This window comes from Flavobacterium sp. 1355 (genome assembly GCF_017833415.1).
In the GTDB taxonomy this organism is placed as follows: Bacteria; Bacteroidota; Bacteroidia; order Flavobacteriales; family Flavobacteriaceae; genus Flavobacterium.
Genome location: NZ_JAFICC010000020.1, coordinates 57,672 through 103,612, shown reverse-complemented (window position 1 = coordinate 103,612; position 45,941 = coordinate 57,672). Strand labels below are relative to the sequence as shown.

Genomic DNA, 45,941 nt, shown 5'->3' with positions numbered 1-45,941 from the left:
ACACTTTGACAAAGCTTAAACACAATCTTGTCATCCTGACAGAGGAAGGATCTCCATAAGTAGCTCGACAAAGATTGATTCTTTTCTTTGCGGAGTTTCTAGTGTGATCCTTCCTCCGTCAGGATGACAAGATTGCGGAATAGCATTTCAAATATAGCCCGTGGTTTCAACCACGGGAGACGTTTGGGAAAAATTAGATTGTGGATATATATTACGCTCCTGTGGTTGAAACCACAGGTTATGTTTATGCTCATGATATCTTTGTCAAAGTTTAAAACTTTGACAAAGATTGCTCGCAAGGCAAAAGAAATTAATTAATCAGCTTACTAGGCGGAAAACCAAACTGTTTTTTAAAGCATCTGCTGAAATATAAAGGATCATTGAAGCCCACCAAATTGGTTACTTCAGAGACATTGTATTTTTTAGTTTTGAGCAGTTCTGCTGACTTTTTTAAACGAATAGTCCTGATAAATTCGTTTGGTGCCAAATCTGTCAGTTCTTTAATTTTTCTGTATAATTTTGAAGAACTAACACCCAATTTATCACATAGAAATTCTGTCGAAAGATCTACTTCGCTTAAATTATCATTGATTAAATTGGTCACTTTTTCCATAAATTCTTCATCAATTGGCGAATGTGTCAGCATGCTGATCTTTCCTTCTACTTCACCGGAGAATTTTTGTTTAAGTTCTAATCTTGATTTGATTATGTTTTCAATAACTGTTTTAAGCAATAATGGCTCAAAAGGTTTAACCAAATAACCATCGGCTCCCATGTCATAGCCTTTTACTTTATCCATATTTTCAGAAAGTGCAGTAAGCATCACAACCGGAATATGGCTTATGAATTCATCATTTTTTAGTTGCTGACAAAACTCCAGTCCATCCATAACAGGCATCATAACATCGGTAACGCATAAAATTGGTTTAATTTGTCGGCAGATTCTCAAACCTTCTTCCCCGTTTTCGGCATCATAAACTTTGTAATAATCAGATAAATAGTCCACCAGATATTTTCTAAGCTCGCTGTTATCTTCAATTACTAATATTTTTTCTTTTAAATCTGTATTTTGAATGATTTTCTTAGCCGCTTTTTCCGGAATAAGCATACTTAAACTGTCATTTTTAAGCGCATATTCAAACACCTCTTTATGCTCGTAAGAAGCGCGGTCAATCGGAATTTCAACTTTAAATGTACTTCCCTTTCCCGGTGTACTTTCTACAGAAATAATTCCTTTGTGTATTGCTACTAAAGATTTTACCAACGACAAACCAATACCCGATCCTGTATTATGGGCTTTACTGTTTGATGCCTGATAAAATCGTTTGAAAATTTTTTCCTGGCTTTTTAACGGAATCCCTATTCCGTCATCGGTTACTTCAATCACTAAAATATCTTCAACCGTATCTTTAAGCCTGATGTACAAGTCTACATTTCCGTTTTTATTGGTAAACTTTAATGCATTCGACAAGAGATTGTACAGGATTTTATCATACTTATCATTATCCAGCCAGCCGTTTATTTCATCATCTTCGGTAATAAAATTAAGCTTAATCTTTTTATCATAAGCCATTTCCTTAAAGGAGTCAAAAATATTTTTCGAATAAACCAGAATATCGGTTTTAGTTACTTTTAGCTTTAATTCACCTGACTGCGCTTTTCTAAAATCTAATACCTGATTTACCAGATTCAGTAATCTGCTGGCATTTTGATAAATTAAATTGTATCTGCTTTTTTCATAATCCGTTGCGTTACTGCTTTCATCCAAAAGCTGTTTCGCCGGACCTAAAATAAGCGTTAAAGGTGTTCTTAATTCATGCGAGATATTGGTGAAGAAACGTAATTTCTCATTATTCAATTTAACGTCGTGTTCTCTGTTTACTTTTTCGGTAAGCAGTTCTTGTTTTAAACGAATTCGGTTTTTGATTTCTTTTCTAATGAAATAAAAAACACCAAATAAAAGGGCTAAAAACAGTATAAAAGAAATAGGCGTCAGCCAAAAAGGCGGCAGGATTTTTATTTTATATGAAACTGTTTTGCTCCAATATCCGTCGCTGTTGCTTGATCTTATTTTAAAAACATAATTTCCGGGATAAAGATTTGTATACTGAACTATTCTTGACGTACTATTAACCGTAATCCATTGCTTATCAAAACCTTCCAGCATATATTGAAACTTATTCAGCTTTTCGTTTGCAAAAGATGGAGCCGAAAACTGAATCGAAAAATCGCGGTTCTTATGGGTAAGTTCTATTTCGTTTCCATAGTTCAAATCTTTTGAAAGCGGAATTTCTCCATTAATTTCCATTTCCGGGAAAACTTCTTCATTCTGAATTTTAAATTCGGAAATAACGGGCAGCGGCGACCAATTATTTCTTTTCATTGCAGGCGGTGAAAAAGAAATAATTCCATTTTTACCTCCCAGAAAAATATTTGAATTATTAAAATAAAAAAAGCCGCTTGAACTAAAAACATCCAATCTGTTACCACTGTTTACATGGTAAATACTAATATCCTTTAAATTAGATTTAACGAAAGCAATATTATTGTTATTGATATTCAGCCACAAATTTCCTTGTGTATCTGATAAAATATCAGTAATCCATTTGCCCGAAAGTTCTTTAAGATTCTTTACCGGTTCAAATTCATTTTTTTTCGGATCGTATAAACACAGTCCAAAACGTGTTGACGCCCATATTTTACCTTTTGCATCAACCAAAACGTCACTCACATTTTCATCATGAGGAACTCCTTTTTCTTTGATAAAAAGCGACGAATAGGTTTCTATTTTTCCAGAATTGATATTGTATTTTACAACTCCGGTTTCTGTGGCAAACCAAACGTTATTTTTAGCATCTCTTTCAATTGCATTAATCTGAAAGTCCGGTAAAAGTTTACTTGATGTTTCTACTTGCAGCGTTTTGGTGTTCAAAATTACTGCGCCTTCTCCAAAAGAACCTACTATCATCGAATCGTCTGTAATCTTTGTAAAAGCAAAAACAGGGGATTTTTCAAATCCTGCCTTTATTTCTCTGGAAGAATTTGTACTGTAATTGTACACTAATATATTTCCGTCCCAAAGACCGCAATAAAAGATTTTACCGTCGTCAGAATAAATACTGGCAATATCTTTTCCTGTGTTATGTAAAGGAGTTGAGCCTTTTGTATTTGAAATAAAAAGTCCGTTATGATAAGTTGCCACAATCACTTTTTCGTCATATGTTTTGGCAAAACCTCTTATACGCGGTGCCTGATTGCCGATGGAACGTGAAATGTCTTTGTTTAAAGTGAACTGATTTTCATAAGGATCATATTTGTCCAGGCCGTCTTCTGTCCCGATCCATAAAACTCCGGAAGCATCAAAATAAAGTGCTGAAATTAAATTATCTACAATCGAAGTATCATCTGATAAAATAGAATAATACCATTTATAATTTCCTTTCTGAATATCTTCTAATTGATTACAAACCAGCAATCCGCCCAAAGTTCCAACCCAGTATTTTCCATCGGGAGCGCGGGCAACTGATAAAAAATAAGGTCCTAAAGCGCCTCTAATCTGTTTGCTTTCTATATATAAATTGACAAATTGATCACTGGTTTTATTAAGTTTATATAAACCTTCACGGGTTCCGACAAAAATATCCGACTTGGCATCTTCGTAAATAAAATTGATGTATGGATTTTTTATGTTGGAATATGGAACAGAAAGTGTGTAATTATTAATTCGTACAATTGCTCCTTTGGCATCCATTGTTATTTTTGCGACACCTGATTTTTCGTAACTACCAATCCAGATATTGCCTTTTTTATCTTCAAAAATTTCTTTTACGTAATCAAAACCTTTAAGTTTAATTTTTTCGAATCGATTTTCTTTTAAAAAGAACAGATAAACTCCTTTTGTTTTGGTACCCACCCAGACTCTTTTAAATTTATCTACATAAACCGATCTTACTTCATCATCGGGCAGACTGTTTGGGTCTTCTTTTTTATTAAAAAAAGTAGTAAAAACATGGGTATCCATTTGGAAAAGTGTCAATCCTTTTCGGCTGCCAATCCATAATTGATTAGATGCTTCATCAAGCTCCAAAGCTGTGATGTCATCATTGTACAATTTATTTTTTCCCGGTGAAGAACTCATGTAGTTTTTGAACTGATAACCGTCAAAACGATTTAATCCTGAGAACGTTCCAAACCACATGAAGCCTTTTTTATCCTGTACAATATGGCGTACCGAATTATGAGACAATCCGTTATTGTCATTGTAATGCGCAAATTTTATATTCTGTGAATACGAATGATAAAAAATGGCAAAAAATAAGAATAGCATAATGGATTTTTGTCTCATCGAAATAAATTATAAATGCAATTTAATCTTTTTGATTTAATTAATATAAAAATTATTTAACAGATAAATTATCAATTTGGTTGTTTTTAAGATCGATCATAAAATGATCAGAAGGATCTCCAGTCATGGTTTTCAAGAATATTTCTGCCCATAAAATCAGTTTTGGATCATTTGATTTTTTCAACTGTCGACAAACCAATTCATATTGCTTTAATCTCTTGTTTCCAATTTCTGAATAAGCCAATTCATCAGCACTTTTTAAACGGTAAAAATCGAAAATCATATCAAAACCCGTCCATAATTCAAAATTGGAAATTGTGAGAGAATTTAATTTCAACTCTTTATCAGTTTCTGATGCATTTTTATTCATTTCTAATAAATCTTTTCCTGAAAGACTTATTATTGTTTTTAGAAATTCAGCCGGGAAATCTTCGGGTAAAAATCTTAAACGAACTAATTCCTTTAAATGCCAGTTTGTAAATGCTGCATAATCCTTGGCTTTTAAAATTTCTTTGTTCCAAATATGCTCGCTTTTACTACTTTGCAAATGTGCATATTCCTCTTCATAAAAAGGAAATAAGCTATTGAAACCAAGCACTTTGCCAATTACAACCGTTTCTACTTCAAATTCAGAATCAGAATGAATCGTCAATATTTTATAAGCCGGCATATAAGCTGCAAGCGAAGGCGTTTGAATATTAAATAAAGTATTTCCTTTTGCTGATGTTCTTACGCCCGTATCGTTGATGTGCATGTGGCCTCCAAAATGAATCTGAATCCCTGCATCTGCAAATTGCTGCGCCACTTCTTCGTTAGGAACTCGCTGGAGCTGCATTTTATCGGCACCAAATAGCTGCTTTAATTCCGGTGATGCATTGTCGTTAAAATCCACCATCGGATAATGACTGAAAGCAATCAGTATTTTTCCTTTTTGTTTCGCTTCCGCGGAAACTTTCTTTACCCAGTTTAATAAATGGCTTTTATAAATCAGAACGTTATTGTAACCTGTATTTGCTCCCGAAAAATCATGCGGATCATCTGGTTTTCCTGATAATTTTTCGTTAGGAACATAAGCATTGGCATCAATTGCCAAAAGCCAGATTCCTTTAATTGGTTCGACTACATAACTGGCGTCCGGAAGATATAGATTAGTGTTTTTAACTATATACGTTCTTTTTTCTAAAACAGATTCTTTTTGAGCTTCCTCAAAATCATATTGTTCATAAGTGTAATTTGAAAAAGGCGTTTCCCAATACAAATCGGTCTTTTTTGGAAAAAAACCAAAATCTCGCATTTCCTGAATGGTTTCTTTATATCCCCAGTTTTTTATATCGGCAGTGATAATGGGTTTCAGTTCGCTTTTACTTTTATCGAAATTTTTTGAACTGCTGATGATCTGCTCTTTTCCGTCTTTTCCTAAAAAATCAGTTTTAGCGGCATCTTGCGAAAATGGTCTTACAACATCATGATTACCAGTGGTAACAAAAAAAGAGATTCCGTATTTTTGGGAATATTCGTTGAGTATTTTTCTCAATCCACGCACGTGAACGGGCTGTCCGTCGTCGCTAAAATCTCCCGGAAGTACAACTTGTTTGATGCCTCTTTTGACAATATCATTTAAGGCTTCTAAAAAGGCAAAATAATTTTCATTGAAAATTCTGGTAGAATGCAATTGAGCATTCATTGTCCTGATATTGGCATATTCGCCCGTAACCGGATTTTTGATTCCGCGATAATTATTGTCTTCAAATTGAGCAAAAATATCTTGTAAATGAACATCAGCTATAAAAGCGATTTGGAGCTTTTTCTCATTGAAATGCTGTTCTGTTTTGCAGGAAACCAGAACTAAAAGAAGCAATGAACAAAAGATATTTTTGAATGGCATTGTTTATTGTTTTGATATTATAATATAGACCTAACAGGTTTTAAAAACCTGTTAGGTCTGCCTTGCGTAAAACAATTTATTAATCTACTACTTTCACCAATGTGAAATTAATCCCTAACGGATTCTTGATTATTTTACAGATTAAAGGAAACTCCGGATTTTTTACAATCCACATTTCAGTTTCGTCAATTTGTGCAATTACGTGCAGCGCATCGATTAATTTTCCGTCAACAGAAACACCATTTTTATCTTCATTTTTGTCCAGAACATAGGTAGTATTATTGTACACAAAAGAACTGTTTTTTACTAAATCCTGATACGCCGATCTTGAAATCATGAAAAAGGTTTCTGCTGGTTTTAAGTTTAAAACCGGTGCGTATTCTCCTTGATTAAAACTTAAGGCATTTCCGTTTTTTACCGCTTCGGGAAGCATGACAATACTGCTTTTTACGCCTCTGGTTTCTAGTTTAAAAGTTAGTCCGTCACCTGCCGTTTGAGCTATAAGTGATAAAGTTCTAGTCTGTCCGTGCAGTTTACAGACATAATTTAATTCTGTATTGTTTTTTAGTGTTGGAACATAATTCTGAGCTGTTCCATTTTGATAAACGATACAAAAAAGAATCATTAAAAATATATTTTTCATTTTGCTTATCATTTTATTTAGCTGGTGGTAAAATAGTAGTTCCCCAAGCCGAAGGTTTAGAATCCATTTCCAGAATTAATTCTCCTCCGTTATTAATATCATCGTGTAAAATCCATGCTTTGTTATAAGGTTTTCCGTTTAATAAAGCGGTTTTTATATATTTGTTTTTATCGCTCATTTTTTTAGCAGCGATTTTAAACTTTTTACCGTTTTCTAATTGAATCGTTGTTTCTTTTACCAAAGGCGTATTAATCAGATAATAAGGCTGTCCGGCATTTGGATATAAGCCCATCATATGAAAAGCAAGCCACGAAGACATTGCACCCGAATCGTCATTGCCCGGTAATCCTTCTCTTGAAGTATTGAAATTATTTTTGATAATTGTTCTTATTCTGTCGCTGCTCAAATACGGTTTCCCGATCCAGTGATACAGACATGGTGTTAAAAACGAAGGTTCGTTGGCCACATTATACAACTCTGAATTAAAGAAAGTATTCAATCTGTCCTCAAAAGCTTTTTCTCCGCCTGATTTACTAACAAGTTCGGGAACGTCATGCGGAATGCTAAAGGAATATTCCCAAGAATTTCCTTCGTAGAAAAACACGCACCAATGGCAAACATACCAAGGCGATTCGATAATTACGGGTGTATATTTATAAGTAGGTTTCTGAATCTTTGATTCTCCAAAAACAACATCATCCAGCCAGTTTCCGTCTTTGTCTTTTGGCATAATAAAACCTTTGGCTCCGTTATTTTCATAATCAGGACGCCATAAATTCTGCCAGCTGTCGGCTTGTTTGATGTATTGATTGTATAAATCTGTTTTACCTAATCCTTTGGCTACAACGGCAATATTATAATCGTTGTAGGCATAATCGATTGTTCGGTTTCCTGCACGGTCTGTGCCGAAGGGAACATATCCTAATTTTAGATAATCTATTAATCCGCCTCTTCCTTCTTTTTCTTCATTGCCTCCCGGCGGAACTGTCGCGTCTTTGAGCATGGCCTGCAGCGCAAGTTCATAATCGATTCCTTTTAAGTTTTTTACAAAAGCATCTGCCAGAACAACCTCAGCGTTTGAACCTCCTTGTGTTCTTCCGTTGTCGTTACCGCTTCTTCCTTCGGGTAAATAACCTTCGCGTTTGTAAATATTGAGCATGGCGTTGATAATTTCAACTTTACGTTTAGAATCTATCAGCGTAATTAAAGGGCTTGATGTTCTAAAAGTATCCCAAATGGTGTAAAAATCATCATAATAAGGTTCATCATTTGTCCAAAGCGGATTTTCCCCAGTTCGGTCAACCGGCATGATCATCGTATGATATAAACCGGTGTAGAACATTTTTTTATATTCGTCTGATGTATCTTCAGATAATTTAATTCGGCTTAATAATGCTTCCCATTTATTTTCTAAAGTGGATAAAACGGTATTAAAATCCCAATGTGGAATTTCAACCTCAATATTATTTTTGGCTTTTAATTCACTTAAAAATGATATTCCGATTTTGACATTCAGTTGTTCTTTTCCGCCGTTTCCGAAAGAAAGTAAAGCTGCTGTTTTTTTCCCTGAATCAAATTGGGCTTTTTGATTGCTGTAAAATTTTCCGTCTTTAAAGGTTACATATTTTGCAATTGGCTGATCGAAAACCGCCCAAAAATAAACCGTGTAAGCGCGGCCGTTATTCCAGCCTCCTCTTATTCTGCTGTAGCCTCTCACTTCGGTATCGGAGACAATTTCGATCTGCGAACCCACAAACTGCTGCGCTTCTCTTGCATCAGGAATCTTTTCTTCTCCAAGAAAAAAACCGGGATCAATTTTTAATTCTTTTGAGGTATTTTTTGGGTAAGTAATACGGTAAAAAGAAACTTTTTCACCTGTAGTGATTTCGGTTTTGATTTTATTTTCTTTGAAAATCGTTTCGTAGTAACCCAGTTTTACATTTTCTTCTGCCCTGAAAGAAGTCTGATCCATTTTATCCAAAGCACCGGAAAATGGCATAATTTGAATGTTTCCGTATTTCGGGCCTCCACCTGTTCCGCTTACGTGTACCTGACTGAAGCCTGTTACTTCTTTTGGCATTGGCAGCCAGCCACTGTTTGGGCTTGAGGTACAATCCGGACTTGGTTTTACCATTCCGTATGGACACGACGGACCTATAAAAACCCTGCCAACTCCTTCTGACCCGATCATTGGATCTACAAATTGATGGACGGTTTGCTGGGCATTAATGATTATGGTAAACAAAAATGATATTCCTAAAAGTATATTTTTACTGGATATTTTCATTACTTATTTTATTTTTTTAAGAACTAAAAACTCTTTTTTTAGCCACAGATTTCACTGATTATTCGGATTATTTTTAAAATCATTATAATCCTTAAAATCTGTGGCAAAAAACTATTGCAGGCATTTTACTTTGACATTTCTAAAATTAATTCACCTCCATTGGTAATCTCCTTATGTGAAAGAGTAAAATCTTTTACAGTTTTATTGTTGTATTTGATGCCTTTTACATACACATTTTCGGCACTGTTATTTTCAGCTTTTATCACAAATGTTTTACCTGAATAATATTCCGGATTTAATGCAATCGAGATTTTATTGAATATAGGGCTTCCTATTTGGTAAACGGCTTTCTGGTCTGTTCCTCCATTCATTTGAAATAAACCCAACTTAAGCAATACATTCAAACTTCCCATTAGTCCCTGGTCCTCATCGCCGTTATAACCGGTGGCCGGAGATAATCCGCTGAAAGTTTCTTTTATTACATTTCTTGTCCAATACTGCGCTAAATCAGGCCTTCCTAATACTGTAAAAATATTGGATGTCTGTATAGAAGGCTGATTTCCAAAATTTACAGGAATCCTGCTAAATTCGGGATGTAATTCTGCATCATGCGATGTACCGGAAGTATACTTTTGTTGTTTAGCTGTTTCAAATTGAGTGTTCAATTTTGCGACAGCTTTTTCTTTTCCTCCCATTAAAACGGCTAAACCTTCAATATCATGCGGAACAAACCATGTTGATTGTGCTCCATTTGATTCTATAAATCCATTTTCATATTGATAGGGATCGTAGTTTTCGCGCCATTTTCCTTCTACGTTTTTTGGACGCATCCAGCCTATTTGTGTATCAAAAACATTTTGATAGTTTTTTGCCCTTTTGATGAAATAATTGTAATCTTCTTCATGATTTAGTTTTTTAGCCAATTGTGCCAAAGTCCAATCCTGATATGCATATTCTAAAGTCTGGCTTGCACCGTCTTCATGACTTCCGAAATTGCCTTCTGGAAGCGGATAAGGTACATATCCTTTTTCTAAATAATATTTTAATCCACCGCCAATATTGGTATTGTGTTCATATCCTGCTTTTTCCATAATACCTCCCGGCATATGATTTTTTTTGAGCGCGGTATAAATTTCCTCCAAATCTTCTTTTACAATTCCTTTTTGAATGGCACTCACGATAAAAGGTGTTGCCGAAGCTCCGGTCATTACATAAGTATCATTTCCTCCCGAAGGCCCGCGTGGAATCATACCGCCGTCTTTGTAATATTGCATTAATGAATATACAAATTCTTCCATAATTTCAGGATATACCAATCCCCAAAGATTGTTAATTGTCCATTGGGCACCCCAGAAAGCATCTGAATTGTAATGATTAAATTTTGGTTTTCCGTCAGCATTTAAAGGCAATTGTCCTAATCTGAATTTTTCTCCTGTATTATCCGGATAGGCTCCATTTGCGTCGCTGATCATTTTTCTGCCCTGTAGCGCATGCCACAGATCTGTGTAAAATCTTCTTTGGTCGGTTTGCGTTCCTCCTTCTACTTTTATTCTTCCCAGTAAATTGCTCCATTCTTTTCTGGAATCGTCAACTGTTTTATTAAAATCCCAATGTGGTAATTCGGTTTCGATATTAGTATTGGCATTTTCTGTTGAAGTATAAGAAATACCAACTTTCATCAGTATTTGTTCTTTCGTTTTATTAAAACTGACTAAATAATTACCTGTCTGATTATCTCTTTCTATGGAAGTAATCGGCTCATTTGTTTTAATTTTAAAAAATACGGTTAAGGGTTTTGGGCGTCTGAAATTGGTACTCAAAACTAATGAACCCGAAAGTTCATAATCATTGTTTTTTTCTAATTTTCCATTTGTGTTTTCACAAGGTCCTAAAATAGTGTTCAAATTAAAAAGAACTGCTTTTTGTGCCTTTATTGGAAAAGTATATTTATGAAAACCAACTCTTTGCGTGCTGGTTAATTCTGCCGTTATTTGATATCGATCTAATTTTATGGAATGATATCCCGGTGTTATTATTTCGTTTTTATGACTGAATTTTGAATAAAAGTCTTTAAAAATAGTTGGTTTGTTTCCTGCTGCAATTGTTATTGGCATTAGTGATACGCCAGACATTTGCCATTCGTGAACGTGACTGAAACCTTTAACTGTATCTGTAGAATATTTATAACCGCCGCCCCAATCGCCGTTAATTTCTGTATCTGGATTTAGGTTTACCATACCAAACGGACGACTTGCTGATGAAAAGTAAAACCATCGGGAATTTTCGGTGTCCAACAACGGATAAACCATGTCTGATAACTGTTTCTTTTTTAAGGAAATAGTTTTCTGAGCACTGCACGACACTAAAAAAACAAGAGTTAAACCTATTCCAATGCGTCCTATTTTATAGATTTTATTTAGTTTCATTTATTCTGTTTGTATTGTTGGGACAATATTGTTTTATATAGGATTTTATTGGATTATAATGTATTCTCAAAACATAAGTTAAATGAATGTTACAAAGCTTAATCTTTCACTGCTTTGTCAAACGGGATTCGATTAAGCCTTGCTTTCATTCAAAAACAAAACTAAACTAGCAACTAACAAACTAGTTTTAGTAAAAAAGGAGAAGAATTTACGCTCCTCTCCTTTTCAAAATTAAAATTGGGTAACAATGCGTACTTACTAATTCTTATTTTTAATATCCATCATTCTGAGTTAGGGCCGGATTTAAAACCATAGCATTGGTTGGGATTGGAAAAACACGACGACGAACATCTGTATTGGTTTTGTATCCCCATTGTCCTTCGTATTTTCCGAAACGTATCATATCATTTCTATGCCATGCTTCCCAGGTAAACTCGCGGCTTCTTTCTTTATATAGTTCTTCTAAAGTTACACCGCTCAATGCTGCAGATGTTGTACGGTTAGAACGAACCATATTTACTAATGCATCTGCAGTTTGTCCTAATGTTGCACCTCCTCCGCGAAGAATTGACTCTGCTTTCATCAAAAGGATATCTGAATAACGTAAGAAAGGAACGTCGTTCTTTTGGTTACGATTTGTTGAAGTAGCATCCGGATAGAATTTAATATTTCTGTATCCCATGTTCCAGGCGATTTCGTCGTTTCCAAGATCAAATAAAGTTTGACTTTGACGCGGTATAATATCTGGTGTTAAATTTACCTGATAAGTATATGGTGCTCCTCCATCAGATCCTGTATAAAATTGGTCGTATCCTTTTTTGGTTGTCGTAACCATTACAGGTGTAGTGCCGTCATTCATAAATTGAGGCCCGGTAAGCCATTGTTTATTTCGAATATCATTTGCATCATCAAAATAAGCATAAAATTCAGGAAGGGTACTTCTTGGTGCACTTGGCGTAAAAGGAAGTCCGAACTTCGCTCTTTCAGAACGCGGTACATCATAACGGGCGTGATACATTTGTCCGTTATAACCCACTGTAACAGCTGCCGGATCGTAAGGAACTGCAAAAATGAACTCTTTCATCTGAGGTCCGTTGTTAGGATAAAACATCTGTAGATAAGTTGCTCTTGGTTCAATCACATATAAACCAGAATTAATTACCTGATCGCAAGCTGCAATACAATCATTAAAACGTTGTGTGCCTGTATACACCTCAGCATTCAAATACAATTTAGCCAGCATTGCATTAGCAGTCTGTCTATTTGGTCTTCCGTAAGTGGTAATTCCTGCTGCCGGATTTAAATTAGGAACTGCTTTTTTTAATTCTTTTTCAATAAAATTAAAAACGTCTTTTCTGGGAGTTTTGGCATGAGGCGTAAAGTCTCCATATAATGTATCTAATGGCACATCTCCATAACTATCCATTAACATATAATAAGAAATAGCGCGCATTGTTTTTAATTCAGAAATCAACGTGTTTTTATCTGCACCTTCAGGCATTGTCTGATTTAAAATTGAAATTGCCTGATTGCTTGTTCCGATCACTTTAGATGACCAGTCCCAAAGACTTCCTATGATTCCATTATCTGCATTCCAGTCATGATAATGCATCGCGATATAGTTTCTGTTATCAAACCAGTTACCTCCTCTTGCAGGCAAAATAGCTTCGTCTGTAGATAAGGATTGAGACCACCACCAGGCAAATGAAAATTCACCTCGAAATGCGGTATAAACTGGCCCTGTAGTCTGAATGTATTGTGCCGGGTTTTGAGGAAATACTTCAGGTGTTAATTGTGTTGTTATAGGTACTTCAAGATCATCACAAGACCATATTAATCCAGCCATAAGTACTGGGAGCCCTAAATATTTTAATATCTTTTTCATAATTTTTAGCATTTAATTTTAGAAGATCACATTTACACCAAACATATAAGTTCTGGTTTTTGGATAGAAGTTATTTGAATCTACACCAGGAGCTGTTCCTCCTTGTTCAACTTCCGGATCAATTCCTTTGTACTTGGTAATAACAAAAACGTTGTTTACGGTTTGATAAATACGTACGCTGCTTATATACCTGCCCACTTTACCAAAATTATATCCTAAAGTCATGTTGTCTAATCTTATATAACTTCCGTCTTCTATAAAACGATCCGAGTATTTATAAGAGTTTAAATCATTTGGCGCCTCGTTTCCTGCATCAACCAAAATATTGTTTGTCATTGCAGTACTAGGCCTGAATAAATCGGCACGGCTGGCATTGAAAATTTTATTACCAAAAACTCCTCTGAAGAAAATACTTAAATCGAATTTTTTGTATTGAAAATTATTTGCCCATCCTGCTAATAATTTTGGCTGTGCACTTCCTGCATAATGGTAATCTACTCCAATTAGAGGTGTAGTAGTCAAATTGCCGTTTTTATCATAATATTGCGAAACTCCATCAGCATTTTTTCCTGCATATTTCAATGTAAAGAATTGTCCTAACGGTTTTCCTTCTTTAAAAATCTGTAATGTACTTCCTGTTTGTCCACCACCGTCTGGCTGAACACGACGAATAGAATCTCCACCAACAAAGAAAGGGCTGGTTAATTTTACGATTTCATTTTTATTGTGGGCCAAATTCAGATTAGTTGTCCAGCTGAAATTTGCCGTTTTAACCGGAGTTGTACTTAAACTAACTTCAATACCTTTATTAGACATTGTTCCTCCGTTTGCTACAATTGTTCCTACTGGTACAAGCACAGGATTAACATTATAGTTAAAAATCATGTCTGTTGTTTTTTTATTGTATACATCAACAGAACCAGATACTTTTCCTTTTAAGATTGCGAAGTCAAATCCAATATTTGTTGTAGCTGTTTTTTCCCATTTCAAATCAGGGTTAGCCGCCTGGTTAGGCCCATAAGCTCCAATTTGTTGTCCGTTATAGTAAAAAGTTCCTAAGCTTCCGGAAATGAACTGTGCCGTATAGGCATTAAATCCAGAAGAGTTACCTGTTACCCCCCAGCTTCCGCGGAATTTCAAATCACTAAAAAAGTTTTGATTCTTCATGAAACTTTCTTTGTCTACTCTCCATGCTCCTCCTACAGAAGGGAAATATCCCCAGCGATTATTTGCTCCAAACATAGATCCACCATCTCTTCTAAGTGATCCTTGTAATAGATATTTGTCTTTGTAATTGTAATTTAAACGCCCAAAATAAGCTATTAAACGTGTTTTTTGATAGGCTTTACTATCTCCAAAATTTACTACATAACCATTAACCGAGGTGTAATTACTTAAAGCAAGGTTATTATATCCTACATTATCTACAGGAAAATTAGTTGTTGTAGCCTGAAAACCGTCTCCTAATGTATTTTCCTGCCATGAGTAACCTGCGACAGCTTTTATTTTATGCTCTCCAAATGTTTTGTCCCAGGTAAGGAAGCTTTCGATAATATTGTTTCTGGTTTCGTAAGAATTTCTTAATGCAGAACCATTTATACCAAAATTAACCAATGTTTTTGTCAAAGGTGGATCTGGGTTGTTGTAAAAATTGGCACTGTTGTATTGTGAATAATAACTGTCATAAAATTCTCCATGAGACGCCGTTAATCTTTGGTGTGCCAAATTCAAATTATAGGTAAATCCAAACGGAAGTTTTACTTCTGCAGTAAGGTTACCTACAAGGTTATCTGTTTTCGTTTCATCAGTACCATGTTCAATTAAAGCTACCGGGTTAAAATATCCCGGACTGGTAAAATTTTCAAAAAGACTTCCATCAGCATTCCTTACCGGAGAAACAGGAAGATAGCTTGCTGCCTGCAAAAGAACGGTATTTCTCTGTGGTACATTTTGATATTTTGTGCTGGAATTAGTAACGTTTAAACCAAATTTAACCTTATCATCAAAAGCAAATTGTTCAACAGATAAGCGGGCAATAATACGGGAAAAGTCACTTTTTAACATTATCCCTTCTTTATTAATAGAAGTGATACTTGCTGTATAATTTCCATGATCTCCGCCACCGCTCATCGATAAGTTATGACTGCTTGATGCTGCACGTTCTGATCGTAAAATTTCTTTTTGCCAGTTTGTGTTAGCACCTTTATCATTTTCCGGAGTAAAATTCAAATTGTTTTTAGTTGTAAAAGCTCTAAGCTGATTTGCATTCATCATGTCAAGATTATTTGACACTTCTTCCCAGCCAACATAACCATTGTATGCAATCTGCGTTCTGCCCTTACTTCCTTTTTTTGTTGTTACCATGATAACTCCATTTGCAGCACGGTTACCATAAATAGCAGTTGCCGCAGCATCTTTTAAGACATCGATAGTGGCAATGTCATCTGGTGCAATTACTGAAATATCAACTCCCGGAATACCATCTATTACATAAAATGGCCCTTGTGAACTATTTAATGTAGAAGCTCCACGCAAAACTACAGAAGCTGTTTTTGTAGGATCGCCACTTGATGAAATGTTCAAACCGGAAACTTTACCCTGTAAAAGCTGTCCAACATCACTAATTGCCCCTCTGTTTAAATCCTCAGCTTTTACAGAAGTTACAGAAGTAGTAAGGTTTTTACGAGATCCTTTTCCATAACCCACTACTACAACTTGTTCTAAACTGTTTGTAGTAGGTCTTAATTGAATTGAATAATTTGATTTTGTTCCGTCTAGTTTTAAAGTCAAATCTTCAAATCCCATATAAGAAACTATTAGTGTGGCATTTTTGTTTGAAACCGAAATTTTAAATTTCCCATCAAAATCTGTTGTTAATGAATTCGTTGTACCTTTCTCTAGTACATTGGCGGCTGGCAGTGGAATGCCTTTGTCATCTAAAACTACACCGGACACTTCTGTTTTCTGTGCCCAGGTATTAATTGAGAAGCAAAAACAAAAGGCTAATAATAAAAGTTTGAGTTTTTCCATTGTGATATTGGTTAATTTGTTAAATAGTATTGACGAAATTAATGCTAAAGAAATGTTAACAAATGGACAAGTTATTCATAAACATGGATAATTTCTATAAAGTCAATGACAGTAAGGCTTTTCAAAATTATTTTTCTAAAATACATAGTTAAAAACTTATTAATTAATCGATTTCGTAAAGATTTCATTTAATATTTTTAGTAAGTTTAAGGCAATCGTTAAAAGTTTAAGTTATATTTTGCTTACATACGTATTATTATGGTCTCAGTATATTTTTTATTTATTTTTCAGTCCATTTGATTTCCCAATTTTTAATTAATTCCCTTTCTTTCGTTTCATCAAAAGGAGTGTTATCCACTGCTGATTTTTTTAGGGCTTCTAAAAACATTTTCCATCTTGGCCAGTAAAATCCTTTATACATTCCTTGCCAGGATCTGGAAGCATAATCATTTAAATGACCTTCTCCGCCCCAAAGCGTTATTAATGTTTTGGCATTTTTTACGTACAATTGAGATACTTCGGGAGAATCCCCATAATCAGAAGCCGATTTTACCCATTCATCCAGACTGTTCAATGGTTGTCTTGACATCATCTTATCGATATCCAGAGCTTGTTTTTCTATCTTTTGAAATAATTGATCTGCTTTTGAAATATCTTTTTGCTGATAGGCTTTTACGCATTCAATCAAATCTTCATCGATACAAAGTGAATAGTAATGTCTTGAAGCATCGATTAAATCGTAATTAATGAAATTCTTTTTATCAAACTTTTTGGCTTCTTTGGTTAAAATATCCAAAGCTTCTTTTAGTTTTTTCTTGTCTCCGGGATTTCCTTTAAATTCTGTAATTGTTGCAGTCGGGCGTTTAAATAACAAATACGCTCCAGCCCTATCATTCCACCAGCGAGTTTCCCAATATTTGATATTGTAAACAGATTCCAGTAATAATTCCCAAGCCTGAAAAACAGATTTTGAAGTTGTTTGTCCATATCTCGCATTTAAATATTTAGTCAGCCAATCGTTTATAGGCTGTTCGCCCTGGCTCCACGGAAGATCATAAATATATTCATATACAATTGAATTATTATTTAACCCTTCAGGCATTGCCCCATACCCCACAACATTTCCTCTGTTCGGATTTTTTAGCAAACTCGTCAATTCGTTTTTATAGAAATTCAGGTCTCCATATACAGGATTAGATCCGCCATAATTATGCACATAACCATAAGTCCATTGCTTACCATAAAAGGCTTCCTGGTTTTCCCATACCTTATATCTGTCATTGGCATAATCCTGGATCATCAATCTATCGTTTGGTACTTTACTTAGAAATGCACTCGTAGCCTCTTTTGTCCAGAATTCTTTATTGTCTCCAAAAAGCCATCCCTGCATAACCCAGACTGCACCCGGCGCGGCTTCATTAATGGTTTCATAAATCGCACTTCCGTAATTAGAAAGTTCTTCATATTTATTATGTTCCGAAACCGGAGGTTCAATCTCATTAAAAGAATCTGCCAGATAGAAATTAGACTTTCCATACATTTTGGTATAAATTTCAATAAAGCGTTTTCCTATTTTTTTAAATAAAGGATCTTTAGAATCTAATAGAAAAGTACTCGCAAAACCACCTCCCGACCAGGATTTTAATTCTGTTATTTTGGCTTCCGGATGTTTTTCTGCAAAAGCTTTAGGAACATAACCGCTAAATGCCGGTACAACAGGATGCATATCTAAAGCCCTCATTCTTTCCAATATTTTCTTTTGAAGTTCTTCTTTTTTACTAAACCATTCTTGCGGCAACGGCCCTTCAAGACTGTTGATGTTTCCCATACGCTGCCATGGCAAAAAGGCCGGTCCGGCAAAATGAGTTTCTAATTGAGTGCTGGTCAAACCATACTCTTTCCATAGTTCCTGCCACACCGCTTCCTGGCCTTCCATTGCAGTGGGAAGATTGATTCCGTGCATGGCCATCCAGTCGATTTCCTGCTCCCAGCGTTTCCAGTCCCACCAAGGAGTAGTGTACCCGAAAGTACAGGCATTTAAATATTCTCTGTATTGAAATGGTGTAGTTCCTTTTTTTGAATATTGTGGCCATGCCTTAGGCAAATCAACTCTATTTCCTTCCCAACTCACTAAGACGGCTCCTATATCTCTTAGAAAATTATAAGCTGCATAACAAATTGCCGTATTATTTGAGGCTTTTATTTTTACCTGATTGTTTTTTGTTTCAATTTCAAACCAATCTGATTTATTATTCTCTTTGTTCTCAACAATACTTAATTCAAACTCACTGGACCGATTTCCTATAAGCCTTTCTATTACTGCCAAAGCGTCTTTTGTGTTTTCTTCATTTTTAGAATATCCTTTAAACGAACAAAGAAATAACAGCGTCACTGATACAGCCATTTTTAAGGAATTGCACTTTTTAATTTTAAAATTCTCTCTTTTCATATAAACCACATATTTATTAAATTGTCTAAACCTCTTATTATTCTAGCAAAAAATAATGGAGATTAATTAATCTCCATTAAATAAACCAAACAAAAATCTATTACTAATAACTAACAATCTTATTCAATAAATTCAGAATTAAACATGCTCCTAAACTAAAAATAAAATTATATAGAATTTTATTTTACATGATGGATTTATCAATCAAAAGCATAGACATTTTCATTCAATGCTTTAACTTTTTCAAGTAAAAAGGTTAAATTGAGGAAAAGTAAAATATATAGTTTGTAATTCTAAGTAATCATAAAAACAAAAAACCTGCAAATCTTAGGATTTGCAGGTTTTGTTTTTTATAGCAGTTTTCAATCTTTATAAAAAAACACTTAAAAGCTTCGTGGAAAAAATCCAGAACATTTGACGCAGTTTTTTCTTTTTATCATTTACTTACTCCATACCCTTTTACATCTTTACTAAAATTGTATTCCCCGTGTAATCAACAATTTTACTAAATTTAATATCGCTTTTTTGCTGATCAGGATTTGCGGAAACTTTCACAACATTGAACTGTCGTTGTTTTATCATTCCAATAAATTCTCCCTTTTGCTGCTCAATTGTTAAAACCTTCTTCGAATCATTCCACTTGAATGTAATGGTCGTATATTTCCCTTTTTCATAATTATAATTATCTCCTTCATCTTCATACAGTGTAAACACACCATCGGCTCCTTCATAAACTCTAATTTCAAGGTTATCCCATTTTTTTTCATTCGCATATTGCACTTTGGGTCCAAAAGGAATAATACTGCCTGCCTTGATATATAATGGAATTTCATCAATACCGGCTTCCTTCTCAATTTCCTGACCACCATTGTATTTATCATTAGTCCAGAAATCGTACCATTGAGTGCCTGCAGGAAGGTATATCTTTTTTGATTTTTTCTGGCTAAAATTTATTTCAGGATTTTTAGGATTGTCTTTATCTTCTTTTTTGTTCCACCCTGTCTCTTCATTAGTTTTTACGATTACTTCAGGAGTATACTGTGCATTAACAACGGGAGCTACCAATATAGACTGGCCAAATAAATATTCATTATTAATATCTTTAACTTTCTCATCCTGATCAAAATCCATCACTAAAGCACGCATCATACTAGACTGTTCATTTGTCACTTTCCAGGCATTTGAATAAATATAGGGTAATAATGAATAACGCAAATGAATTGTTTTTTCAATAGCATCGTAAATCGTTTCTCCTTTTTGTCCAAACTGATATATTTCTCTTGGTATATCTGTACCGTGAGAACGCATCATTGGAGTAAATGCCCCAAACTGCAGCCATCTTACATATAGTTCCTGATATGATGAATTTTTAGATCCTGATCCACTATTCCCATTTTTATTGTATGCACCTGCAAAAAAACCGCCAATATCACTATTCCAGTATGGAATACCACATAGAGAAAAATTTAATCCCGCAGGAATTTGATTTCGTAGATTTTCCCACGAAGAGTTCACATCACCCGACCATGTATTGGCTCCATAACGTTGCTGTCCGGCAAAAGCTGAACGTGTTAAGATAAAAACCCTTTTTGCTGATGATGTTTCACGCTGATGGTCATAAACTCCTCCCACACTCATTAATGGATAAGCATTTCTGACCTTTCTAAAGGATCCCAAAAATGTTTTGTTGTCAAAGTCTTCCGGTTTAATATCTAAATGATCGGGTTCTGTAGAATCCATCCACCAGCCATCGATACCCAAAGAAAACAAACCTTTGTTAAGGTATTTCCAATAAATGTCTCTTGCCTCAGGATTATATGCATCATATACCTGTACACCTGAAGGGAAATTCATATCTGGCGGCCATACATCTTTTGCAGATTGTGGCCAGGTCTGAAAGTCCATCAACATATTTTTACTCTTCAACTCCTGAAATTGTGGTGTTTTTGGACCGAAGGAAGACCAAATTGAAATAAGGAGATGTGCATTCAAATTATGAATATCATCTATCATTTGCTGGGGTTTTGAAAATTCAGGATTTAAAAAACTCATTCCGTTCCAATGATAATTATCGCCCCAATACTGCCAATCCTGAATAATACCGTCCAATGGAACACCAAGATCACGATATTTTTTCACTACCTCAACAGTTTCATTTTGACTTTTATAACGCTCTTTGCTTTGCCAGAAACCGAAAGTCCATTTAGGAAACATCGGCACCTGGCCGGTTAAATCACGCATTTGGGTAATAACGCCATCAGCATTATTACCCTTCATAAAATAATAATCTATACCATCACCAACTTCTGATTTAAAAGAGGTTTCTTCATTAGTATCACTAAAGTCGGTCGGTGAGTAATTATCCCAAAATAGTCCATATCCTTTATCTGACTGGAAAAAAGTAACAAAATCCCAAGTATTATTCTGTACCATGTGGATTTTCTGATTTCTTTGGGACATTTTTCCATTTTGGAGAATTCCCAATCCGTAAATAGACTCTTTTTTATCAAGAATAAAAGATTGTGCTACACTGTGCGTTTGAATGCCTGAATCATTAAAATCTGTGAAAAGTGATCCAGATTTTTTTTCATTTAACAGTGGCTTGCCATCAATTGTTTTAAATGATATTCTACCATTCTCTAGATTTAAAATGGCTTCAATATTCTTGCTATTTAAAGAAAGAATACTATCTCTTTTATTAATAGTAAACTTTGTCTTTTCTGGAACTTTTATAACCGATAAACTTTTTCTATCAAGTTTTTTTCCTGCAGGATATTTTATAACCCGAATTATTTCAGGACTATAAAACTGTATTTCTACTACAGTGTTGTCAATGGAGGCTTTTATACCAAAATTTGTTTTTTCATACGATTGAGCAACACTATTGATACTGGTAAAACATATTATTATTAATGAGAAATAGAATTTTAATGCCATACTTTATAATTTTTAAATATTTATTTTTCTATATATTTTACTTATGCCTCATAAACCAAATAATACAAACATCCTGTTAGGTAATTTTAATTAAGTGCAATAATTCCGATTACCTTAAACATTCATATTAAGACTTTTTTAAATTAACTAATTAAAAAATGCAAAAAAAGTTAAGTGTTCAAAAAACACTTAAAACAAATATAATATTTATACAATTACAATTGGTTTCTTATTTGATTATATTTAAAAAGATAAAAATATTAAGTAAATAGATTGAAGAATAAATTAATTAAGATACTGTAAGCCCACATTGTAAAGATCATACAAAAAAACAACGCACGATCGATTGTATTAACGTTGCAGCTATTTGGAAAATCTTTACAATGCGCCGCTTCAGCAGAGGTTATTCCCCATGATAGATCTTATAAAATATATCAGCCAGTTTGGAAGGCTCTTCTTTCCATGCCTCGAACATGCTTTGACCAATCTGGTCAGGAATTATATCCAATTCACCTGCCTCTGCTTTATTCAATATTTCTTCTGCTACACCATCTGGTGCCGGCATGTCCCAGTCACTCCCCTTGTTCATATCGGTGGCTATAGCACCAGGGTTTACCATCTGCACAGTAATTCCTTTTTTGGCCAATTCAATACGGGCAGATAAAGTGGCAGAAAAAAGGGCTGCCTTAGAGACAGAATAACCTGCAATAGAAGGGAGTGGTGAATAGGCCACAATGGAAACAATATTTAAAATGGCCGAAGGTGCATTTTGTTCCAGCACTGCCGCAAACTGTCTCATCATATTGACTGTGCCAAAATAGTTAGTCTTCATGTCATACTCCATCCCGATCATGTCCCCTTCCATGATAGTTCCCTGATGAAGTGATCCTGCATTATTGATCAGGATCTGAACATCGCTTGCCTGTTCTGCAAGCTTCAAAATTTGCGCTGTATTAGTGATATCCAGCGGTACTGTAACGACTCTGGGGTCTGCAAAATCTGGCATTTGGGTTACATCCCTTGCTGTAGCATAAATTTTCAGCGCGCCTTTTTCCAGTGCCGCCTTAACCAGTGATTTCCCTATACCTCTGTTTGCTCCTGTAATCAGGATAACTTTGTCCTTGAATGTCTGCATTTCTATTTTTTTTTAATTATTAATTACGCAAAAATAGAACGCTCCAAATCCTTATAAAATCCGATACTTGCTAAATCTTACTGTCTGTTGCTGCATATTATATATGTCATTGATATTTTCAGGCTTTTTCTTTTATGCTAGTCTTATTGGTCATTTTTTTGAAAGCAAGGGTTCAAATCTATAATAATACACAGCATTACAACCGATATTTTTTTTATATTTACTTTTCACGAATTATTGACCCGCATCTTGTAATTCACATATCAGCATCGACACTAGTTTTTCAAGAAAGATGGAATAATTGCAGATATAGTCAAAATGGGGCGATATCATTGTATGAATTTAATTGAGTTAATGCTCTAATTTAAGCCCGTGCCATTATAATTGGAGCGGCACCAAATACCACTTAGCCTATGAGGCCTATCCATGCCTTTGTTCTGTCTATAAATAAAGACACTGTAATAATTTTAAAAAAGTTTGAAGAAGAAAATTCCATACTTATGGAAATTATTGGTGTTGCCGATACTATAAGTGAGGCTGTGATTGAAATTACATCTAAAAAACCGGATCTTATTATTCTGGATATAGTATTGGAAGATAATTCCTTTTTTGAAATGCTTAAGCAATTAGAATTCAGTACTCCAAAACTAATCTTCATATCTGCACAAAAGGAGGATGCTGTCACAGCATTCAAACACGATGCAATCGATTTTTTACTAAAGCCAATAGATTTTAACAGCATCATGTTAGCGGTCTATAAAGTAATAAAACGACGTGAAATGGAGCGTTCCTATCAGGCTCAGAAAGTCCATAATGCCAGTTTACTGAACCCGCCTCATCAGTCCAATGATTATGTAGCCATCGCTTCCCTGGAAAAAATAGAGCTCCTGCCAATGGCAGATATTATTTTTTGCAAGGCAGAGGGAAAATATACTGTTTTTATGCTGTCAAACGGCAATAAAATTATGTCCAGCAGAAATTTAGGTGAATACGGCGCTATTTTAAACAACAACTATTTTTTTAGGATTCATCATTCCTACATTATTAATCTTAAACATGTGATTAAGATTTCGAAAAAAGACGGTTACTTTTGCGAACTTTCTAATGGAGCCATTATCCCGATTGCCAAAAGACGACAGGATGACTTTAATAAATTTATTAAGCTGAAAGAGTAAATGGCAACCGTCCAGCAATAGTCCGAGTATATAAAATGTGAATCTCTATGAAAACAAAAATATTAATAGTGGAGCAGAATCCTGCCGATAGTATACCGATTCGCCAGGAGTTGGAGAAGACTATTCTCAACTCTGCTATATCCATTGTTCACTCACAGCAAGACTATAAAGAGGCATTGATACAGTTTATCCCTGACATCATTCTCTGTAACTATGATTTATCAGATTATATGACGTTTTACAGACTGAAACAGCAACTGGCTGTCAATGTCCCTTTTATTTTTATTACCAACATTATAACTGTAGAGAAAGCAATAGAGCTTATCAAAACCGGAGTATCCGACATAATTCTAAAAGGAAACCTTAATACTTTAGCACAAAAAGTGGATTCTGCCCTAAAAAACGAGAAGCTGCTCCCTGACACCGAACAGTATGGGGTAAGTGAAAAAAAAGACCTTAAAAAGATATTAGATTTTTCTGTGGACCTTCATTGTTCGGTTGATACAGATGGAAAGTTTTTTTTTGTAAATAACGCTTCTGAGCAAATTCTGGGGTTTAAAGCCACCGAATTAATCGGCAAAAAACTGTCGGATTTTCTAGCTTCTGATGATCTATGTGCCAGTATAAATTTCTATTTAGACAGCAGCACTTCGTTGCAGCTGCCTGAAAAAAGATTCATACATAAGAACGGGAGCATTGTGCCCTTATTTTGGTCTGCGATCTGGGATGAGGACTCCCAATTATACTACTGCAACGGCAGGGATATATCCTTTAAAAAATATATAAATATAGCTTGTCAGATTGAACAACGCAGGTTCTACAATTTATATTCTCAGGCCCCATCCTGCATGGGGATTTTAAAAGGCCCAACACACGTCTATGAATTGGCAAATGAACTTTATCTTCAACTAATTGATAAGAAAGATATTATTGGTAAAACAGTAAAAGAGGTATTACCTGAACTTGAATCGCAAGGAATTTTTGATATTTTAGATACTGTTTACAGAACGGGCAAAACTTTTTCAGCAAATGAAATGATGATTCAACTGGATCGATACGGAAACGGAAAAATGGTGGAGACCTATTTAAATTTCATTTATCAGGCTCATGTGGATGCGAAAAACAATATTGATGGTATCTTTTTCTTTGCCAATGATGTAACGGAGCAGGTGTTATCAAGAAAAAAAATAGAAGAACGCGAAAAGATGTATATTGACCTGATCCAAAAGTTACCTGTTGCCTCCTACACCTGCGATGCTGAAGGCCGAATTGTACTTTACAACAAAGCAGCCACTGCATTATGGGGACGAGAACCCCAAATTGGTATAGAGCACTGGGATCAGTCATGGAATACCAATGCTAATTATCCGGGAGACTCTGCTTCTCTTAATGAAGCGTTACTGGAATTGGAACAAAAATTTGACAAGGAGATTGTGATTAAACGCCCCGCCGGAGATGAACGTAATGTGCTCCCATGCACAGTGCCTTTTCATGATGCTGAGGGCCACATCAAAGGGGCAGTAATTGTCCTTACAGACATCACAGAAATGAAAATTGCGCAAAAACACCTGAGAAAGAGCGAAAAAAAATATCGTTATCTTTTCGATAACAATCCCATGCCTATGTGGGTAATCGACCTGCAAACTTATAAATTTCTGGATGTTAATAAAATGGCTGTTCTTCAGTATGGATACAGCCGTGATGAATTTCTATCTATGACTGCTCTTGATATCAGGCCGCCAGATGATAAGGATCATTTTATAAAAACCAGTAATACCTCAAAAATTAATAAATCAAATTATAACAGAGGAAAATGGAATCATTTAAAAAAGGACGGGACTATAGTACCGGTTGAAATCGTGGCCCATGATATAAAGTATGAGGGAACTCCTGCAAGGCTAATTCTTTCCAATGATATTACTGATCAACGGAAAGCAGAAATAAATCTCGAAAAGAGAAACAAAGATCTCGTTAAAGCCAACGCAGAACTCGATAAATTTGTATATAGTGTATCACATGATTTACGATCCCCGCTCACCTCTATCCTTGGGCTTCTTTCTTTTATAGAAGCAGAAAGCCAGGAGACTGACACGCTTAACCATGCTGAAATGATACGGCACAGCGTAAATCGACTTGATAACTTTATCAGAAATATTTTAAGCTACTCCCAAAACAACCGTACGGGACTTATAGTGGAAGAAATTTCGGTTAACAAAATGATTACCGAGGTAATAAATTCGCTTCAAAGCATGCGGGAGGCAGTAGGAATTCGTTACGAAATTGATATTCGTGAGGACCAAATATTTTACTCAGACAAGCTTCGGTTCAACACCATTTTAGAAAATATTATCTCGAATGCAATCAAGTATCATAAGAATGAACCCGACAGCCGATACATTAAAATAGAGGGGCATATTGACCATGAAAATTTCCATTTTACCATTACTGACAACGGAATTGGCATTGCGCCGGAATATCATCAAAAAATATATGATATGTTCTTCCGCCTTTCCAGCAAAAGGGAGGGTTCAGGTATCGGACTTTATATCGTAAAGGACGCCATTGAACTATTGCAGGGTAACATAGAAATAGAGTCCGGGGAAGGTACGGGAACCAAATTCATTATCACATTAAAAAATTTAAAGCCATGACTAAGACAGTAGACCCAAAATTTGAGACCGTAATGATTATTGATGATAACTCTGTTGATCTTTACATTACATCCCGAATGATCTCCAAAAATAATTTTGGAAAACATTTACTTCTTTTTACTTCGGGAGAAGAAGCTCTAAAATACCTTCTGGAGCATCAGCATAACACTTCCTTACTGCCTCAAGTCATATTCGTGGATATCTATATGCCCTTAATGTCCGGATTCGAGTTTCTTGATGCATTTGATAAGCTGGACGACACCTTAAAAAATCATATTAAAACGTATGTCATATCCTCAACAATCGATAACGCTGACATCATCAGGTCAAGCAGAAATGAAAACGTATCTGCTTTTCATGTCAAACCAATAACTAAAGAGTTTCTTGACCAGATCATCTAATATTCTATAAACTAATATTTAAACCGGTTATACCTTTTATATCTCAGTTATTACTTTTCATTTACAGTTCATCGTATATTCCTTTTATTTGTACTTATATCAATGGTATGATAAGAGTTTCTGTGTAGTTAAAAAGTCCTATCCCTACAAGATTGGTACTTAATAGTCTAATTAATAATAACGATGAATATGAAAAAAAAATTACTATTATTATCAATCTTACTTTTCTTTAAAGCTCATTCGCAAATTGCAAATGATGCAGATTCATCTTTTTTTGCAAAAAGTCAGACATTGCACAATGCCGCGAAAACAAATTCAGTTTATAATTCTAATGCTTTACAAGCAACAGTAATAAGCGCCAAAACAAATGGAGATGGATCTGATCCTTATGTTGGTCCACCACCGCCTCCTCCTTTTTTTCCGTACCTAAAGTTGGATGTCATAACCCGTAGCGATTTTAAAAGAGAGCTTATGTTAGGATTTGTTTCGGATGATTTAAATAACCCTGAAGCGTATATCGACCTCAAAAACAACGAATCCCTTTCCCATGATGTTTCTTTCCACATAGAAGGCGAACAATATCTAATCAAAAGTATTGCTTATGAAATGTCTGAAATGATCCCGTTATCAGTAAAATCGGCTACGCATACAACATTCACATTTGGTGTAAACGAAATCGTGGGTTGTGATCATTTGGAATCAGTTTATATTTATGATTCTTATAATAAGTCGTATCATGACATCAAAAATGACACGTATGAAGTAACAGTTGGCCCTGGCACCTATACCGAACGTTTTAAAATAAGTTTTACAGATCAAACATTTCAAACGATGCGCACCATGTTGAGCATGGATAATTCTGGTTTTTTCATTTATCAGGACAATGCAAACCAGTCTCTAAGAGCACTTAATCCTAATAATGAAAGCATACAGTCATTTACACTTTACGATATCCTTGGGAATGTAGTACACTCGGAAAACAATTTGAGAGATCAGGATTTTGCTTTACCTACTTCAGAATTGGGTTCTGGAATTTATATTGCAGCGTTCATGATGGCGGATAACTCAAAAAAAATTCAAAAACTAATTATCTCAAACTCCCGAATATAGTTAATCGGTATGTAGTTAAACCCATTTACTATAGTATTTATGAAATAACTAATAAATTACCCAATGGGAATCATTTGCTTCATATATAAAAAATGGAGCGAAAATCGGATTGAAACGATTTGGCCCCTTTTACCATTCAAAAATTACAATTTAGATTCTTTATCAGTAGCCGTGCAGTTTTGAAATCTTCAATTCAAACTGCACGGTTACAATTATCCCTCTCGTAAGGCAGTATTATTTAGCTTAAAAGAACAGTAAACAAGGTAAATGGTGCACAAAATGATGATTCCTAGTGCACCTTGCTGAGAGCCTATATAATCTGTTGCAAATCCCATTAAAGGTGGAAATATAGCTCCTCCTGCAATTCCGGTTACCATCAATCCGGATATTTCATTAGTTAATGAGGGTTTTGATTTTATAGCCAGAGTATAGATTACAGCAAAGATGCTCGACGATCCAAAAGCAATTATACAAACCAAGGCCAGAATAAGAGATTGGTTTATAACAAAAACTAAGGCCGCTAACGCCAGAAGAACTACTGTCATATTAATCCTGAAGAATATTTTTTCAGATAATTTTCTCAATACAAGTATGCCGAAGACTGTACCAATTGTACGTGCTGCAAAATACCAGCTTGAACCATATGTAGCAGCTTCTTTGGCCAAATTAGCCCGTTCGATCAATAACTTTGGGGTTATGGTGTTCATGCCAACATCAAGACCAACTATACACAAAATACCAAGGAACGACAGCAAAATATTCCTGTCTTTTAACAGGCTAATTGTTTTAGCAAAGCTGGCGGTTTTCTTTTCCGGGGCCACTTCTTCTATCCTGGTAAACAATAACCAGATTAATGATATGGAAGTAATTAGGGTGTAAATGTAAAAACTCTTCTCCCATGAACCATATTTTATAGAAAAATACCCTACTAATAAAGGCCCGGAAAAAGAGGATATTGCTTTTATAAATTGTCCTCCGGTAATATAACTGGTCAGTTGTTTTCCATTGACAATATCTGTAAGCAGTGGGTTTAAAGATACTTGTAAAATAGTGTTGCCTATTCCCAGTAAAATAAATGTAACATAACAGCTTGTTTCAGTAAAGGAGATAACAGGAATAAAAGTGGCTATGAGTGTTATTAGTAACCCTGTTAAAACGAGATTTTTTCTACCATATTTGTCCATTGCCATTGCCGCCGGAATTGATACTATTAAAAACCATAGAAATACCATAGAAGGTAAAAAACCAGCCTGTGTCTCGCTCCAATTAAACTGGGATTGTGCATAGGTCACTGAAACACCTACTAAATCGCAAAATCCCATGATAAAAAATCCCAATAGAATTGGCAGGAGTTTTAAATTCGTTTGCTCTTTTTGCATAATTTATGATATCAATTTTGGTTAATTAGTAAAGCATATTCTGTTATTTCACAAAAGCCTGTATTAATAAGGTTTTGTTGTCTGGTTTTTCATTATATATAGTATAACTGTCTGCAGCGGCGGGAACTACAAAAGTTTCGGCATAATTGAAACGCTGCCTGATTCCGTTTTTAGTTTCAATAGTTACCGAAGTGCCTTCGATAAGCATCCAGACATGGCATTTGTTATTGGTCGAAATGTGAATTTTATCGTTCAATGTGTATCGGTATACATCATAAAAGTGCTCGGGATGTGTTGGTAAATGTTCCAATTTGTACTCTTCTGTTTGGGTAATCACATAAGGTGCTGAAATCAGTTCAGGAACAACAGTATCCCCTTTTCTTTCAAAATTTAAATTTTTCATCCCATGTTCAATATTTATTGGTCGGGGCTTTCCGTCCAAATCCAGACGTAACCAATCATACATTTTGAAAGTAAAAATATATGGGGCACTACTTATTTCCAGAACAAGATTGTTGCTTCCCGAAGCGTGAATGGTACCATTGGGTATTAAAAAAAGGTCATGTTTTTTTGCCGTAAATTTTTGAATGTATTTATCAACATCTAATTCTTTTACTTCTTTTTGGCTCTGTAGTAATGCCTGGTGAAACTCTTCAGGTTTTACACCATCCTGAAATCCTAAATAAACAACTGGCTCATCCTTGCAATCCAAAATGTAATAGGTTTCATCCTGTGTAAATGGCATTCCGAAATTTTCCTTGATGTATTCCGGAGTCGGATGACACTGAATCGAAAGGTTTCCTCCATCGAAAGTATCCAGAAAATCAAATCGAATAGGAAAGTCATATTTGAATTTTTCTGCACAGTCTCCCAGCACTTCCTGATAATTGTTAAACATCAAAAAATCAAAAGAAACCTCTAATAAGTATTGGCCGCTTTCAAACATAATTCCATTCTCCAGAACCATAAGTTCGAACGACCATGCTAAATTTTCGACTTCTTTGTTCAGCCCTTCCATTTGTTCTTTCATCCACGTTCCACCCCAGGCACCCGGCTCGAACCATGGTCGAGGCCTAAAAACATTTTTTGCCATTTGACTCAGTCCTGATCGCAGTTCATCGCCAGTCATAAATAAGTAATTGTCTGGTCTTTGCTCATCTACAATTAGGTCGATATCCGGTAATATCTTGTTTTTATGTTTGTTTAAAACTACCCAGTCAACAAAATAAAAACGCTTGTATGTTCTTCGATTGTCAGTTTTATTTTTAGATCCCAGATTGGTTGCCGTTCCGGCACGGGCTCTGAATTGTAATTCATTTTTTGGCAAATCAAAATACACAATTGGGCACTGCCATTGTGCCAAAGAAGCACCGCAACCCAGTATGATATTGATGTCTGCTGAGGTGTCAGGTTTGATTAGTTTTAGTTTTTCAGTATCAAACCAATCCAGTAGGTCTTTATCTGTAATTTTTCCAAAAAGAGGATCGTTACCTCCCAGGTAAGGTGCCAGCATTTCATCTAATTCCTCTGAAGGTTTCATTGCTGCATCTACATGAAACCACCTTACCGTTTTACCCCTTTTTTTTAGTTCTGCACCCAAACTTTCTACAAGATGATTCCAAAAAACCCCTATATACCCATCAATTGTAATTGTTTTGTTTTGTTCTATCCAGGTTGCGAATTCTTCTATGCCGGCTTTTATTTTGTTTTCTCCCAAAGGAAATGAAGGATAAGCATCATAGTCCATTTCCTTTTTTGCTTTTTTTTTAGGTGCTAAAAACTGTTGCGTTTTACGCCATTCTTTGTTAAGTTCCAAATCTTGTTTTTTTAGAGTTAGTTGCATTTAAGACTGCTTTCCATTATGGCAGTTTTGTCTCATAATTTGCATATCGTACGTTTTATTTATTTCCTCTGTTTTTTGTGATCTTATCTAAAATGATGCGATTCATTTTTCAATTAAAACCAATAATAAATTTAGTTTGTATATATGTACATACATACTGTCAAAACAAAGTAAGCAAATTGTTATCGTACTACAAAGCGTGTGACAGTTTTTTGTCAAAAAAATAAATTAACTTTGCTGTACACAATTAAAACAAAACGGTTATATCGCCGATTGACATTACTCTTTTTGGTGTGAATGCATTGATTTTAAATGTTTAACAAAAATGAATGATTCGTAATGAATTGGATAAATAAGCATGAAAATAACATTAAATCACAGTAGTCCTATTCCGCTTCATGTTCAGATTGAAGAACAATTAAGAATCGAAATTACGGCTGAAAAGTATCAAAAAGGGGTAAAATTACCAAATGAGATGGATTTGTCTAAACAATTGGGGATTTCCAGAAGTACTTTGCGCCAGTCTATAAATAAATTGGTTTATGAAGGGCTGCTTGTGAGAAAAAAAGGAGTAGGAACATTTGCAAAAAAAAGTTCAATTATTTCAAAAGCTCAAAATTGGCTGAGTTTTTCTCAGGAAATGAAAGCATTGGGTATAGAAATCAAAAATTATGAGCTGCATTTGAGCTGGGTAAAACCGACTGAAGAGCTTTGTTTATTTTTTGATATTAAAGATGATGTTAAGATTTTAAAATTAGAACGATTAAGAGGCAAAGCCGAATATCCTTTTGTTTACTTCATATCTTATTTTAACCCCAGAATTGGATTGACAGGTAATGAGGATTTTTCACGTCCTTTATATGAAATACTGGAACAGGATTATAACTCAATTGCAAAATTGTCCAAAGAAGAGATTAGTGCTATCAGTTCAGATGCTGTTTTAGCTGAAAAACTGGAAATAAAAACGGGAGAACCAATATTAAAGCGCAAAAGATTTGTTTTTGATCCCGGCAGCCGACCTCTGGAATGGAACGTTGGATACTATAAGGCAGATAGTTTTACCTATACACTTGAATTTGAACGATAATTATTTGTGCTTATTTACTTCACCTCCAAGCCTTCTTTTGGTGTACGGTTTTTCTATTTCCTGCCACTCAGCGAGGTTGGCCTTCTGCAAAAGCTCATCATAAACCGCATTATCAGCTTTAATTCTGGCCATAAGAGCCGGAAATTCATTCATTAGTTTTACAGCTTCTTCGATCTTTTCTGGCTGTACATTCTTTTCCGCCCATTTTTGAATTTCCACAGGGCCTATTTCTTTCCCGTACACAAAAAAGTTGCGAATATCCTCTCTGTCTTTTTTAAGCATCGGAATTACGGTGTCGTAAATTTGATCCTTTCTTAAAAAATCCGGACTGTCAATCATTTTTTGGAACAGCGTTTTGAGCGTCTGCATTTCAGTTTTGGTTAGCCGGCTTTCCTCTTCAAAATTATCACCCGACTGCGCATTGGCAAAATGGACTAAAAAAAGCAGCAATAACAGTATCGGTCTTGTGTATTTCATAAACATGGACTGGTTTCGCCCGATCGTTATTAACTGTCACAGACAGATTATTTTGTCAAGCAATTTATCGGGAGAAAGATACTAATTAATCTCTTTATATCTATTGCGAAAATCAAAATCAGCTGACCATCAGAATTCGTTTAAAATGATTCCCAGATTGAAGTGTTCTTTATAATGAAATATTACATTATAGTAATTCCCGAAGTATTTCTATAAGTTCCTCCATGCTGTTGGGTTTGGAAATGTACTTTACCGAAGTATTGTTTCTGCCAAACCATGCCACCATAACATCCTCGGGAGGAGTCGACATTACAATGACCTCTATATGCCTGAGCCTCTCTATGTTCTGCATGCGCTGGATAAATTCCAATCCGTTTACAACAGGCATATTATAATCTAAAAAGAGGATGTCGGGTAAATCCTCCAGTGTCGATAATTCTTCCAATGCTTTGGCAGGATTCAGCGTGGTCCGGCAGACTACCTCCTTATTTACTGCATTTACAGCTTCAACGAATAGCAGGGTATCGTCGGTGTCATCGTCAATTAATAATATATTTTTATATGACATATATTAAGATTTAAAATAAAAATTCTTTTGGCTGCTATATGATCCTGCTTAAAGGAAACTTCGTTATGCAACAAATATAATACTCAATCCTTTCAATAAAAAATCGCTGCAATTCTTAATACAGCCTGTTCAATCTGCTGCTCTCTGGCGTTGTCATCAGCCCGATCAAAATCACGAGCACCCCAAATAGCAGATGTGGAACGAAAACTACACCCGAAAATCCAAAAATCCACGGCGATGCGGCAAGAAACAAACCTGAGAGAATTTCTATTAACAAGTGGGCCTGCATGGGCAAAAGTTTATAAAGTCCGTGTTCATAATCAGTCTGCAGACTCAGAAAGAACGTAAATATACTAAAGATATAAAAAATAATGCTCTGCGCCGTATTGACTTCAAGGCGAAAGATAGCAGGTATAAAAAGTAAAAGGGTCGCCAGGGCATAATCCACATACCCATGGAGTCTCGTATCTAAAAATTTCATAAGGATTCAAATTTGATATTGCATTATGATGCAAATGTACTCTGGCAACTTATGCATGACCTTACATTTTCTGACGGGTACTTTATATAATTTTCAGTTTAATTTTTTTTGATACAAATTTCTATCGGTAGCCAAAAATGTTTTTGCGATATTCATAATGAGACTATCTTATTTTATACTATAAATAGACAATCCCACAGAGTATTTACTGTGGGATTGTTTTGGGTATAAAATCTGTTCTAAAATTACATAGCTGAGATTACGAATTCACTTCTTCGGTTTTTTAAATGTTCTTCTTCAGAACATTTAACGCCGTCTTTACATCTGTTTATCAATTTGCTTTCACCATAACCTTTTCCATTCAATCGATCGGCCTTGATGCCTTTTGCAACAAGCCATGCCATGATTGATTTTGCTCGTTTATCAGACAAAACCAAGTTTGATTTGGCTGAAGAGCGGCTGTCAGTATGCGAACGGATGTCGATTTTTATCTGCGGATATTCCTGCATTACAGCTAAAATTTTCTCCAGTTCTATTGCAGCGGCATCAGTAATATTCCATTTTCCTAAATTAAAGTAAATCATTGAGATGTGCAGCGTTTTAGCTAAGTCTGTTCCTACTTTAATCGTTTTTATTTCCGGAATTTCTATGGCTGTAATTTTTTCTTTTTCAAGATTAAAATCCAGCTTGTTTTCTAAACCTGTTGAAATAATAATTGTATTTTTTTTCGCCAAATACGTTTCTTTTTCTACCCCAACTGAATATTCTTTATTGCAATTGACTTTAAAGCTATATTTTCCATCCTGTAAAGTTATTGCCTGATCAATTACCTGATTATCTTCACTTAGCAACTTTATTGTAACACCTTGCAGTACTACATTTTTGTTGTCAGAAATAGTTCCGGTTAAAGTTCTCTCACAAACCAGTTTTTTGGTCTCTGTAAATTTGTAAATATCGTCATTGCCTGCCCCGCCTTTTCTGTTGGAAGAAAAATAGCCTTTGCCGGTATTGCTATTAATAATAAAAGCAAAATCATCGAATGTAGTATTTACCGGCTCGCCAATATTCTGAACCTGATCGAAAATTCCGTTTTCCAGCATTTTCGAAACAAAAATATCCAGTCCTCCAAGTCCAGGACGCCCATCTGTTGCAAAATACAATTGGTTATCTCCTGAAATAAAAGGGAAAGTTTCTCTTCCTTCTGTATTAATTCCAGCGCCCAGATTTTCCGGTTTCCCGAATGTTCCGTCGGCATTAATCGTAACGCTATACAAATCAGACTGTCCTAAAGTTCCGGGCATGTCTGATGCAAAATACAGTTTCTTTTCATCCAGACTTAAAGCCGGATGTGCTGTACTGTATTTATCACTATTGAATGGCAGTTCTTTTATATCTGACCAGCTGCCATCTACCAGATTTGCTTTATACAATTTTAATAATGTAATGTTCTTGTCATCTGTACCTCGTTTTCCTTCCAGATAATTATTTCGGGTAAAATACATTGTTTTTCCGTCTTTGGTAAACACGGGAGTCGATTCATTAAATTTAGAATTAATCTCTTTGTTTAAAAGCACCGGATTAACGACATCCCCATCTGGATTAATAGATGCTATATATAAATTGGAAAAATATTTGTTGGTCCATTTGAATGTTTTGCCTTCTTTTTTTCCAATTTTTCGGGCAGAACTAAAAACCAGGTTATTATTGAAAAATGCACTTCCAAAATCTGAATTCTCTGAATTTAGAGTTACCTGCGAAATTTCAAATCGGCCAGAATTTAATTTAATCTGTTCCAGGTAATTTTTATTGTTTTGGAATAAAATTCCCCTGCTGTCAGTGTTGCTCTTTTTAACGAACTCTTCCAGCATTTTATCTGCTTTTGCATAATCCCCAATCGATTTTAATGACTGACCATACCTGTATAAATATTCCGGCTCCTGCTTTGCATTTAAGGCAAAAAGCCTACTATAATAGGTTGCTGCTTTTGGCAGTTCAGCATTAAAATAGTAGGCGTTACCTAATCGCTGGAACATTTTTTCATCTTCAAATCCTTTTGCAGCCAGCTTTTCATAAATTTCTATGGCATCTGCAAAAGCATAATTATTATATTCTTTTTCTGCTTTTGCCAAAAGTGCTTTTTGGGCAATTGCCTGATAACAAAAAAGTGACAGAAAGAGGATGAGTACTATTTTTTTCATTTTCATAATTAGAAAAATCTTGGTGATGTAATTCGGTTATAACTATTCATAAATTCAAAACGAAGGAATATCTCATGAGAGCCGGAGTTGTAGTTGTTTAACCTGGTTGTTTCCCTGTCATAAGCATAGCCAATATAAAGGCTTTTATTGAGCTGAAATCCAGCCATTGCGCTTAACGCTGCACTCCATCTGTATGAAACACCAACAACAAATTTTTCATTAAACATGAAATTTGCAGATGCATCAAGCTGTAACGGAGAACCTTCAATTACTTTAGCTAATACTGCGGGTTTAAACTTTATCATTTCATACTGATCCAGATTAAACACATAACCGGCTATTAAATAATAATTAATCTGCTCTTTATATATTGCAGTTTCATTGTCATTAAAACGATTTGTTTCGATAAAATTAGGAACCGACACACCTACATAACCTTTGTCTGAATGCAAGTATACTCCTGCCCCTACATTTGGTGAAAATTTGTTTTTGAAGTTCGAAAACTGAGGATCTCCCTGATGTTCCGGATTCAGTTTGTTTGGATCAAGGTTAAAAATATTGGCAGATCCTTTTATACCAAAAGAAAGTTTGGTTGTGGCAGATGTTGGAATGGAATAAGAGAAGTCGGCTGAAAAATTATTTTCAGTCGTTGGTCCTATTTTATCATTTACCAATGAAAATCCCAATCCAACCTTATCATTTACTGGTGTGTTTAATGACAAAGTACTGGTTTCAGGCGCTCCATCAAGTCCAACCCATTGTGTACGATACAATCCAAAAATACTCATAACTCCTCTCGAACCGGCGTAGGCAGGATTTATATTAATGGTATTGTGCATATATTGTGTAAACTGCGCATCCTGCTGTGCAAAACCTGCCACAGAACAAAACAATAAAACTAAAGTTAATTTTTTCATTTTTTTATTTTTAAAATAATGGCTTAACTTATTAGCTAAGCCATTTTTATTAATATGAAATATTATCTGGTCAGATATAAATAACCCGCTTCTTCCTGAGGCTTAGACTGATTATCCTTGTATCTTATGATGTAATAATATGTTCCTTCGGGTAAACCGTTTGACTCTTTTACAGTTGTTCTTCCTTCTGAAAAACCTTTAAATACCACATCATTGTTGTTGTAATGATCTCTTTCGAAAACAAGCACACCCCAACGGTTGTAAATCTGAACAGTATTTTCAGGATAACATTCAATTCCTCTAATATAAAATCTCTCGTTTTTCTGGTCTCCGTTTAAAGAAACTGCATTATGGATTTCTATAGCGCAACCGTTTAAGTTGGTTAGAGTTGGTTTATCACTGCCTTCATTCTCAAAATCTGAAGTATCGGTTGCAGTAATACCGCTGTGAGTAAGTCCTGAAACTGTTGCCTGATTACTTACTACACCTGCATTTATATCTGCCTGAGTTAAAGTGTAAGTCCCGGTAAATGTAAAGGTGTCGCTTTCGCCAACTCCCAAATTAATTGGACCACCGTTGATTACTACTCCGGGTAAAAGGTCTTTAATAAGAACATTTTCCAGTGCAGTATTACCCGTATTTTTAACCGTGAAAGTATACGTTATAGTTTCCCCTGCTTCAGGAATTCCATTTCCGTTGTTATCATTTAATGATGCTTTCATAATAAGTGAGACTGCCGGTGTTTCAACAAAGATGTGAACTGTTGCAGTAGTGCAATTGTTTGTATTTGCTTTTTCACAAATTTGGTATGTCAAAGTATGGTTACCACCTTTGGTTCCAGGTGCTACATCTATAGTTCCATCCTCATTTAAAGTAATTCCGTTCGGTAAATTTTGTCCTGTTACAATAACATTTGCAGGATTAACCGGAACTCCGTTTAATTTATCATTGTCTAAAACATTGATTACTTGCAATGAACCGTTAATACCATCTGCGATAATATTATCATCATCATTTTCGGCTACGATTCCAAATTGCGGTCTTGCATTACATCCGGCTGCTGCCGAAGGATAATTTACGACTACAGATTTAGTAGGATTTAATGTAAACTGCATTGTAACAGCCGGTCTTGTTAATTCAAATCCGTCATTACCTTCTGTCCACTGTCCGTTTACAAGAACCCATCCTGGCCAGTCGATTGGTTTGTTATTACTGTCTACTACAGCACCAGGCCACAACACAGTACCGTTTAAAGGCATGTTATTTTGTGTTGCTACAATATTATTAGCACTGTCAATCCAGTTAATAGTTACTAATCCTGATGGTGTAAAATTATCAGCAGTAACCTTGTAGGTAACATAAGCTGTATTGTCTGCACAGTAGCTATCTGCTGTTACAGTCATTTCAGGTGCTATAACAGTTACCGTGGTTGTTGTAGTTGTACAGTTGCTGCTGTTTGCTGCTTCGCAGATTTGGTAAGTTAGTGCGTAAGTTCCTGCCGGAGTATTTGGAGCAATTTGAGCTGTTCCATCCGGTTTCAATGTCAATAGTCCTTTTGGATCCGGAATTAGCACTACTAACTTAATATCAGAAAGTACTACTGGATTGTTGTTTAAAGTATCATTGTCTAAAACGTTAATTACATCAACAACTTCGTTAATACCTACAACTGAAGCAACTTCGTCTTTAATTGCATTAAGCGCCGCTTTTTCAATTGGAATCGTAATTACTGCTGGCGTACTATCTACAGCACCATTGTTGTCTGTTACTGTAAATGTAAACGTATCATTGCCTGAGAAGACACCATTTGGATCGTAAGTCAATAACGCTGCTTCCGCAGGTGTCAATACCTGATTTACTAAAATTGGTGTACCTGATAGTGCTAATACTCCATTTGATGGTAATGTTACTACAATATAATTCACAACCGTTCCGTCAGAATCTGTCGCTGTTAAGGCATTAATTGCCGTAGCACCTGCTCCCGAAGGAATAGTAACATTAGTATCATCTTTTGCAACAGGAGCATTGTTTACAACCGGAATTGTAATTGTTGCTGACCCTGAAACTGCTCCCAGATTATCTGTTGCAGTAAATATAAAAGTATCTAAACCAGTATAAGTTCCGCTTGGATCATAAGTTAGCGTCGCTGCTTCAGCAGGTGTTAAAATCTGATTAACCGTAATTGGCGTTCCTGCCAGTGATAATACTCCATTTGTTGGTAAACTAACAACAATGTACGCAGCGATAGTCCCGTCAATATCTGTTGCTGAAAGTGCATTAATTGACGTTGCTCCTGCTAATGATGAAACACCAGCGTTTGTATCGTCGTTTGCAATTGGTGCATCATTTTCAGCCGTAACGGTGATAATTTCATTTGCCGTTGCTGTTCCTCCGTTTCCATCACTGATGACATAAGGGAAACTGATGGCTGTAGCCGAATTAAAGTTAGCATCCGGTGTGAAGATCATCACGCCTGTAGCCGAGATAGTCACTTTTCCGTTTGGAACTGTGATTTCCTGAACACCACCTATAAGGTTAACACCGTTGATTGACGTTACTGTTAGGGTATCTCCGTCAGCATCACTGTCTGCTGTTAACGGGTTTAAGGTTAAAGTCGTGTCCTCTGCAACAGTATAAGAATCTGATACCGCAACTGGATTATCGTTTTCAGCCGTAACTGTAATGATCTGATTTGCCGTTGCTGTTCCGCCGTTTCCATCACTGATGACATATGGGAAACTGATGGCTGTAGCCGAATTAAAATTAGCATCCGGAGTGAAGGTCATCACGCCTGTAGCCGATATAGTCACTTTTCCGTTTGGAACTGTGATTTCCTGAACACCACCTGTAAGGTTAACACCGTTGATTGACGTGACCGTTAAGGTATCTCCGTCAGCATCACTGTCTCCCGTTAATGGGTTTAGGGTTATTGTTGCATCCTCTGCAACAGTATAAGAATCTGATACTGCAACAGGATTGTCATTTTCAGCCGTAACGGTGATAATTTGATTTGCTGTTGCTGTTCCTCCATTTCCATCACTGATTACATAAGGGAAACTGATCGCCGTTGCCGAATTAAAGTTAGCATCCGGTGTGAAAGTAATCACGCCTGTAGCCGATATAGTTACTTTTCCGTTTGGAACGGTGATTTCCTGAGTTTTACCGGTAAGGGCAGTTCCATTGATTGACGTTACCGTTAAGGTGTCACCATCGACATCACTGTCTGCCGTTAATGGGTTTAAGGTTATAGTTGTATCCTCTGCAACAGTATAAGAATCTGATACTGCAACAGGATTATCATTTACAGCCGTAACGGTGATAATTTGATTGGCCGTAGCTGTTCCTCCCTGTCCATCACTGATTACGTAAGGAAAACTGATCGCTGTCACCGAATTAAAGTTAGCATCAGGTGTGAAAGTAATCACGCCCGTAGCCGATATAGTCACTTTTCCGTTTGGAACTGTGATTTCCTGAACACCACCTGTAAGGTTAACACCGTTGATTGACGTTACCGTTAAGGTATCTCCGTCAGCATCACTGTCTGCTGTTAACGGGTTTAAGGTTAAAGTCGTGTCCTCTGCAACAGTATAAGAATCTGATACTGCAACAGGATTATCATTTACAGCCGTAACGGTGATAATTTGATTAGCCGTAGCTGTACCCCCGTTTCCATCACTGATTACGTAAGGGAAATTGATCGCTGTTGCCGAATTAAAGTTAGTATCCGGTGTGAAAGTCATCACGCCCGTAGCCGATATACTTACTTTTCCGTTTGGAACTGTGATTTCCTGGGCAACTCCCGTAAGGGCAGTTCCGTTGATTGACGTTATCGTTAGGGTATCTCCGTCAGTATCACTGTCTCCCGTTAACGGGTTTAAGGTTATCGTTGTATCCTCTGCAACAGTATAAGAATCCGATATCGCAACAGGATTATCATTTTCAGCCGTAACGGTGATAATTTGATTAGCCGTTGCTGTTCCGCCTTGTCCATCACTGATTACATATGGGAAACTGATCGCCGTTGCCGAATTAAAGTTAGCGTCCGGTGTGAAAGTAATCACGCCTGTAGCCGATATAGTTACTTTTCCGTTTGGAACAGTGATCTCCTGGGCACCACCTGTAAGGGCAGTTCCGTTGATTGACGTTACTGTTAAGGTATCTCCGTCAAGATCACTGTCTGCCGTTAACGGGTTTAAGGTTATAGTTACATCTTCTGCAACAGTATAAGAATCTGATACTGCAACAGGATTATCATTTTCAGCCGTAACGGTGATAATTTGATTGGCCGTAGCTGTTCCTCCCTGTCCATCACTGATTACGTAAGGAAAACTGATCGCTGTCACCGAATTAAAGTTAGCATCAGGTGTGAAAGTAATCACGCCCGTAGCCGATATAGTCACTTTTCCGTTTGGAACTGTGATTTCCTGAACACCACCTGTAAGGTTAACACCGTTGATTGACGTTACCGTTAAGGTATCTCCGTCAGCATCACTGTCTCCCGTTAATGGGTTTAGGGTTATTGTTGCATCCTCTGCAACAGTATAAGAATCTGATACTGCAACAGGATTGTCATTTTCAGCCGTAACGGTGATAATTTGATTTGCTGTTGCTGTTCCTCCATTTCCATCACTGATTACATAAGGGAAATTGATGGCTGTTGCCGAATTAAAGTTAGCGTCCGGTGTGAAGGTCATCACGCCTGTAGCCGATATAGCCACTTTTCCGTTTGGAACGGTGATTTCCTGAACACCACCTGTAAGGTTAACACCGTTGATTGACGTTACTGTTAGGGTATTTCCGTCAGTATCACTGTCTCCCGTTAACGGGTTTAAGGTTATCGTTGTATCCTCTGCAACAGTATAAGAATCCGATATCGCAACAGGATTATCATTTTCAGCCGTAACGGTGATAATTTGATTAGCCGTTGCTGTTCCGCCTTGTCCATCACTGATTACATATGGGAAACTGATCGCCGTTGCCGAATTAAAGTTAGCGTCCGGTGTGAAAGTAATCACGCCTGTAGCCGATATAGCCACTTTTCCGTTTGGAACGGTGATTTCCTGAACACCACCTGTAAGGTTAACACCGTTGATTGACGTTACTGTTAGGGTATTTCCGTCAGTATCACTGTCTCCCGTTAACGGGTTTAAGGTTATCGTTGTATCCTCTGCAACAGTATAAGAATCCGATATCGCAACAGGATTATCATTTTCAGCCGTAACGGTGATAATTTGATTAGCCGTTGCTGTTCCGCCTTGTCCATCACTGATTACATATGGGAAACTGATCGCCGTTGCCGAATTAAAGTTAGCGTCCGGTGTGAAAGTAATCACGCCTGTAGCCGATATAGTCACTTTTCCGTTTGGAACGGTGATTTCCTGAACACCACCTGTAAGGTTAACACCGTTGATTGACGTTACTGTTAGGGTATTTCCGTCAGTATCACTGTCTCCCGTTAACGGGTTTAAGGTTATCGTTGTATCCTCTGCAACAGTATAAGAATCCGATATCGCAACAGGATTATCATTTTCAGCCGTAACGGTGATAATTTGATTTGCTGTTGCTGTTCCTCCATTTCCATCACTGATTACATAAGGGAAATTGATGGCTGTTGCCGAATTAAAGTTAGCATCCGGTGTGAAAGTAATCACGCCTGTAGCCGATATAGTTACTTTTCCGTTTGGAACTGTGATTTCCTGGGCAACTCCTGTAAGGGCAGTTCCGTTGATTGACGATACCGTTAAGGTATCTCCGTCAGCATCACTGTCTGCTGTTAATGGGTTTAAGGTTATAGTTGTATCCTCTGCAACAGTATAAGAATCTGATACTGCAATAGGATTATCGTTTACAGCCGTAACTGTGATTAACTGGTTTGCCGTAGCTGTCCCACCGTTTCCATCACTGATTACATATGGGAAACTGATCGCCATTGCCGAATTAAAGTTAGCGTCCGGTGTGAAAGTAATCACGCCTGTAGCCGATATAGTCACTTTTCCATTTGGAACGGTGATTTCCTGAGTTGTACCGGTAAGGGCAGTTCCATTGATTGACGTTACCGTTAAGGTGTCACCATCGACATCACTGTCTCCCGTTAATGGGTTTAAGGTTAAAGTTGTGTCTTCTGCAACAGTATAAGAATCTGATACTGCAGCAGGATTATCATTTACAGCCGTAACGGTGATTATCTGATTGGCCGTAGCTGTTCCGCCGTTTCCATCACTGATTACATAAGGGAAATTGATGGCTGTTGCCGAATTAAAGTTAGCGTCCGGTGTGAAAGTAATCACGCCTGTAGCCGATATAGCCACTTTTCCATTTGGAACGGTGATTTCCTGAGTTGTACCGGTAAGGGCAGTTCCATTGATTGACGTTACCGTTAAGGTGTCACCATCGACATCACTGTCTCCCGTTAATGGGTTTAAGGTTAAAGTTGTGTCTTCTGCAACAGTATAAGAATCTGATACTGCAGCAGGATTATCATTTACAGCCGTAACGGTGATTATCTGATTGGCCGTAGCTGTTCCGCCGTTTCCATCACTGATTACATAAGGGAAATTGATGGCTGTTGCCGAATTAAAGTTAGCGTCCGGTGTGAAAGTAATCACGCCTGTAGCCGATATAGCCACTTTTCCATTTGGAACGGTGATTTCCTGAGTTGTACCGGTAAGCGCAGTTCCGTTAATTGACGTTACTGTTAGGGTATCTCCGTCAGCATCACTGTCTGCTGTTAACGGGTTTAATGTTAAAGTCGTGTCCTCTGCAACAGTATAAGAATCCGAAACTGCAACAGGATTATCATTTACAGCATTTACTAAAAATGTAATATCAGCAGAATCACATAATCCATAACTGTCGCATAAAGTATAAGTAATTTTTGCTGTTCCGTTATAATTATTTGCTGGATTAAAAGTCACAATTCCAGTAGCGGTGTTTAAAGTCCAATCACCTTTAGCATCAAAAAATGAAGTCTGAATTCCTGGTGTTACAGGATCTAAATCTACCGTAAACTGACCTGCTCCATTAACTGGTGCAGTAGGATTTCCGTCCGGATCTGTATCATTTGTAAGTATATTAATAGTACCGTCAGCTCCGTCTTCATCTAATGGAGAAGCTGTACGATCATCATCATTTGCTATTGGGGCATGATTTACGGCTGGCGTAGAAGATCCCGAATCATTAACGGGAGTTGGATCGTTTTGCTCTCCTGAAATAGTTGCTGTATTAGTATAATTACCTGTAGCATTTACTGTCACTTCCACGTTAAGTGTTGCACTTGCCCCATTGGCAAGATTACTAATAGTCCACTCCGGCGCTGACCAGTTTCCTGTTGAAGGTGTTGCACTAACAAAAGTATATCCTGAAGGAAGTACATCTGTAACTTTAACTCCTGTTGCAGCACTCGGTCCTGCATTTGAAGCTGTAATTGTAAAAGTAATATTATCCCCGACATTTGGTGTCGTATTATCTACTGATTTTGTTACCGAAAGATTCGTTTGGATTACTGGTGTTGCTGTTGAAGAGTTATTTGCGGTAGTACCATCAGGATTATTTCCTGAAATAGCAGCCGTGTTTGCATATGCTCCTGTTGCATTAACTGTAGCCGTAATCGACAAGGTTGCACTTGTACCGTTTGCAAGGCTTCCAATTGTCCAGTTTGGATCTGTCCACGTACCTGTAGAAGGCGTTGCACTAACAAAAGTATAACCTGCAGGAAGAACGTCATTTATTGTAACACCTGTAGCTTTATAGGGGCCGTTGTTTTTGGCTGTAATTGTAAACACACTATTGCCTCCAACACTTGGAGTAGTATTATCTACCACTTTTGTAACCTCAAGATCTGCGGGACAAAGTGCAGCGTCAAAATTTCTGGTTGTTACTGATGTCCCTCCACATGTAGTAACTACTGAATATTGAACTACTACTGTACCTACTCCGGTAAAACTCAAAGTGTTTCCTGCCAAAGTACCCGGACCACTTATGATGCTTAATGTACCACCGGTTGGAGTTGGATTTAATAAAACAGGATCATCAATACAATATTTTGAATCAGGTCCTCCTCCGGTAGAAACAGGCTGAATTACAGGATTGGATTCTGCACCACAAATCTGCACATTAGCTGTAGCAAAAGTATAGTTAGATTCTACCACAGTATTCGTGGCACCACTACCCATACTACCGTTTGTTCTATGACCAACGTAACCAAATTTTGATTCACAACTTTTAACTATCATTGAGGTATGACCTCCCGTTTCAACAGCCAAAATATCTTCACTGCCTGTTAAACCACCAGGCATTCCCGGATCACTTGCACCTGTTCCTCTCCCTAGCAAAGAGTTATTACTATTTCCAAATGCAAATAGCTTTTTATTGTTGTTAATTACATTAACAGCGCCATACTGACTATCATGTTCCTGAGAGCTAAACCATTTAATATCTGCCATCACATCGGTCGCAACATTAGAATATCTGGGCTGAACCCATCCTAACCTGTCGGTAGTAGACCAGTCTCCTAGCTCTTTAGTAGAATTTTCGCCTACTCCATATAAATTGCCATCCGTCATTAAAACGTAGTACGCTTTTGAATTAGTGGCTCCTGTTGCGCCAATCATTTTTGGCGCAACAGAACTTGGCA

Annotated in this window: 23 protein-coding genes (1 of these 23 only partly in view); 5 read left to right on the top strand and 18 right to left on the bottom strand. The window is 36.3% G+C overall.

What is annotated here, in order from left to right; all coding sequences use genetic code 11:
• Positions 1-310: 310 nt before the first annotated feature.
• From JOD96_RS21105 to JOD96_RS21060, 10 genes are all read right to left on the bottom strand, one after another.
• A complete protein-coding gene (locus JOD96_RS21105) occupies positions 311-4,327 on the bottom strand; it encodes a two-component regulator propeller domain-containing protein (protein WP_245188471.1) in 4,017 nt (1,338 codons plus the stop codon).
• A gap of 70 nt (positions 4,328-4,397) precedes the next feature.
• Entirely contained in the window at positions 4,398-6,230 is a 1,833-nt protein-coding gene (locus JOD96_RS21100) for a metallophosphoesterase family protein (RefSeq protein WP_209566218.1), read from the bottom strand.
• Positions 6,231-6,309: 79 nt separating this feature from the next.
• Positions 6,310-6,873, bottom strand: a complete 564-nt coding sequence (locus tag JOD96_RS21095; protein WP_209566217.1) for a hypothetical protein — start codon at positions 6,871-6,873, stop codon at positions 6,310-6,312.
• 13 nt (positions 6,874-6,886) lie between these two features.
• Positions 6,887-9,160, bottom strand: coding sequence for a GH92 family glycosyl hydrolase (locus tag JOD96_RS21090; RefSeq protein ID WP_209566216.1), 2,274 nt, complete (start codon positions 9,158-9,160; stop codon positions 6,887-6,889).
• 125 nt (positions 9,161-9,285) lie between these two features.
• Positions 9,286-11,586 carry a GH92 family glycosyl hydrolase gene (locus JOD96_RS21085; protein ID WP_209566215.1) on the bottom strand — a complete coding sequence of 767 codons (2,301 nt, stop codon included), beginning with the start codon at positions 11,584-11,586 and terminating at the stop codon, positions 9,286-9,288.
• A gap of 271 nt (positions 11,587-11,857) precedes the next feature.
• The gene (locus JOD96_RS21080) at positions 11,858-13,471 is read right to left on the bottom strand and encodes a RagB/SusD family nutrient uptake outer membrane protein (protein WP_209566214.1); all 1,614 of its coding nucleotides are present in this window, start codon (positions 13,469-13,471) and stop codon (positions 11,858-11,860) included.
• 18 nt (positions 13,472-13,489) lie between these two features.
• Entirely contained in the window at positions 13,490-16,501 is a 3,012-nt protein-coding gene (locus tag JOD96_RS21075; RefSeq protein ID WP_209566213.1) for a SusC/RagA family TonB-linked outer membrane protein, read from the bottom strand.
• A 280-nt stretch (positions 16,502-16,781) separates the two neighbouring features.
• Positions 16,782-18,905, bottom strand: a complete 2,124-nt coding sequence (locus JOD96_RS21070) for an alpha-N-acetylglucosaminidase (protein ID WP_245188470.1) — start codon at positions 18,903-18,905, stop codon at positions 16,782-16,784.
• A gap of 504 nt (positions 18,906-19,409) precedes the next feature.
• Positions 19,410-21,887, bottom strand: a complete 2,478-nt coding sequence (locus tag JOD96_RS21065) for a glycoside hydrolase family 31 protein (RefSeq protein WP_209566211.1) — start codon at positions 21,885-21,887, stop codon at positions 19,410-19,412.
• A 403-nt stretch (positions 21,888-22,290) separates the two neighbouring features.
• Positions 22,291-23,022 (bottom strand): SDR family NAD(P)-dependent oxidoreductase, encoded by a 732-nt coding sequence (locus JOD96_RS21060; protein ID WP_209566210.1) that lies wholly within the window; start codon positions 23,020-23,022, stop codon positions 22,291-22,293.
• 413 nt (positions 23,023-23,435) lie between these two features.
• Here JOD96_RS21060 and JOD96_RS21055 point away from each other — a divergent pair, with 413 nt between their 5' ends.
• The 4 genes from JOD96_RS21055 to JOD96_RS21040 all read left to right on the top strand — a co-directional run bounded on the left by JOD96_RS21055 (position 23,436) and on the right by JOD96_RS21040 (position 28,359).
• The gene (locus tag JOD96_RS21055) at positions 23,436-24,197 is read left to right on the top strand and encodes a LytR/AlgR family response regulator transcription factor (RefSeq protein ID WP_209566209.1); all 762 of its coding nucleotides are present in this window, start codon (positions 23,436-23,438) and stop codon (positions 24,195-24,197) included.
• Positions 24,198-24,244: 47 nt separating this feature from the next.
• Positions 24,245-26,848, top strand: a complete 2,604-nt coding sequence (locus JOD96_RS21050; protein ID WP_209566208.1) for a PAS domain S-box protein — start codon at positions 24,245-24,247, stop codon at positions 26,846-26,848.
• Positions 26,845-27,249: a response regulator gene (locus tag JOD96_RS21045; protein ID WP_209566207.1), complete on the top strand. Its 405-nt coding sequence runs from the start codon at positions 26,845-26,847 to the stop codon at positions 27,247-27,249. The genes JOD96_RS21050 and JOD96_RS21045 overlap by 4 nt, the downstream gene beginning before the upstream one ends.
• Positions 27,250-27,438: 189 nt before the next feature.
• The gene (locus JOD96_RS21040; RefSeq protein WP_209566206.1) at positions 27,439-28,359 is read left to right on the top strand and encodes a T9SS type A sorting domain-containing protein; all 921 of its coding nucleotides are present in this window, start codon (positions 27,439-27,441) and stop codon (positions 28,357-28,359) included.
• Positions 28,360-28,571: 212 nt separating this feature from the next.
• On the opposite strand, the gene JOD96_RS21035 is transcribed toward JOD96_RS21040, so the two are convergent.
• Complete coding sequence (locus tag JOD96_RS21035; RefSeq protein WP_209566205.1) at positions 28,572-29,738, bottom strand: MFS transporter; 1,167 nt, start codon at positions 29,736-29,738, stop codon at positions 28,572-28,574.
• A 43-nt stretch (positions 29,739-29,781) separates the two neighbouring features.
• Entirely contained in the window at positions 29,782-31,554 is a 1,773-nt protein-coding gene (locus JOD96_RS21030) for a class I mannose-6-phosphate isomerase (protein WP_209566204.1), read from the bottom strand.
• Positions 31,555-31,939: 385 nt separating this feature from the next.
• Here JOD96_RS21030 and JOD96_RS21025 point away from each other — a divergent pair, with 385 nt between their 5' ends.
• Positions 31,940-32,668 (top strand): GntR family transcriptional regulator, encoded by a 729-nt coding sequence (locus JOD96_RS21025; RefSeq protein ID WP_209566203.1) that lies wholly within the window; start codon positions 31,940-31,942, stop codon positions 32,666-32,668.
• On the opposite strand, the gene JOD96_RS21020 is transcribed toward JOD96_RS21025, so the two are convergent.
• The 6 genes from JOD96_RS21020 to JOD96_RS20995 form a co-directional block, all read right to left on the bottom strand.
• Positions 32,669-33,145, bottom strand: a complete 477-nt coding sequence (locus tag JOD96_RS21020) for a hypothetical protein (protein WP_209566202.1) — start codon at positions 33,143-33,145, stop codon at positions 32,669-32,671.
• Between the two features lie 187 nt (positions 33,146-33,332).
• Entirely contained in the window at positions 33,333-33,713 is a 381-nt protein-coding gene (locus JOD96_RS21015) for a response regulator (protein ID WP_209566201.1), read from the bottom strand.
• 115 nt (positions 33,714-33,828) lie between these two features.
• Entirely contained in the window at positions 33,829-34,194 is a 366-nt protein-coding gene (locus tag JOD96_RS21010; protein ID WP_209566200.1) for an SPW repeat protein, read from the bottom strand.
• A gap of 245 nt (positions 34,195-34,439) precedes the next feature.
• Complete coding sequence (locus JOD96_RS21005; RefSeq protein WP_209566199.1) at positions 34,440-36,398, bottom strand: OmpA family protein; 1,959 nt, start codon at positions 36,396-36,398, stop codon at positions 34,440-34,442.
• 2 nt (positions 36,399-36,400) lie between these two features.
• Complete coding sequence (locus JOD96_RS21000) at positions 36,401-37,309, bottom strand: type IX secretion system membrane protein PorP/SprF (protein ID WP_209566198.1); 909 nt, start codon at positions 37,307-37,309, stop codon at positions 36,401-36,403.
• A gap of 62 nt (positions 37,310-37,371) precedes the next feature.
• A protein-coding gene (locus JOD96_RS20995) for an Ig-like domain-containing protein (protein ID WP_209566197.1) crosses the window boundary here: on the bottom strand, positions 37,372-45,941 show its 3' portion. Its footprint extends 844 nt past the window's final position; the window shows 8,570 of its 9,414 coding nt (coding positions 845-9,414); the start codon falls outside the window, past its right edge — the gene reads right to left on this strand; it ends in the stop codon at positions 37,372-37,374.

Coding starts and splice junctions, on each gene's coding strand:
- JOD96_RS21105 (WP_245188471.1), bottom strand. CDS start 4,327: ATGCTATTCTTATTTTTTGCCATTTTTTATCATTCGTATTCACAGAAT.
- JOD96_RS21100 (WP_209566218.1), bottom strand. CDS start 6,230: ATGCCATTCAAAAATATCTTTTGTTCATTGCTTCTTTTAGTTCTGGTT.
- JOD96_RS21095 (WP_209566217.1), bottom strand. CDS start 6,873: ATGAAAAATATATTTTTAATGATTCTTTTTTGTATCGTTTATCAAAAT.
- JOD96_RS21090 (WP_209566216.1), bottom strand. CDS start 9,160: ATGAAAATATCCAGTAAAAATATACTTTTAGGAATATCATTTTTGTTT.
- JOD96_RS21085 (WP_209566215.1), bottom strand. CDS start 11,586: ATGAAACTAAATAAAATCTATAAAATAGGACGCATTGGAATAGGTTTA.
- JOD96_RS21080 (WP_209566214.1), bottom strand. CDS start 13,471: ATGAAAAAGATATTAAAATATTTAGGGCTCCCAGTACTTATGGCTGGA.
- JOD96_RS21075 (WP_209566213.1), bottom strand. CDS start 16,501: ATGGAAAAACTCAAACTTTTATTATTAGCCTTTTGTTTTTGCTTCTCA.
- JOD96_RS21070 (WP_245188470.1), bottom strand. CDS start 18,905: ATGGCTGTATCAGTGACGCTGTTATTTCTTTGTTCGTTTAAAGGATAT.
- JOD96_RS21065 (WP_209566211.1), bottom strand. CDS start 21,887: ATGGCATTAAAATTCTATTTCTCATTAATAATAATATGTTTTACCAGT.
- JOD96_RS21060 (WP_209566210.1), bottom strand. CDS start 23,022: ATGCAGACATTCAAGGACAAAGTTATCCTGATTACAGGAGCAAACAGA.
- JOD96_RS21055 (WP_209566209.1), top strand. CDS start 23,436: ATGAGGCCTATCCATGCCTTTGTTCTGTCTATAAATAAAGACACTGTA.
- JOD96_RS21050 (WP_209566208.1), top strand. CDS start 24,245: ATGAAAACAAAAATATTAATAGTGGAGCAGAATCCTGCCGATAGTATA.
- JOD96_RS21045 (WP_209566207.1), top strand. CDS start 26,845: ATGACTAAGACAGTAGACCCAAAATTTGAGACCGTAATGATTATTGAT.
- JOD96_RS21040 (WP_209566206.1), top strand. CDS start 27,439: ATGAAAAAAAAATTACTATTATTATCAATCTTACTTTTCTTTAAAGCT.
- JOD96_RS21035 (WP_209566205.1), bottom strand. CDS start 29,738: ATGCAAAAAGAGCAAACGAATTTAAAACTCCTGCCAATTCTATTGGGA.
- JOD96_RS21025 (WP_209566203.1), top strand. CDS start 31,940: ATGAAAATAACATTAAATCACAGTAGTCCTATTCCGCTTCATGTTCAG.
- JOD96_RS21020 (WP_209566202.1), bottom strand. CDS start 33,145: ATGAAATACACAAGACCGATACTGTTATTGCTGCTTTTTTTAGTCCAT.
- JOD96_RS21015 (WP_209566201.1), bottom strand. CDS start 33,713: ATGTCATATAAAAATATATTATTAATTGACGATGACACCGACGATACC.
- JOD96_RS21010 (WP_209566200.1), bottom strand. CDS start 34,194: ATGAAATTTTTAGATACGAGACTCCATGGGTATGTGGATTATGCCCTG.
- JOD96_RS21005 (WP_209566199.1), bottom strand. CDS start 36,398: ATGAAAATGAAAAAAATAGTACTCATCCTCTTTCTGTCACTTTTTTGT.
- JOD96_RS21000 (WP_209566198.1), bottom strand. CDS start 37,309: ATGAAAAAATTAACTTTAGTTTTATTGTTTTGTTCTGTGGCAGGTTTT.